This window comes from bacterium, assembly GCA_024228115.1.
In the GTDB taxonomy this organism is placed as follows: Bacteria; Myxococcota_A; UBA9160; order UBA9160; family UBA6930.
Map to the genome: position 1 here is coordinate 1 of JAAETT010000394.1, position 48,595 is coordinate 48,595.

Consider the following 48,595-nt stretch of genomic DNA (forward strand, 5'->3'; position numbering starts at 1 on the left):
CGAAGCACACTCCGCATTCGCGCCACGGAATGGGCATCGACCACCCAAAACGAGATCCGTCAGCGTCAATCGCCGCGCGGCACGCTGAAACATTGGAAAGCCAGCTTCTCAGCCAACTTTCGTGCATAGTTCAGGCTAGGACCGAACCAGGATCATCTGGGTGCAGCGGAACAAGGCGATCGTCTTCTGCGCAGCCTGGTTGCTGATTTCGACATCCCAGACCTGGGTGGTTCGCCCGAGATGAACCGGGTGGGCGCGACCGAAGACGAGGTCGCCCTCGCGGGCCGTGCCCAGGAAGTTGGTCTTCAATTCGATCGTCGTGAAGCCGGCCTTCTCGAAATCCAGGTGTTCACCGATGCCCGCGGCGCAGAGCCAGTCGGCCAGGGTGATCACGACCGGCGCCCACAGGAAACCGGTTCCCGCTACCACTTCTTCCGTCACCCGGAACTGGCCTGTCACTTCTTCCTTGCTGCAGGTCAGGATCTCGACCCCGACCATGCCAGGGTGCTTTTGTGAGGCAAACTCGTTGAGCCTCGCGACACGCTCCTCGCTGCTCTCTTCGCTCATCGGCTCTCCATCTCGTTTCTGGCCAGCCATCCAGGTGGGGCGGTGGTGATTGCTCTCTCGCCATGGGGCGTCAGGAGCCCCGCTGCAGCGGCTGGCATCGCCAAGATGCCCGGCCGACACTCCCCCATCAAGGAGCCCGCATGATGAAAGGCGCCGAACTTCGCGCGATCCTCGCCCTGCCCTTCAACGTGCTCGTCACGATCCCCGCCCTGCTGCTCTGGTGGAGGGGCGATGCGTCGTGGCCGGCCGTCGGCCTGCTCCAGGGCATGCTCGCCGTTGCCTGCTTCGGAATCGGCCTGACGCTCATGATCACGACGATCCGGCTGTTCGGCAGCGAAGGACACGGCACGCTCGCGCCTTGGGACCCGACCGAGACCCTGGTGGTTCGCGGACCCTACCGCTTCGTGCGTAATCCCATGATCAGCGGCGTCCTCTTCAACCTGGTCGGCGAAGCCCTGATCACGGGCTCCTGGGCGCTCGGGATCTGGTTCGCCGCCTTCTTCCTGGGAAACGCGATCTACATCCCGCTCTTCGAGGAGAAGGGACTCGTCGAACGGTTCGGCCCGGCCTACGAACGCTACCGACGAGCCGTCCCGCGTTGGCTACCGCGCATCACGCCCTACGAGCCCGCGTCCGAGCCTAACGATCCGGCTCGTCCTCCCCGCGTTTGATTCCCAAGGCGGGCGCCATCCGCTCGACATCGCTCTGCCCGGCCCGCCGCACGACGCTTGTGCCGTACTTGTCCGTCAGCCGGTCGAGCGCCTTGTTGAGGCGGGAACGCTTCTCCCGGCCGTTGCCCTCATCGAAGAGTGAGAGCTGCTCGGGCCGCGAGACCAGGTTCGTCGCGCCAACCCCGATGAGCCGCACGGGTTCGCGGAGTTCCGTCCGGCCGAGGAGCAGCCTGGCCGTCGCCGCAATTTCCCCGCCATCATCCGTCGGTTCTGCGAGCGTTTCGCGACGGGTGAGCAGTGGGTAGCCGCGAGGCCCCGAAGCGACCCGCCTACCGAGCTTCACCTTCAGGACAACCGTACGCGCCTTGGAATCCGAGCGTCGCAGCCTTCGCGCCACGGATTCCGCGTGGGTGAGAATGGCGGCTTCGAGGGTTCGCATGTCGGCGACGTCGCGCCCAAAGGTGTTCTCTTCGCTCATCGAGACGGCATCCCGATAGGCTTCGACTTCGCGAACATCGACGCCACGAGCCAGGCGCGCCACCCGCAACCCCCAATCCCCCAGAACGGTTTCGAGGCGCGAGCCGTCGGCGCGTGCAAGATCTCCGATCGTCTCGATTCCGATTCGCGCCAACCGTTCGCGCGCCACCGGCCCGACACCCCAGATGCGCCCGACCGGTAGCGGGTCGAGGAAGGCCTGGACCTCGCCCGGCCGGATCTCGAGCAGGCCATCGGGCTTGGCCGAATCGCTGGCGATCTTCGCCACCATCTTGATGGGTGCGATGCCGACAGAGGCCGCGAGGCCGGTTTCCTCGCGAATCTCCTTGCGCAGCCGTTCGCCGGCCTCCGCCACGGGGCCGTGCAACCGCTCGGTGCCCGTCATGTCCAGGAAGGCTTCGTCGAGGGAGAGCCCCTCCACGGCTGGCGTGAAACGGCGGAAGACCTCGAAGATCCGCTTGGACTCGGCGCTGTAGACCGACATGCGACCGGAGAGGAAGATCAGCTCTGGACACAGCTTCAGCGCCTGGGCGCTTGGCATGGCCGAGTGGATACCGAACTTGCGTGCCTCGTAGCTGGCAGCCGACACCACACCGCGAGCCCCCTTGCCACCCACCACGACGGGCTTGCCTTGCAGCTCGGGCCGATCCCGCTGCTCGATGGACGCATAGAACGCATCCATGTCGGCGTGCAGAATCGTTTGCTGCCGGCGGGACTTCACAGCACGGAAAGGTAACGTCCCCGGCCATGAGCGATCCCACATCGACCACAGAAGAATCGACTCCGACCGTCGGAACCGGGCCCGCAGCGGGCGTACGCTGGGACCTGTCCCACCTGTACCGCGAACCGGCCCGCGAAGGGTTGGAGGCGGATCTGGCCGCGGCGCTCGAAGCCGCCTGTGCGTTCGAGAAACGCTACCGCGGGGGCATTGCGACGCTCTCCGCCCCAGATCTGGCCGCAGCGGTCGCAGCCTACGAGGATCTGCAGGAACCGGTCGCCCGGGCCGGATCCTTTGCCCAGCTGCAATTCGCCGGGGATACCCAGGCCCCCGCCCACGGCGCTCTCCTGCAGCTCGTGCAAGAGCGCGGCACTGCGATTCGCCAACACCTGCTCTTCTTCGAGCTCGAGTGGGTTGAGGTCGAGGAACAGCGGGTTGCCGGGCTACTGGCGGAGCCGGAGCTTGCAGGGCGCAAACACCTGCTCGAATCCCTTCGCCGCTATCGACCCCACGTTCTCTCCGAGCCCGAGGAACGCATCCTCGAAGAAACGGCCAACACCGGGGAGCGCGCTTGGAGCCGGCTCTTCGACGAGATCCTGGGCGCTGCCCGTTTCTCCGTGGAACTGGAGGAAGAAACCCGGGACCTCTCCGAGGAAGAGGTGCTCTCGCTGCTCTATGACGGGAACCGGGATCACCGCCGGGCAGCCGCCCGCGGCCTTACCGCGGGCTTGAAAGAGCACTCTCACGTGCTCGCCTTCATCTTCAACACACTCGTGCAGGAGAAAGCGACCCAGGATCGTTTGCGCAGCTACGAAGATCCGATCGAGGCCCGAAACCTGGCGAACGAAATCGAAGGACCGGCCGTGCACGCACTCCTCGATGCGTGCGAGGCCGGCTACCCGATGGTCCAGCGCTACTACCGCCTGAAAGCGAAACTGCTGGGCATCGAAGCGCTCGAAGACTACGACCGGTACGCGCCGATCGGTGAGCCTCAGGGTGAGCGGAGCTTCGGAGAAGCGCGGCGCATCGTCTTGGAGGCCTACGCTGATTTCTCGCCCGAGATGGCCGGAATCGCTGCACGCTTCTTCGACGAGGGTTGGATCGATGCAGAACTCCGCGAAGGCAAGCGCGGCGGGGCCTTTTCCGCTTCGACGCTCCCCGCAGTCCACCCCTACGTCCTGCTCAACTACACGGGCAACCTGCGCGACGTGATGACCGTCGCCCACGAACTGGGCCATGGCGTCCACCAGCACCTGGCGCGAGAGCAGGGCCTCTTCGAGCAGAGCACCCCGCTCACAACGGCAGAAACCGCAAGCGTCTTCGGGGAGATGCTGGTCTTTCGTCGGCTGTTGAAGGAGCAAGACGACCCGAAGACCCGGCTGGCGCTTCTCTGCGGCAAGCTCGAGGACGCATTCGCCACGGTCTTTCGCCAGGTGGCCATGACCCGCTTCGAGGAATCCCTCCACGCGGCCAGACGCGAAGAGGGGGAGCTGGCCATTCCGCGCATCAACGAGCTCTGGCTCGCGGCCAACGCAGCGATGCTAGGCGATGCGATCACGCTCACGGACGACTACGCATGGTGGTGGCTCTACATCCCCCACTTCGTGCACTCGCCCTTCTACTGCTACGCCTACGCCTTCGGGGAGTTGCTCGTACTCGCCCTCGTCCGGCACTACGACGAGGAAGGAGAGGCCTTCGTGCCGCGTTATCTCGAACTGCTGCGCGCCGGGGGATCCGCATCGCCCCCGGAACTCCTCGCCCGGGTAGGCCTCGACATCACGGATCCGGCCTTCTGGCAGGGCGGCCTGGCCCTGCTCGAAGAGATGTTGAGCGAAGCAGAGGAACTCGCCGGGGCTTCTCGCTAGATCAACCTCTCGGCGGCATCGAGCCCGGCGGCCAGAGCACAGACAAGGCCCGGGCTCGAGGCGTCGGAGTGGACGATGCGAGGCCCCTCCTGGGGACGTTCCCGGCCAGGAGAACCCGGGACGATGAAGCGGTGCACCGACGGCCGACTTCCCGCCAGGGAAAGAGCCGACGGCAGGAGATCCCAGAGGCTCGTCCCGACTTCCTCATCCGGGAGATCCCACCACTGGTCGGATGTCTCATCGGAAAGATCGATGCGCGTCGTCGCATGCCCTTCCACCTGAAGCATCCACACGCTCGTCGCACCGGAATCCGCGTCCGGAACATTGTGTAGAGCGATTGGCCCGTCGCTCGGATCGGTGCCCGTGCTCTCGAAGAACACGGTCATGTGCCGGCCACCCTGTTCGGGCTTCCCGAGTGGCATACTGACGATCACGCCGTCCGCCAGGGTCGTACGCTCGCCACTCGGTGCGACATAGCGGACCGTCGCGGTCGCTTCGGTGGCAGCGACGTCGATGACTTCCCATCCAAACCGGATCGGAATCCCGTTTGCCAGGGCGTCGACGACGGCAGGGCCCGTCGCCAACTCCGGCGGCGTGACAAGCGGGCCTTGGGGTTCTTGCGCGTGGTTCTTGGTTGATCTGAAGGCTTCGCGCCAACGTGCCGCTTGCCGGCGCCATCCCGGGGCCGCATCTCGCGCTTCAGGCGCTTGCGGGAGATCTTCTTGAACGACCGTGGTCAGCAGTGGTTTCTCGAGGCACAGCCCTGCCAGGAGAGACTGGGCTTCCGGGTCGACGACACAAAGCGGCTGCTTTGCGAGGTACCCCCCGGTCCGCGTAGCGGCCTCGATCACCTCGACATCTCGGCCCAGAACCCGCAGCCGCCGTGCAGCGGCGAGACCCGCCGCCCCAGCACCGATGACGAGGATCCGTGTCACGTCCGACGCGCGGCCTCGACGGCGTTGAGCAGTGCCTGGGGCCCGAACGGCTTGGCGAGGTAGACAGCACCAACCGTCTCGAGCAGACGTTGATGATCGGCCTGAAGGGGCTTGCCGCTGCTCAGGACGATGGCCGCGGAAGGATCGTGGGCCCGAAGCGCCTCGATGACAGGGGCAGCGCCATCGGGAGGAATGGTGGCATCGATCAGCGCCTGGTCCACGGAACGGTGGGCCGCCTTCAACCATGCGATCGCGGAGGCGCCATCCTCCGCAGCATGCACGTCGGCTCCACTCCGCTCGAAGATCCGAGCAACGAGGCGCAGAACGATCGGCTCGTCATCGACGACGAGTGCGAGCGGGGCGTCATCCACCCCTGGAGGATGGCGCAAATCCGTGGCCTGGAAACACTTGACTGAAGGCGAACAAAACACGAAAATCGGAACTCTTGCCCGACACACCCCCCTATGTCGAGCTGCGGTGTCGCAGCGCGTTTTCTTTCCTCGAGGGCGCCTCGAATCCGGAAGATCTCGCCCTTCGCGCGGCGGAGCTGGGCCACGGCGTACTCGCCTTGGCCGATCGGGATGGCCTGTATGGCGCGCCTCGCTTCCACGCGGCTGCCCATGGCGCCGGGCTGCGCGCCATCGTCGGGGCCGAACTTGCCCAGGCTGCCGGCGGGCCACTGGTGCTCCTCGCCGAGACCCGCCAGGGCTACCGCAACCTCTCACGGCTGTTGACCGTCGCCCAGGAGAACGCACCCAAGGGCGAGGCCCATGCCAGCTGGGAGGAACTCGAAGCCCATACCGGCGGGCTCACGGCCCTGGTGCCAGCAACCGGCTCACTCACCCCGACGCGGCTCGACCGCTTGCACAGCATCTTTGGCCCAGGCCATCTCGCCCTCGGCGTGGGGCGAGCCCTCGACCGGTCACTCGAGGGAGGCAACCGCTTTGCGACGGCGGTGGCAGAGAGTTGTGGCGTCCCCATCGCCGCCTGGGGCGACGTGCGGGTAGCGCGGCCCGAGGGCCGGAGGCTGCTCGATGCGTTCACTTGCCTGCGCGAGAAGACCACGCTCGACAAGGCGGGCCGGCGGCTCCTCCCGAACGGTGAACGCACGTTGCGCACCCCGGCACAGATGGCAGCGCGCTTCGCCGATCGCCCCGAATGGCTACGCACGGCCCACGAGACGGCCGAGCGCTGCGGGTTCACCTTCGAGGATCTGGGCTACCGATTCCCCACCTACCCCACACCCGAAGGCGAGTGCCAGCGCTCCTGGCTGCGCAAGCTCACCTTCGCCGGTGCGCGGGAACGCTACGGAAGCCCCTTGCCGCAGCGCGCACACGCGCAGATCGAGCACGAACTCTCGGTGATCGGGAAGCTCGAACTGGACGGGTACTTCCTGATCGTCTGGGATATTGCACGCTTCGCCCGGGAGCAGGGAATCCTCTGCCAGGGGCGCGGCTCGGCGGCGAATAGTGCGGTTTGTTATGCGCTGGCCATCACGGCCGTGGATCCCGTCGGCATGGAGCTTCTCTTCGAGCGCTTTCTCTCCGAAGAGCGCGGCGAGTGGCCGGATATCGACCTCGACCTGCCCTCCGGTGATCAGCGCGAAAAGGCAATCCAATACGTCTACGAGAAGTACGGTCCCCACGGCGTGGGGATGACGGCAACCGTCATCTCCTACCGGACCCGCTCCGCCTTCCGGGAAATCGGCAAGGTGCTGGGCATGGAGATGGATTTCCTCGACCGGCTGGCAAAGAAGCTTCGCCAGTTCCATTTCCGCGAAGACGCGGATGATTCGCGAGCCATGTTGCGGGAGGCTGGCGTCGACCCGGCTTCACCACGCATCCAGCTGCTGCTCGAGCTCTCCGAGCAGATGCAGGGGCTGCCGCGACACCTGGGCCAGCACACCGGGGGACTGGTGATCGCCCACGATCGACTCGACGAGGTGGTCCCCATCGAGCCCGCGGCCATGCCGGGGCGGCGGGTCGTGCAATGGGACAAAGACGACCTGGCCGACCTCGGGATCATCAAGATCGATCTATTGGGCCTCGGCATGCTCGACGCCCTCGAACAGACGATCCCCTTGATCCGCGAGTACGAGGGCGTGGAGATCGACCTCGCCCACCTCCCACCCGACGATCCGCTCACCTATGACATGATCCAGAAGGCGGATACGGTGGGCGTCTTCCAGATCGAGAGCCGCGCCCAGATGGCGACGCTGCCGCGTATGAAGCCCAGGTGCTTCTATGATCTGGTCGTAGAGATCGCGATCATCCGACCGGGCCCGATCGTCGGGAAGATGGTGCATCCCTATCTGAACCGACGCGCCGGCCGCGAACCCGTGACCTATCCCCATCCTTCACTCGAACCGATCCTGAAGCGCACCCTCGGCGTGCCCATCTTCCAGGAGCAACTGCTGCGGCTGGCGATGGAAGCCTCGGGCTTCACCGGCGGCGAGGCCGAAGAACTGCGCCGGGCCATGGGCTTCAAGCGCTCTGCCGAGCGCATGGTCCAGATCGAAGCCCGCCTGCGCAGTGGCATGGAGGCGCGGGGCATTCGCGGCGAGGCCCAGGAGGAGATCATTCGCGGCATCACTTCGTTCGCCCTGTATGGCTTCCCCGAATCCCACTCGGCCTCCTTCGCCCTGATCGCCTACGCCTCCGCCTACCTTCGCGCCCATCACCCGGCGGCTTTCCTGGTCGGCATGCTCAATGCCTGGCCCATGGGCTTCTACAACCCCGCCACCCTGGTCAAGGACGCCCAGCGCCATGGCGTCGAGATCCTCCCCATCGACGTCGCCCGCTCCCACTGGAAGTGCACCCTCGAACCGACACAACAGGAGCGTCCCCGCTGTTGCGTCGGGTTGCGTTTCGTAGCGGGGCTTTCGAGAGAAACGGGGCAGCGGATCGTCGCGGAACGGGCGAATGGGGCGTTTGCGGGGCTGGCCGATTTTGCGAAGCGGGTGGCGCCGAAGCGGAACGAGATCGATGGGTTGGCCGAATCCGGCGCCCTGGCGTCGATCGACCCGACGGCACCGACGCGACGGTCGGCGATCTGGCAGGTGGCCGCGGTGGAGCGCGATCCCCAATCGCTGTTTGCGGGGACGAAGCCACCCGGAAGCGAGGCGCCCTCCCCGCTCGCCGAGTTCACGCCCCTCGAAACCACATTGGCGGACTACCGCACCACCGGGCTCACGACCGGCCCCCATGTCATGGGCCACCTACGTGCGGAACTCGGCGCCCGCGGCGTGCTCCCCGCCCGAGCCCTGGGCGAACTGCCGAACGGGCGTTTCGTGCGCACGGCGGGGCATGTGATCGTTCGCCAGCGGCCCGGCTCGGCGAAAGGCTTCTGTTTCCTCACGCTCGAGGACGAGACCGGCATGTCCAATGCGGTCCTCACCCCGGATGTCTTCGCCCGGCTGCGCATTCCCCTCCACGCCTCACCACTCCTCGAGGTGGCCGGTGTGGTCCAGAACATCGACGGGGTCATCCATGTGAAGGTGGGGAGCATTCGGCCTCTGGCCACGCCATCCAGCGCAAACTCCCATGGGGGGCACGAAACGGGCTACGGCTCCCACGACTACCACTAGTGGTCCGATTGGACTCAGTGTTCCAATTCGACTCGCTTTCGCCCTGTGGGACCCAAAATTCTCTTTCAATTGACTTACCGATTGGTAAAATGCGCGCTCTATCTGGGGGAGCCTCACCATGATTCTGCGCACAAAACACCTGTTCGTCTGCCTGCTCGCTGCGACAGCCCTCCTCGGCTGCCCCCCCTCGGGCCCCCCCGCGAACATCCAGATCCTGTCGCCCGCTCAGGGCGACTTCGTGTCCGGTACCAGCGTCATCGTCACGCTCGATGTCGCCAGGGCCACCGGCGCCGACATCACGATCAACGGCACACCCGTCGTCGGCGCGCCGAACATCGGCACGGTCGACGTGACCGTGCCCATCGATCCCGGCCAGATCTTCAACCCGATCATCGCCGAGTTCTCGAAGGGCACCGTCTTCATCCGTCGCCGCGTCACGATCGTCGCGGTCGACGACATCAACACCCACTTCGTCGCGGACGGTTCCCTTTCTTCCCAGGCCGTCGGCATGCGAATCGCCAACACCGGCCTCGCACAGATCACACCCGTCATCGAGAGCCTCTCCTCCGACTCCCTCGATGTCTCCGACCTGATCACCGGCCAGAACCCGATCGCGCAGGGTTCGATGGCCGGCATCAACTACACCGCCAACGCTGTCGAGGTCGGCTTCGGTGGATTCGGGATGACAGCGGCCTCCGTCACGGACCAGATCGACTTGACGATCACGATCGACGATTTCTTCGTCGAGCTGGATCTCGAGTTGGGATTCCTGGGCTCCTGCACCCTCGAAATCTCCTCCGCCACGACCGACATCACGGGCGGCTACGATTTGCAGCCACTGGCCGGCACCCCGTCGCAGGTCGATGTCAACCTGGTCACGCCCACGGGAGTCGTGCTCAGCGGCTTCAACTCGCAATTCGTCTCGGGCATCTGCAACGACCCGATCATCGGCGACATCGTGAACCTGATCATGGGACCGAGCCAGCTTCAGACTCTCGTCCAGGACGGCTTCGAGACGAGCCTCGGGGATCCGGACGGCGTCGGGCCGCAGGATTCGCCGCTTGCCGAAGCCATCCAGACCGCGCTTGCCGGCATCGACATCGCCGGCCCCCTCGGAGCGGGCCTCGGCGGCACCTTCAACGCCCCGATCGACCAGATCAACGAGGACGTCGATGGCCTAACGCTCATCGTCGATGCGGACATCTCTCAGGGCGACTTCCACGCGGAAGCCCCGGACCTACCGGGCTCTCTCGGCCTCACCGAGACCTTCCCGACCTTCGCTGCCACCACGCCGGTGGGCGGCCTGCCCTACGGCATGGCCTTCGGCATTTCCAGCACGGCCATGAACCAGCTGCTGAAAGCCCAGATCGAAGGCGGTCTGATGATTGCCGACCTGACGGAAATCGATCTCGGTGGCTTCATCCTGCCCCTCACCACCACGACCATGGCGGCCTTCGTCCCCGAGTTGCTCGGCATCTACCCCGGGACCGACCCCTTCGAAATCCATTTGCGCCCGCAGATGGCGCCGGTCTTCACCGGAAACCCGGGCCCGGGCGGCGAGCTTGCTGAACTCGCACTCTCCGCCTTGCAGATCGACCTCGTCCATGCGCCGAGTGGAGACATCCCGGTCTCGATGCAGGTCGATGTAAATCTGGGCATCAATCTGGATCTGGCAGGAGGTGGTCTCTCCTTCCTCGCCGTCGTACCGCCGGGCGCGTCGATCGACGTGACGATCGTAACCAACGAAGTCGGTACGAATGAAGGCCCGCTCGTCGCCACCATGCAGGCGATCTTCCCGCTCATGGCCGACACGCTAGGCGATGCGCTCGGGGCCTTCCCCTTCCCGTCCCTCCTCGGGATGGACATCGCGACGGTCGAGATCTCCCGCATGGGGACATTCCTCGGTGTCTTCGCCGACCTCGTGGTCGTTCCCACCAGCGGAATCCAGAACGTCTCCGTGACCGATCAGAGCATCCTGGTCGAGGGCTATCACGACGGCGGGTGCTGGATCGGCGAATTCCGCCGACGCGTATCGGCCCTGGCCCTTGGCAACACGGTCAAGGCCAACCTCAAGGGCATGCTCGGCGCCGATTCTGGCTGCACCCTCAACGATCAGACCTGGCGGGCGCAGAACGAGTACCGGGTGAACTTCGACATCGTCGGTGTCGTCGGTGAGCAGTGGACCCTCGACATCGATCACTCGATCCTGGGGGCGTATACGATCTACGACGAGAGCAACGTCTTCGGGGACGGCGGAGGCACCGCCCAGTTCCAGTCAGCGGTGCAAGGCCAGATCCTCGTGGATGGCATCCCGCAAGGGACTTTCGACTTCAATCCCAACGTGACGTCGCTTCATCATCCCGTGTCGGGGAGCGCCTTCGACTCCAACGTCGAGTTCAGCGGCTCCAACGCCACCCAGCTGGTCGGAACCGGAAACGCCGCCATCCAGCTCAACTTCCGGTTCGACATGAGAGCCCACTCGGACTCGAACGAGGTCTTCCCAGCGATCACCGGCGACGAGGTGGCGATCCGATTCGGGAAGAACGACACGATCGACAACAACTTCACGGCGGGCAGCTACCCGGGCGCGGGTTCCCGCGACATCGGCGGCGACGGACACAAGGCCCTCGTCACCCTGACGGCGGTACCGATTCCCTGATCAGGCGGCGGGCGCGCGGTCAGTGGACAGCGTGCTCGCCGCTCCCGTCTCCGCCCAGGAGTTCACGGGCTCCCTTCCAGAGGCTCACCAGCAGCCCGGCGAGAAACAAGCCGACCAGGAAGCCGAAGCCGATCGTGCCGACCATCCCCTCGGCCCGCACGAAGCCCGTCGTGAACAGGCATAGGAAGGCCACGTACATGGCCACCGCTGTCAGTCGCGCGAGTAGCGCCTTCGCGCGGCCGGCTGGCAGAAAAGAAACGACCAGCCAACCGCCGACGAGGGCGGCTACGGCGCCCCATCCAACTTGCCACAGGATCCCGGGTTCGATCATCACTGCTGGCCCTTCAGCGGTTCAGGTGCTCCCGGACCGCCGCAACCAGCTTCGGCGCGGTGAATCCAAAATGCTCCTCGAGCGCCTGGTAGGAGGCGGACTTGCCGAAGCCCTTCATGCCGTGCACGAGGCCCCGTCGGCCGACCCAACGGCGCAAGCCTTCGCCGATTCCCGCCTCGACGGCGACCACCGGAACGTCCTCGGGAACCAGGCGGTCCTGATAGGCATCGTCCTGCTCGGCAAGGAGCTCGGCACAAGGGATGGAAACGACCCGCGCTCGGATGCCATCCGTACCGAGCATCGAAGCCGCCTCGCTTGCCAGCGCGACCTCTGAACCGGAGGCCAGCAAGACCAGGTCGAGCCCTGCTTCGGGCTCACGAACGACGTAGCCACCCTTCCAGACGTCGCGGGGCTCGAAAGGCGCCTCACGCTTCAGCGCCGCGACCTTCTGGCGGGACAAGGCCAGCGCCATGGGGCCACTCGCATTGCGAGCCTGGTAGGCCCAGGCCATCGCGACCTCGATGCCATCGGCCGGACGAAAGACCGTGAGCCCGGGAATCGACCGAAGGGCGTCCACATGCTCGACTGGCTGGTGGGTCGGCCCGTCCTCACCAACGAAGATCGAATCGTGGGTGAACACGAACGTCGAGGGGATGCCCATCAACGCCGCCAGACGCACCGAGGGGCGCATGTAGTCGCTGAAGACCATGAAGGTCCCAGAAAACGGCAGGAACGTGCCATCCAAGGCGATTCCGTTGGTGATCGCGCCCATGGCGTGCTCGCGCACACCGAAGTGGAGGTTGGCACCGGCAAAGGGATCCTCGCCCTGCCCGACGAAACCCGAATCCTTGATGGTCGTGTTGTTCGAACCCGCGAGATCGGCGGAGCCTCCGAGCCAGATCGGCGCGGCCTCGACGAGGCGTTGGATCACCGCACCGGAGTGAACCCGCGTGGCATTGGTCTCGCCCTCGAACCCCTCGAGAAGGCGGGCCTCGAAGTCTTCGGGCAGCTTGCGCTCGCGAGCTGCCTGCCAGGCGGCGAAACGCTCCGGATGACTGGCCTGCCAGGCCTCGAAACCCACGTCGGCCTCGCGCCTTGCCTCCGTCTTCGCCTTCGCTCGCTCGTCCATGTACGCGCGCACTTCCGAAGCCACGTGGAAGGTCGGCTCCAGGGGAATCCCCAGATTCTCCTTCGTCAGGCGATCTTCGCCGTCCTTGAACGGACCCCCGTGGGCCTTGGAGAGGCCGGCCCAGTTCGGGCTGCCATGGCCGATGACCGTGCGGGTGATCAACAGGGAGGGCCGTCCAGACTCGCTCCGCGCCGCCTCGAAGGCGACGTCGAAGGCGTCGACATCCTCGCCATCGACCTCCTGGACATGCCAACCCTGGGCCTCGAAGCGCCCGCGTACGTTCTCGGTGAACGTGATGTCCGTGGGGCCATCGATCGTGACCTGGTTGTCGTCGTAGAGGACGACGAGGTTGCCGAGCCCGAGGTGCCCGGCCAGGGAAGACGCCTCGTAGGAGATGCCCTCCATCATGTCGCCGTCGCCGGCCACGGCCACCACGACGTGCTGCCCAGGCCCCTCGCTACCGACGCCGTAGCGGGAACGGGTCGCACGCCCGGCGATCGCCATCCCTACCGCGTTGGCGAGCCCCTGGCCGAGGGGACCTGTGGTCACCTCGACGCCCGGCGTATCTCCATATTCCGGGTGGCCCGGCGTCATCGAGCCGAGCTTGCGGAAGTTCTTGATCTCCTCGAAAGGAAGCTCGAAGCCGAACAAGTGCAGGAGCGAGTAGAGCAACATCGAGGCGTGGCCACCGGAGAGCACGAAGCGATCGCGCAGCGGCCAATCCGGATCCTGGGGATCGAAGCGCAGATGCCGATCCCAAAGCTGGAATACGGGCCTGGCGAGGCCCATGGCCGCACCCAGATGCCCGATCCCGGCTGCCGCCACCGCATCGATGGTCAGGCCGCGAATCGTGTTCTCGATCTGCTCGCGAAGCGCGGGGGAAAGCTCCGTCGCCATCAATCCTCCGGGTTCCGAGGCCGCGATGGAGGGCTTCGGAGAGACGGCGCGAGGGTAACGGGTTTGCAACTGCCCCGAAACGTGGAGGGAATGGAACGTCGTTTGCGCACCGGCTACCGGCGCAATCGACCGCAGCCTGGCCTAGGCCCGAAGAGCGGCCTCCACGAAAGGCAGGCGATCCGCGCCGAAGAACATCTCGTCTCCGACGAAGAACGTGGGTGCCCCGAAGGCCCCTCGCTCGATCGCCTCCTCGGTGGTCGCTCGGAGGGAAGCCTTGACCTCCGGATCCGCGGCGGCGGCCAGCAGGGCCGCCCCGTCCAATCCGGCGCCGTTCGCGACCCGGACGATTTCTTCAGGTTGGCCGAGATCCACCCGGCCTGCCCAGAAAGCCGGATAGACCGCCCCATGAAAAGCCGGGAACACCCCAGCAGCCATCGCAGCCTGCGCCGTGCGCATCAGCAGCAGAGTATTGATCGGGAAGGCTGGGTTCGCCTCGAACGGGATGCCGTAGTGAGCCACGAAGCGGTGCATCTCTACCCGCCCGTAGTTGCGCTTGGCCTCGATCGGCTCCATGGCTGGCGATTGGTTGCCAGTCGCCTTGAACACCCCGCCTAACAACATCGGACGATAGACCAGCTCACAAGCGGCGCGCTCCTTCAGCCCGGGGAGCTGCGTATCCGCCATGTAGCTGTACGGGCTGCCGTAGTCGAAGAAGAACTCGAGACGGGCCATCATCCCTTCCTCAGACTGTCGAGAGCGACGACACGCGTCGTCGGGATCGGGTGCGCATCCGCCAGCACCCATCGGAAGCCCATGATCCCGTGGTCATGGCCCGCAGTGTCGATCCAGTTCGGGTGGCCGGGATCCTCTGCCGCTACGACGATCTCGACGCGACCGTCGTCCTCTACCACCGCGTCGCCGCTGTTCAGATGCACCCGGCGGTTCTGGTGGTCGAGGGATTCGGCCCAGACGTTGCCGAGCTGGAAATTCCAGTAGTGGCAGGCCGGTACCGGCGCCTCGATGACGAGCGCCTCGTCCGGGCCCAGGCGCCAATAGCCCAGTGGGATCACGATGTTCGGATCCCCACCGACGAAGCGGTGGTTTTCCTTGTCCGGCAGATGAAAGGCATTCACCGGCGCCTTCTCCAGGAACCCGACGACCCAATCCGCAAACCATTGGGCGCAGCCCATCGCGTACAGTGCAGAACCCATCAACTGGCCCGGCACACGGCTCGGGTCGAGGGGCGCCGGAGGCTCGTCCTCGTCCAGGCACTCGATCTCCAACGCGACCGGTCTTTCCCTCGCCCGATCGAGGAAGGTCTGCCGGACGAGAACCTGGGTCGTATCCGGCCCCATCTGCAACCACCCTACGCCGGCATCTTCCGGCGGCTCCTGGGAAGCGAGAATCTCGAAGCGGCCGTCCTCGTCCAGCTTCAGCTCGGAATCGTTCAGATGGCCGACCCCGCCGGTGATGCGATCGCGTTTCGCGAAGTTCTGGTTCTGGGCAGCGAAGCCCAGATAGTGGATCGTTCCTCGTTGGCCGCGGATGCGGTAGCGGTGACGGCCGTTCACCGACGCAGAGAGGTAGTAGTTGTCCGGGTTGTCGAGCCCCATCTTCACGAGCTCAGGAAGCGCCCGGAACTCCGGGTGACGGGGGCCCGTGCCTTCCGCAAAGGACACCAGCCCGGCTCGGAGCAGCCGACTCAGGTACCGAAGGCCTTCCCCGCGATCGAAGGTAGAAGCGCGAAGATCGTCCCGTTGCAGAACGTCGCCGGCCTTCTTGAGCAAGTCGCAGAACTCGATCCAGGCTTCGCCGCTCTCGACTTTCTCGATGGGATCGTCCGTCATGGTGTGCTCACGAATCCGTTCCTTCATTTCCATGCTCGCTCGCCACGCCTTCCCCGCCTCCTTTGGACCGCCCGTCACTGCCGAGGTGCCCCTTGCCCGGAACAAAGTTCACCTCGACCCGAATTCCATCCGGATCCTCGAACAGGATCGAATAGTAGCCCGGAGCAAATCCGCTCTCTTCCGGTCCGTGAACGATCTTCGCGGAGAGTTCGCCCTGAACGAAGGCGAAGATGGCATCCACGTCTTCGCGCTGCCGTGCGCGGAAGCACAGGTGATGAAGACCGGGACGGTCCTGATCGAAGGCCACGTCGCGTTTCTCCGGCGGCGCGCCTCGCACCAGGATGCCCGTGCGGCTTCCGATGCAATAGACGACGTCTTCGCCCTTGAACAGCGTCTTCATCTCCAGGAAGTGACAGAGCGATTCCCAGAATGGAATGCAGCGGTCAGGATCCTTCACCGTCAGCTGGAAATGTGCGATGCCGTTGACTTCGATTCCCATGACTCCTCCCGACCGGCAGTCTATCGCGCCAAAAAAATGGAAGCCGCCACGGGAAAGCGACCGCATCAGAAGCGCTCCCGCGGGTTCGGGATCAACCGAAGAACTGCACCCCCGCGGGGCCAGTTCAACTCGATGGCTCGGATGCCAGAGCTTGAAGCAAGCGGCGCGATGCTGGATGTTGCGTCTCGGCGAGGAAGTCACCCCCGCCAAGGAGGCACCCAGCTTGAACCAGCCCGCAGCCATTCCCGGAGTCGATCTCGAGGTGCTGCGTGCCTGGATGGACGCGCAGGGACTCGCATCGGGGCCGATCGAAGACGTGGAAGCCCTGGGCGGCGGAACCCAGAACATCCTGCTGCGCTTCCGCCGCGGAAACGACGCCTTCGTGCTGCGGCGGCCCCCGCTTCACAAGCGCCGGAACAGCGATGAGACGATGCGCCGGGAAGCCCGCGTGCTGGGAGCACTCGCGGGCTCGGAGGTCCCCCATCCGGCGTTGATCGCGGCGTGCTCCGAGGAGGATGTCCTCGGCGCAGCCTTCTACTTGATGGAACCGATCGACGGCTTTCAGGCGCCAGCGGGCCTGCCCGCGCTTCACGCGGAGAGTGCGGCCATCCGCCATCGAATGGGCCTGTCGATGGTGGATGGCATTGCGGCCCTCGGCCGGATTGATTTCGTGAAGGTCGGGCTCGAGGGCTTCGGGCGACCGGAAGGTTTCATCGAGCGGCAGGTTCCGCGTTGGCAGCAACAACTCGCGAGCTACGCGGAGCTTCCCGGATACCCGGGCCCGGAAATCCCTGGGGTCGAACGGGTCGCCGACTGGCTCGAACGCCACAAGCCCACCGATTGGAGGCCCGGCATCTTGCACGGCGACTACCATCTGGCCAATGTGCTCTTCGAGCTGGAGGGCCCGGAGCTTCTGGCCATCGTCGATTGGGAGCTCTCCACCGTCGGTGATCCGCTGCTCGATCTGGGTTGGATGCTCGCCACCTGGCCAGACCCGGGGCAACTCGCAAGTGGGGTCGTCAGCGTCCAGCCTTGGGAGGGGTTCCCGAGCGCCGACGAGCTGATCGCGCAATACCGCCAGGGCACGGATCGCTGCCTCGATGGCATCGTCTGGTACGAAGTCCTGGCCTGCTACAAGCTCGGCATCATCCTGGAGGGCAGTCATGCGCGCGCCTTCGCCGGGAAGGCGCCGAAGGAGATTGGAGACCTGCTCCACCACCAGACCCTCGGTCTGTTCGAGCGCGCGCTGACCCGCATTGCCACAGCCTAGTTCGCGCCGACTCGTACTCGTTCGCGCCGGGTGACATCTCCAGGAAAGCTGGTCACAATTGGCGCCGCCCATCTGGGGAGGAGCCGTCCTTGCCGTTCGGAATCGCGCCGGAAATCCTGCTGGCCGGCACGCTTGCGCTCTACATGGCGTGGGCGATCGGCGCCAACGACGTGGCCAATGCCATGGGCACGAGCGTCGGCTCGGGCGCGTTGACAATTGCCGGTGCCATCGTGGTCGCCGGTGTGCTCGAGTTCAGCGGCGCGTTCCTGGCCGGCGGGCATGTCACCGACACGGTCCGCAAGGGAATGCTCGATCTGGATCTGATCTCGAGCGATCACCTCCGTTATGGCATGTTGGCCGCCCTCGCCTCGGCGGGAACCCTGCTGCTCGGCGCAACCCGGCTCGGACTGCCCGTCTCGACCACCCATTCCATCGTCGGCGCGATCGTCGGCTTCGGCACCGTTGCCATCGGGCCCGAGGCCGTGAATTGGGGAAAGGTCGGACAAATCGTCGCGAGCTGGCTGACCTCGCCGCTGCTCTCCGGCGTTCTGGCTTTCTTCACCTTCCAGATTCTCCGGGCCCTCGTCCTCGACCGCGAAGATCCCGCAAGTCAAGTTCGGCGTGTCGGCCCGTTCTTCTTCTTCTACGTGTTCTTCATCATCGGCCTCGTCACCCTGTTCAAGGGCCTGAAGAATCTCAGCCTCGACCTCGATCTTCCCCAGGCGATCGGCGCGTCCGTCGTCCTTGGCCTGGTGGGAATGGCGTTTGGCACCGTGGTGCTGCGGCGGGTCCAGAACCGTCCGGGGAACGCCGAGGACCGGTTCAGCCAGACGGAAAAGGTATTCGTCGTCCTTCAGATCCTCACGGCTTGTGCGGTCGCGTTTGCCCACGGCTCCAACGACGTCGCCAACGCCATCGGCCCTCTGGCGGCCGTCGTCAGCTCGCTCGATGGCGCCACCGAAGTTGCCCGGAAGGCCCCGGTGCAGCCCTGGATGTTGGCCATCGGCGGCCTCGGAATCGTGCTCGGGTTGGCAACCTGGGGCTACAAGGTCATGGAGACGGTGGGCAAGAAGATCACCGAGCTCACGCCCAGCCGCGGTTTCGCGGCAGAGCTGGCGGCCGCGACCACCATCGTCCTGGCCTCGCGTTTGGGCATTCCGGTCTCGACCACACACACCCTCGTGGGGGCTGTGTTGGGTGTCGGCCTGGCTCGTGGCATCGGCGCCATCGATATGCGCATCGTCGGACACATCGTCGTGTCGTGGGTGGCGACCCTGCCGATCGCCGCCGGGCTGGCCATCTTCTTCTTCTATTTCTTCAAGGGCTTGCTGAGCCCGTAAGGAGGCGACGTGTCCTGGATCGACAAACTCGTGGGCCGCTCGCCGATTGGCCCGATGCAGAAGCATATGGAGGCTGCTGTCGCCTGCGCCCGACAGATCGTACCGCTCGTGGAGGCCATGGCGTCCGGTGACCAGGAAGCCGTTCGCCGTTGCCGTGCCGAGATCGACCGGCTCGAACACGAGGCAGATGACATCAAGCACGAGATCCGCAGTCATATGCCCCGCCGCCTGATGATGGCCATGGAGCGACGGGACATGCTCGACATCCTCGACCAGCAGGATTCGATCGCCGACGTCACCCAGGATATCGCCGAGCTGGCGGATCAGCGAAACATGCATCTCCCCGAAGCGCTTGCCGGACCCTTCCGCGAGCTGGCCACGCGGGTCGTGGCGGCCTGCGAGCAGGGCCAACGGATCATCGACGAACTCGACGAACTGGTCGAGACCGGCTTCGGTGACCGGGAGGTGGCGCGGGTCGAAGAGATGATCGGCGAGCTCGGCCGCATCGAAACCGACACCGACGTTTTGCAGGACCGTGCCGCGCGCACGCTCTTCGCCATGGAAGACGAACTCGGAATCAGCACCGTCTATTGGCACCAGACGATCCTGTGGATCGCGGACCTGGCTGACTACGCCGAGCGGGTCGGCAACCGCCTCCGCTTGCTGATCGCAAGTTAGGCGACCCTCGGAACGTCCCTGACAGAAACCGGGGGCGCCTTCTCGCCTGGCCCCAGCCTAGATGCCGAGGCGACTCAGCTGCCGCGTGATCGCGTCCACGGTGGTCGTAAGGGTCGGATGGCTCGTCTCGAGGGCGAGCAACAGATCCCGGAGCTTCTCTCCCAGCCCGTCGCCGCCGGAAAACTCTTCGCCAAGCGCCTCATCGATTTCGCGCCCCACCTCCGCCAGACGAGCCCGGAGGTCGGGATCGAGGTCCTCGGTCTGGTGCAGCTCTTGCTCGAGCTTTCGAACCGCCTTTTTCAGATCATCTTGACTCAAAGTACCTCGCTCCTCGACCCATGTGCGTCACGGGATGGAACCCGAATTGAGAACTCTCTACAGACCCCTAGGATAGCCGTACCGCGGAAGTGCTCACCCCCAATCGGAGTGGCAGGGTCGCCAGCCTGCTGTCCCCGGGAGGACCCAGGATCATCCGACGCTTCATCTCGATTCTTCTGTGCCTGAGCCTTCCGCTCGCCGGCTGCACCTCGTTCGCCCTGTCCCGTCAGACGGGCGTCCTCCCGATCCCGAAGCACGAGCGAGCGAGCGAGGCGGCGCTTCTCGTGGAGCGATTCGAGTTCGACGAGGACACCCTGACGACCTTTCACGATCGGGCAAAGTGGAGAGAGCTCCTGATTGCCGGTCTCGATCAATCGAACATCTTCGCGACGGTCGGCGAGGCCGAGCGCGGTGCCTCCGATTTCGAAGGCTACACGCTCTCGGGCACGGTTCGCCGGTTCCGTTTCGAGAAGAACTGGGTACCGACGTTCATCCCATTCCACGTGGCCTTGAGTTTCTTCACCCTGGGCGCGTACACGATCTTTGGCGGCCCGACGACCGGTACGGCCGTTCGAATGACGGTCGATTTCGAGCTGAAGGACGCGTCAGGAGAACTCGTCACGTCCTTCAGGGAGAACTACGCCTCGACCCGTGCCGTCAACATCTACACGAGCGACGCCAAGAACCCCTACAACAACCCGAACGTGGCCCTGGCCAGCTTCATCGATGCCGCGGCCGGAAAACTCGAGGCCGCGCTGCAGCCATAGCTCCAGAGAATCGGCCTCCGAAGCCATGCGGCAACGCACTTCGCAGGCTGGTCAAGACCCCAGGCTCCCGCGTTGGAGCCCACGGAGGAGCCGGCAGGGCGAACCAGCCCGGACGCGCCTACACTGCGGGCCAGGAGGATTTCACGTGCGCACCCCGACCTCAGTCATCGCCCTGTTTCTAGGTCTCCTGCTGACCCTCGGCTGCTCGACGACCCGTATGCTGGAGAGCTGGAAGGCATCGGACCTGAAGGCCTCGGATCTCCAGTTCGAGCACGTGGTCGCCATCGCGATCGTGAGCAGGGAGTCGCAGCAGCGCATCGTAGAGGACGCACTCGTCGCCTCGATGAGCCGCTCCAATGTGATGCCGGCGTACTCCCTTGTGAGCCAGGAGGATCGGGGGAATGTGGACCGGATGCGGGCGGCACTGGAGGAGCACGGGATGGATGGCGCCGTCACCGTGCGGCTGGTCAACGTCAACGAGAGGGAAACCTACGTTCCTGGCACGACCAGCTACTACGCGGGCGGCTACTACGGCCACTACGGCCGCGTGGGCGTCCCCATCTACGACCCGGGTTACTACCGAAGAGACACCTACGTCAAGGTGGAGACCAGCCTGTACAACGTGGCCAAAGGCAAGCTCCTCTGGAGCGGCGTGAGCGAGACACTGAACCCCTCGCAGGTGGACGGGATGATCCAAGGTATCGTGGAAGCGGCGGGCAAGCGGCTCGAGAACGACGGGCTGATCCCGTAGCGCTTTCCGACAAAGCTGCGGGGCCGACAGCCGGACCTCTCGGGGCCTGGCGGTGGCGGCTGCTCGGCGCTTCGCTGCTCGCCTTGTTGGTGGGCCATGCGACGGTAAACGGTACGGCTCTCGAAGACGCCGTGATGGGCCCGCTAGGGCTCGTCTTCATCGGCGCTCTCGTCTGGGCGCTCGACCCGCGACGCATTCCGCGAGCGCTGGCCGTACTGCTCGTGGCGCCGATCCTCGTTGGCCTTCTCGGCTTCGAGGAGCGCTGGGCCGCAGCCGCTGGCTCCTGGTATCACATCCCGCTGTTCCTGGTGGCAACCTGGGCAGTGATCGACCGGGCGGTGCATGCAGAACACGCGGACAAGGACGTGGTGGTGGGCTCGATCTGTGCCTACCTGCTGGCCGCCATCACCTTTGCCGCGATCTACGCGGGAATCGAGCGCGTCTTGCCCGGCGCGTTCTCGCTAGGTGAGGATGCGGGAGAGGCGCGGGATTTCGGCCGGCTTCTGTACTTCAGCCTCGTCACGATCACGACCCTGGGCTACGGCGACGTCACCCCCGTGCACCCGCTTGCCCAGACGCTGGTATCCCTCGAAGCGGTGCTCGGCATCCTCTACCCGGCGGTCATCGTGGCACGCATCGTCGAGCTGGCAACGCAAGGAAACACGCGCGTCTTCGCACCGGCGCCCGCCGCGGGCGAGCGATTCGGCGGCCGCTACCGGCTGCTAGCGCTGCTGCTGGTCGGGACGCTACTCAGCATGCCCTTGATCCAGGCAAGCCCCTTCGGGGGCTTCGGGCTCGGAGCACTGCTCTTCGTACAGTTGCTCGGCGCCCTCTACGCCACGGGGAGCCGAGGGATCGTTGCCTGGATCGCATGGGGACTTGGCGGAATTGCCATGCTAGGCGGCCTCTGGCCCGGAGAGTCGGGCAACCCTGTTGCACGCATGGGACTGGTCGGAGAGGTCGGGTTCTTCCTGGTCGCAACGGGGGCCCTGGTCAACTGGCTTGCGCGTGAGCGCAACGTCACACGCGAGGTCTTGTTCGCTTCCCTCGCTGCCTACTTGATGTTGGGCTTCTCCCTGGGCGCATCGTTCCGCCTCGTGGAGTTGTTCCATCCGGGTGCGATCTATTTCCCCGGCGGCGTCTCGGGGGGCAGCCTCGGCCACACCTACTTCGGCTTCATGACGCTCACGACGACCGGCTTCGGCGAGATCCGGCCCGCCACGCCCATCGCCGAAAGCCTGGCCACCCTCGGAGCGCTGATCGGAACCTTCTACCCGGCGGTGTTGCTCGCACGGCTCGTCTCCCTGGGCGCATCCCCAGAGCCGAAACCATGAGAAGAACCTCCCCTACCGGCCGCCCGGTAGGCCGTCGCGAATCCTGGCGGAGAAGCCGGCGTCGATCGGCGAAGTCTGGGCCCGGGCGGAAATCGCACTGACACGTCGAAGCTCGTCGAAGGGAAGGCTCGTATCGACGGTGCCCCGCTCGTAGCCGAGCTCGTCGAGGCGGCCGTTCACGAGGATGCGCCAGTCGAACGGCCTGTCTGCCGCCAGATGTTGGACATGGCGACGGATGGTCGTGGTGCAGTTGTGGCTTGCCGCGTTGTACCAGCGCGGCTGCTGAGCAAGGCGATCGATCGTCTCCAGATAATCGACGAGCAGTGCGCGCGCGGCTTTCGCCGACGTCTGGAGCCGATACAGGTACACATCCTCCCCCCGATGGTGGGTACGAAGGCCGATCACGTCTCGCTCGTCGGCCACGACGTAGTAGAGCTCGAACTGGCGGAAGAACCCGAGCACGGCAGAGTAGCTCTCGTCGGCTTCCTTGCGGGTCTCGATGGAAATCGCCAGAGGCGGTCCGTCTTCGAAGGTCCAGCTGACGATAGTATGAGCGATCAGCGGTGAGCCCCAATAGATCAGGTAGAAGTCGATCCCCGTGACCTTGGAGAGGTCGATCGTGCGCTCCTCCCAGACCGGATCGAAGTCCGTCTCACTGCGGAAACGAAAGTTGCGGACGTTCTGGATCGTCGCCCGATCGCCGTCGAAACTCACAGTGGCCGGGTGCGCCACATCGGCGGTCCAGACCCGATCGTTGCTGGGCTCGAGTGAGCCCCACCAGAAAAGGACCAGCAGGAAGAGCAGCCCGAAGCCAGCGAGGCCGCGCACGGCAGGCCGGACACGGAGCAGCAGGCCGAGCGACAGCACGACGAAGCCCAGGGCGAGCCCGCCCGCGGCCGGCCGGGACGTGGGGCCATCGAACCATACTGCAGCGCCACCCCAAAGAATCGCGAGCGCAACCGCTGCGCCGATCAGGATACGTATGAGTCGCATCCGGTGATTCAAGCATACGTGGCTGCAATCGCGAGGGGGAAGCGTACACTGCGCTACCCCCTCATCAGGAGTGCCCTCGAGTGAAGCCCCGGATCGTTCTCATCCTCTTGCTTGCAATGCTCTGCTGGGCCGGCTGCCTCAGCACTTCTCGAGAGAGCGCCATCGGCGATCAGGAGGCGGAGAAGGCCGAGAAGAGCATGGGGCTGGTCACGGATCCGATCCCGCTCGCCTATGTGCGCAGGATCGGCGAGCGACTCACCGCGGTCTCCTCGCGGCCGGAAGGGCCCTGGAGTTTCAAGATTGCGGATTCGGAGGAGCCGAACGCCTTCGCCCTGCCGGGAGGCCATGTCTATGTGACCCGGGGGCTGCTCGCCCTGATCAACTCCGAAGACGAGCTCGCCGGGGTGATCGGTCACGAGATCGGACATGTGACGGCACGCCATAGTGCAAAGCAGGTGGGAGCCGCCGTGCTGACGGCGCCCGTCACCCTGGCCAGCGCCATCACCGGAATGGCCGTTGGCCTGGTGAGCCCGCTGTTGCGCGATGTCGTAAAGGGAACCGGACAGCTCGTCACCAAGGGCCTGGTGCTCGCCCCCTTCGGACGGGTGCAGGAAACCAGGGCCGACGAGATCGGCCAGACCCTGGCCGCCCTGGCAGGCTACGACCCGGCGGGCCTGCCGCGCTTCCTGCATACCCTCGGGCGCGACATCGAGTTGCTGGGGGTCGATGAAAGCCATTTCCACTTCCTGAACAACCATCCGATGACAGAAGACCGCGTGGCGAAGACGGGAGCGAGGGCGAAGACATTGACGAGGGGAACGGGCGCTCCTCTGGCACACACGGCGGCGGAGTTGTTCGCCAAGCTCGATGGGCTGTTGGTCGGCGCCGACCCGGCACAGGGCGTGTTTCGGGAGAGTCTCTTCCTGCATCCGGGCCTCGATCTGGCGATCGACTTTCCCGAAGGCTGGGAGACCGTAAATACGCCCGAGGCAGCAGGCGCCGTGAATCCTGAGAAGGACGCGGCCGTGGCCCTGCGGCTGGTCGCCGCGGACACGACCCTCGATGCAGCGCTGGCAAAGGCCGCGAAAGAGCAGAAAGGCGTCGTGTTCGAACGCAGCAAGATCCGGGGGCTCCCGGCCGCGCGAACCCAGCATGCATCGGGCGGACACAACGCGGACATCACATTGATCGGCTTCCGTGGAGATGTCTTTGCAATCGTCGGACAGAGTTCGGAGAGGGACGCGAAATCCCTCGAGCCAATCTTCGAGAAGACCAGTCGCAGCTTTCGGGCGCTACGGTCCAGCGAGCGTGGGTCGATCCGCGAATCGCGCCTGCGCGTGCGCACGTCGCGCAGTCAGGAAACCGCCAGCAGCCTCGCGAAGCGCACGGGTTCGACCTGGTCGGCCAAGGAGCTGGCGGTGGCGAATGGTGTCGAGTTCGAGGCCCACTTCTTCAGAGGCCAGAGCGTGAAGGTGGCCGTGCCCGAGCCCTATTCGCGCTGACTGCGCGGGTTCAGCCCTGAGAAGACGGAGGGTGCGACCTGCGAGCGCGGCGCGGTGAGTACGGCGGCGCGAAAGGCGTGCAATGCAGGGCGGAGATCCACCGAGCCGGACGATGGCACGGCTACGCTGTAGCGGCCGTGCTCCAACTGGGCCCAGCATTCCGCGAAGCCCGAGGCCTCGGCTGCCCGGCGGGCAGTCTGATGATTCAGAGACGGCAGCTCGATCGCCAGACGGTCACGCCATCGCCAGAAGTCTCGAACGAGGGCATCGCCATCTCCGCGCCCTGCACTTCGCATCAGCTCACGAAAGAGCTGGGCTTCCGAACCGCGGCGCCATTCGCGGCGGGCCCGCCACCCCAGGAGCAGGCCCGGCAAGCGAGTGCGGGCCAGCTGCACCGTGAAGATCACGCCGAGAATCGTCAGCAGGAGCGCCAGGCGGTGTTCTCTGGTGAATGCCTGCAGACGGTCGAAGCCCGCGCGCCACCGCGTCCAGGGATCGGCCGGTACGACGAGGCTGGCCTGATCCGGTTCGCCTGTCACCTCGAAAGCGCGATCCTCGAGGATCTCGGTCTGGAGCGCTCCAGAACCAGGGTCCCACCAATGCAGCTCGATCGCTGGCAATGCGAATTCGCCGGGGCGTTGCAGCACATAGGTGACACTCTCCACACGCTCGCCCTGGTACTGCCCGCGGTTGACCTGATCGGAGGTGCGCGGTTGGTCGGCGTAGACGGCAATGCCCGGTGGCACTTCGAAAACCAGATCGGGCAGCAACATTCCAAGAGCACGATCGGCGTTCATCCTCACCGTCCGCTTCACAGCATCCCCGACCATCAACGCGTCGAGAGGCCGGCTCCATTCGTCGCGCACGCGGAAGCGCGGAGTGGTGACCAGGCCTTGGATCCCTTCCGCCTCGGCCGGGATCACGACGTTCAAGCGCAGGGGTGGCGTGCGCAGGGTGAAGGGTGTTCCCGCCTTCCCGTCGCCGCCTGCGATTCCGAGCCGGATCTTCAGCGAAGGGATTTCCAGCCTGCCCGCTCGCTGCGGGAAGATCACGTAGCTGCGGCGCTGGGCCGCGAAGCTGACGCCGTCGATGCGCTCGGTGAAGTTGGTGCCGAGCTGCTCGGGCATCAAGGCGACGGCGCCTTCCAGAACGAGTTCCGGGTAGGCGGGGGCCTTGCTGAACCAGGTGTCGGTCAGGATGTCGATGAAGAAGCGGGTCTGCTGACCGATCACCACCTGGCGGGCCGGTTCCGTGCTGACCCTCACGCGGAGGCGACCCTCGTTCATCAACTCGCGAGGCGTCTGCGCGTCGGCCAACATCGGGACAACGAGGACGAGCGCGACCAGGAGTACGCGCTTCACGGCGCACTCCCTGTCGGATCTTCTACCTGGTCTTGATAGGAGAACTTGAGCCTCAGGAAATCAGCGGGTGTCGTCTGTACCCGACGCATCCACATCTCGCGCAGCTGGGCCTCACTCAGACCCTGGGCGCGTGCTTCTTCGGAAGTCATCTCGCCTTTGCCCTTGGCGCCCTTTTCGTCGAAGACGATCTTGTCCGCCTCGAGCTTGCCACCGGTACCCCCCGCGTCCTCGTACTCCTTCTGGTCGAGTTCGAGCAGGCTCTGGACCCAGTCGAGATTGAAGGCCGCCTCGGGGAACTCGGGCTGGAGAACCAACGCACGCCGATAGGCAGAGATCGCTTCGGGCAGTCGCTCCTGACGAGCCAGGGCATTGCCGTACTGGAATTCTCCGCGCGCCGTATCCAGCACCGCCAGGGCAGACGCCGCCGAGGCCATGTCCTCGGCTTCATAGTAGGCGAGCCCCTTCCACAGACGATCCTCGAAGCTTCGGGCGGCCCGCAGCGGCTCACCTCGCTCGAGCCACAATCGGCCTTGCTGGTCGGGCGTCAGGAACCAATCCAGGGAAGGAGAACATGCGGTCCCCCCGAGCAGGAGCAGCACCACGGCAAGCCTCGTCATACCCGCCATTGCACCGTCCATCCACGCCGGAACCAGAACAGCATGCAGAAGGCGACCGCCCAGGCCAACGGATACCCCGCATCGTGCCAGGCGAGGGCCTCATCGCTGTCGATCGTATCCACCAGATGAGTTCGGATTCGGCGGCTCAGGGCCGTGACATCAGCTTCGTCCAGGGTGGCCTCGAGCAGGCTTCCGCCCACAGCCGTCGCGATGGCCTCGAGACCCGCGTGGTCGACCGGCGGTGCAAGCCGGTCGCTCGCAGGCAACGAGGAAAGGTCGAGACCCTCGGTCGCGATCTCTCCTCCCTCCGGCCCGCCGAAGGCCAGCAGGATCACCTGGTCGCCCGTGCGCTGCGCAAAGCCACCGAAGGCATCGGCGGCGCTTCGCTCGATCCCGTCGCTCAGGAACAGAACGGTGCCAGCGACGCTTTCGCCCGCCAGCAGTCGCTCGGCCAGGGTGAGAGCCTGGGTCGGGGCGTCGCCCGGCTGTGGCATCAGGTTCGGATGCAAGGCCTCCAGGTAGACCTCGAGCAGCTCCGTATCATCGGTAAAGGGCAACAGCTGGTGGGCGCTGCCGGCATAGCCGATCACCGCCGTTCGTGCGCCGCGGCGCCGCTTCAGCAGATCGCGCACCTTGTGGCGGGCGCGCTCCAGGCGGGTGGGCTGTTGGTCCGTGCCCAACATACTGGGGGTGAGCTCGATGGCGATCACGAGCGGAGCCTCGTCCTGGGTGAAGGGCGTGATCTCACGATTCCAGGTCGGACCGGCAACGCCGAGAGACATCAGCACGGTGAGCAGCGTCATCAGCTGGTAGGGACGGATCGGCTTGCGCCCCCGTCCTGCGACCGTCAGATGCTCGAGCAGCTTCGGCGCGATGGCACCCTGCCATTGGAGCGTCGCGCTGTAGGCGCGGCGCAGACGTGTATGAAGCCAAAGGGCGTAGGGAATGAAGATCAGCCACCAGGGACGCAGGAAGTGAAAATCCAGATCAAGCACGACTTGGCGCTCCCACACCGGGCAGGCGCAGCATCGCATTGAACAACACGACACCGAAGATCAGCAGGCTCCCTAGCGGAACCCAGTAGAGTGCCCGCTTCGGTCGGTAGCTCTGGGTGTCGACCTTCTCTGGTTCGAGCTGGTCGAGCTCGGCGTAGACAGCCTCGAGCTGCTCGCGATCCAGCGCCAGAAAGGATCGGCCCCCGGTAGCCCCGCTGACACCCTCGAGTGCATCCGTATCCAACGCCTTCTCACCGACCGTGGCTGGATCGCCCATCGCGATGGTGTGGATCGTAATTCCCTCTTCGCCCGCGATCTCCGCGGCGCGGTGCACGGGCATCTTGCTGCCGGAGTCGTTGCCGTCGGTCAGCAGGATCACGACCTTGTTCTGCTTCTCACTGGCCTCGAACAGACGAACCGCCAGACCGATGGCATCACCGATCATCGTCTGGGCACCGGCCATCCGCGGCTGCATCTCCTCCAGAAGCGAGCCGACCACCTCGCGGTCGTCGGTGAAGGGTGCCTGAAGGAACGCCGACTGGCCGAATACCGCCAGGCCCAAACGGTCGGTTTCACGGCGGGCAATGAAGCCCGCGACCACTTCCTTCACGGCTTCCAGCCGGGTGATGCGCAACGCATCGGAGCCCGAGAAATCCTTCTCCTCCATCGATCCCGAGAGATCCACGATCAGCAGCAGATCCCGGGCGGGAAGCTCCTTCACGATCGGCTCGCCCACCCAGACAGGCCGGGCGAGCGCGGTCACGATGAGGAACCAGCCGATGATGTGATAGAGCTTCTGCCAGTTTCGCTTGCGGATGACGACCGCGCCTGCGGTCGGAAGCTTGCCGGTCAGCTCGACGAGTCGCTTGAAGAAGGGTGCGCGCACCGCCTCGCTCTCGTCATGGAACTCGGGCGCCAGCCAGATGACGAGTAGCGGCAACGGCAGCAACGCGAAGGCCCAGGGCAACTCAAATGCGAGCATGGTGGCCCTTCACCCAGGCTCGGCTCGCGGCGACGAGGCGGGATGCGGTAGACGCCGACAGCTCGCGGACCGCGTTGGGATCGTACGGCAGGAGGTCGAGGCATTCGGCGTCCGCTGGCTCGAAGCATCCGCCGTTCTGGTTGAGCCACTCTACCCAGATCGCTCCGTGCAAGCCTGCCACTTCATCGCGAGGAAAGGCGGCGAGAGCGGTCGCCCGGAGGACGAGCGGAAGCCCGGCCAATGCCTCCGTCCCACGCCCAATGGCATCGATGCGGCTCAGCGCCTCCCTGCGGTACCGATCTCGCTGCCAGCTACGCCAGCGCAACCAGGCAAACCAGGCGAGGATCAGAAGCAGGATCGCGCCCGCGACGAGCCAGCCGGGAGTCGCCGGAAGCCAGGAAACGGCCTCCGGAAGCGGGAGCTCCTTCAGCCCCCACATCCGGTCGCTGCCGAACTCGGCCACGCTCAGCGCCTCTGTCCGAGCAGTTCACGAAGCTGCCCGGCCACTGGCTCCGCCGTGCTGATTGGCAGCATCGGGATGTTCCGCCTGTGCAGCTCCTTCCTTCCTGTATCGACCGTATCCTGGAAGGCCTGTGCGAATCCGCTGCGCAACCGGCGATCCCGCGCGTCGAATTCGAGTTGCAGATCGCCGTCGCTGACCACCAGCAACGATGCATCCGGCAGTTCGCGTTCGAGCGGGTCGTAGACCAGGAGCACCAGCACGTCGTTATGCCGGGTGAGACGTCGCAGCAAACGAGAGGTCTCTTCGTCGGCCCCGTCCAGATCACTGACGAGCACGACCAGGTGATCGTGGCTCGCGAGTCGGATGGCCCGCTCGAGCACCCGGTTCAACTGCGCCGGATCGGAACGCTGGCCGCCGTCCGCACTGAGCAACCGATTCATGCGTTCGAGTTCGTGCAGGATGGCCATTACGCGCGCCTTGCTGCGATGGGGCGGAACCTCGACTTGCTCGGAATCGTTGAACACGATCGCGCCCGGTCGATCGCCTTGGGAGAATACCCGCCACACACCGAGGGCCGCGGCATGGGCCGCGGTCACGGACTTCATCTGGATCTTGCTGCCGAAGAACATGTTCACGCGCTGATCCACCAACAGCAGGGTCCTGCGGTCGCGTTCCTCCGTGTAGACGCGCGTGTGCGGCTTGCGCATGCGCGCGGTGACCTTCCAATCGATGTCGCGGATGTCGTCGCCGGGCAGATAGGCACGTAGCTCATCGAAATCGAGGCCGCGCCCGCGAATCCGTGATGCGCGCAGACCCGCGAGCTGGCTGGTGAGGGGCTGACGAGGCAGGAAGCTGAAGCCCCGGCCCTGGTATCGGAGCTTCACCAGTTCGCGGACCGCTACGTAGGCGCCGTCTTCCATCCCTCGCCTCAGGGTACAGCCACCAGTTTCGCGATCTCGTCGATCACCTGGTTGGCAGTGATGCCGTCTGCGCTCGCTTCGTAGGATAGAGAGATGCGGTGGCGCAAGACTCCGTGCATCACGGCGCGGACGTCCTCCGGCGTCGTGTAGTCCCGCCCCTCGAGCCAGGCCCGGGTGCGTGAGCCCCGATCCAGGTGGATACCGGCGCGAGGACTGGCACCGAGCGAAACCCAGCCCGCAAGCTGCTCGGAGTAGCGGTCCGGGTAGCGCGTCGCGAAGACCAGGTCGACGATGTATTGCAGGATCGGATCGGCGATCTGGACTTGGTCGATCTCAGCCCTGGCCTCGAAGACGGCGCTTTGGGCAACGGGGGCAGGCGACTCGTCCGCACTGGCCTGGCGTGTCTCCCTTCGCACCAACTCGATCACCTTCGCCTCGGCGGCCTCGTCCGGATATCCCACCTCCACGTGCATCATGAAGCGGTCCATCTGGGCTTCGGGCAGCGGGTAGGTGCCTTCCTGTTCGATGGGGTTCTGGGTCGCCATCACCATGAAGAGTTCCGGCAGCGGATGCGTCGTTCCGGCGATCGTGACCTGCCGCTCTTCCATCGCTTCGAGCAGCGCTGCCTGCACCTTTGCCGGCGCTCGATTCACTTCGTCCGCCAGCACGATGTTCGAGAAGATCGGCCCCGGCTGATACCGGAATTCGCCCCCGCCTCCTTCGCTCGCGTAGTACACCTCCGTCCCGGTCACATCGCCCGGAAGAAGATCCGGCGTGAACTGGATGCGCGAAAGATCCGCTTCCAGATTCTCCGCCAGCGCCTTGACCGCCCGCGTCTTGGCCAGGCCCGGCAGGCCCTCGACCAGGAGGTTTCCGTTCGCGAGCAAGCCGATGATCAGCCGCTCGACCATCTCGGCCTGGCCGACGATGGACTGGCCGACCTGCTCGCGAAGCCGAAGAATCTCATCTCGTGCGGACATGGGCCTCCCGCCAGCTCATTGCGCCAGCTGCCGCATGACGTCGCCAAAGATCTGGTCGATGGTAAAGGATGCGGGGCGCTGGCTCGGCGGGAACTGACGCAGCGAGCCGAGGAACCGAACCACCACGTCCTGTGCCTCGAAGATCCGCGGCACCCGATCCGTCCACCACTCGTTGTACGAGTTCGAGTCCGTATCGGCCTTCTCGTAGGGGTCACGCCGGAGGTGGAAGATCTTCGGAATTCGCAGGAAGACGAAGGGCTCCCGCCAGACATCGAAGCGACGAGCGCGCTGCTCGGCGAAGACCAGTTTCCAATCTCCGACCCTCGTGCCTACCAGGAGTCCGTCGTCGTTGAAGTAGAGGAACTCCTTCCGCGGGCCTTTCTCGGCCTTGCCGGTCAGGTGAGGCAGGAAATCGTAGCCATCGAGATGCGCCCTGAACTGTTTGGTGCCAGCCTGATGACCCTTCAGCAACCGGCCCTTGATATCAGGGATGCCTGCCGCTGCGATCAGTGTCGGTGCCCAGTCGAGATGAGAAATGATCTCGTTCGACACCGAGCCCGCCGCGATCTTGCCGGGCCAGCGCACCATGCCCGGCACACGGTAGCCGCCCTCCCAGTTCGTATTCTTCTCGCCGCGGAAGGGCGAGTTCGCCGCATCGGGCCAGGTATTGTAGTGGGGCCCGTTGTCGGTCGAGTAGACGACGATCGTGTTCTCTGCGATGCCCAGCGCATCGAGCTTCACGAGCAGGTCTCCGACCTGGCGATCGTGGTCGACCATCGCGTCCGAATAGAAATCCTGGCCGGAGGTGCCGCGAATGCTCTCCGGAATATGGGTCCGGAAGTGCATCCGGGTCGAGTTGAACCAGACGAAAAAGGGTTTGTCCGCCGCGTGAGCTCGATCGATGAAGCCGAGCGCCGCATCCAGGAACTCCTGGTCCACCGTTTCCATGCGCTTGCGCGTGAGCGGTCCGGTGTCTTCGACTTTCCCGTCCACGAAGGAGCGGATCACGCCACGCGGGCCATACCGTTCGCGGAATCCAGGGCGATCCGGATAGTCTTCGTGTTCCGGCTCCTCCTCCGCATTCAGGTGGTAGAGATTGCCGTAGAACTCATCGAAGCCGTGGTTCGTGGGTAGGAACTCATCCTTGTCGCCGAGGTGATTCTTGCCGAATTGCCCGGTGGCATAGCCGGCGGGTTTCAACAACTCGGCGATCGTCGGGTCCTTGGCCTGGATGCCGAGTTCGGCCCCGGGGACACCGACCTTGGTGAGGCCGGTACGAAAAGGGCTCTGGCCCGTGATGAAGGACGACCGCCCTGCAGTACAGCTCTGATCACCATAGTAATCCGTGAATAGCATGCCTTCGTTGGCGATCCGATCGATATTGGGCGTTCGGTAGCCCATCATGCCGCGGGTATTCACAGATAGGTTGCTGAGCCCGATATCGTCGCCCCAGATCACCAGGATGTTGGGCTTGTCGGCAGCCTGAGCGCCTCCCGATACGAACAGCGCGAACAGCGCGAGCCCGAGGATCCTCTTCATCGTCATCCCTCCAGATGCAAGATCAGCCGGCAGGGTAGTCCAACGCGGACGGGATGTGCTGGCTACGATCCGATGTTGAGGATGGATCCCCGGGATTGGCTCTGCCATGCGGTCCGGGGCCATTCAGCGTATGGCATCCAATCGGTTCGCAAGGCCGCCGTTCGGCTCACGTTCCTACGGTGCGAGAGGCACCTTCTCTGCCAGACCGAACTGCACGGTCGCGTGGAGCTTGTTCTCGAGCTGGTAGTACCGCAGCACCTTCACCTCCGGCAGGACCCGGCGGAAGCGCTCTACGTACGAGTTGCGCAAGCTGGAGCGATCCTTGCCGATGTCGAGCGACTCGGCGAGGAGACCGCGGGCGGTTTCATCGTCGAGAGAACGCCAGGTCTCTGCGTAGATCTGGATCAGCTCGGCCTTGCGCAGGTGGAGTTCGCCGAGATCGTCCTGGAACTCGTCGTAGAGTGGCCAGAAACTCTGCGCCTCTTCCTGGGTCAGGTCCATGGCCGTTGCGATGATGGCTTTCTTCTCGGCTTCGGCAGCCGCCTTGGCGATGACCTGTTGGGTGGTCTGCGCGGCCAGGGGTGTACTCCGCGCAAAGACCAGAAACAGACCGCAGACCATCAGCGCGAACACCCGCATCGCTTTCCTCCTGGGAACCGGGCCAGAAGCGTAGCGCGGCTCGACGGCCTTTATTTCCCGAGCGCCACCCGGGCTGCCGGGCTCGGAGCACGCCGGAGGAGCATCGGATCGCCCCCGAGGCAGGCCGTCCCCACGAGCCGGCCCACCAGGCTGAGAGCTCCGGGTGCCCTCAGTCTGCCGCCTCTGCGATCTCCGCCTCGAGCAGATCGAAATGCTCGTACAGGATTCGCTTCACTTCTGCGATCATCTTCGGGTGTCCCTGCACCGAGTGACCCGAACGCACGACGAGTTCCGATTCCACATCCTCCAGGTGCGCACTCTCGTAGGCCACGACGCCATCATTCAGGTCCCGGAGCGGGCCGTCACCGGTGACCGAGACGATCGAATGGGCGCTCACTCCCCTTGCTTCCTTCAGGGAGCCGAGCGCAACCAGGAACCGGTTGCCCGGCGTCATGTTGTCGAGACTCGTAGGCATCCGGCCAAGGCGAAGGCGCATCCGCAGATCTTCGTTGTTCGTGATCATCTCGGTCACCCGTCGGGAGAGGTCGAGAGGAAGGGTGATGAAGCTGCCAAGCCAGCCGGCAATTCGGCGGCGCGCCTGGTAACTCCCGCCGTGAGGCGTCGAGACGTACACGACCCGGCGCACGAAAGGCAACGCTTCAACGAACATCGCACGCGTCAGGAGTTCGCGTGTCTCATCCGATAGCTCGAGTTCGGAAATGTCTCGATCCGAGACGCCCTCCCAGAAGACACCGTCGGAGTTCACGGCCTGGAGCTTGGTCAGCAGACCACCCTGGCTATGGCCCATCACGAGCATGTGCTGAAGGGCCGGATCCGTACCGCTCGGATCGAGATCGGACACGGTTTCGCGCAACGCCTGCCGGAGCAGGCTTCCCGAATAGAGAATGGGATTGCCGGTGTTGTAGAAGAAAAGCCAGATCTGGATCCGGTCGCCAACGGTGGGATCCCCTTGCAACTCGTTCACGAGTTCCGCCCACCGGCCCGGCGACGACGCGGTTCCATGAACGAGAACGACCGGAACGCGGCCGGGACGGTAGGGATGCTGGAGGACCAACCCATCCTGCCGCTTGTCCTCGAAGGGGGTGAAGTCGCCGCTGAAGAACCCTCCGAATTCGAGGTTCCAGATGGCAGGATTCTCGAGACCAAAGGCCAGGGCCGTCGTCGGCTCGTACTCGAGAGGCACCCGGCGATCACCGATTCGGACCTCTTTCGAGCTGTCCATCACGTAGATCTCGAGCGCCGCGGAGACCTTCCCGGTCATCACGGCAGTCCGGGGTTCCTCGATGCGAAGGAGTGCCGTGATGGGGACCCGCATCTTCGGGCCCACGCGATGACCCGTGGCCTCCCCCTCGGCCCGCTCCACCGCGGCCGCGAGCGGGGCACCGATCCCGACGCGGCGATAGCGATTGCGCAGGCCCCGCACCCGCAGTTCAGCGCTCGGTACGACGTTTCGCATCCGGTAGCCGGACCAACCAAGATGGGCGGGGTCGACCTCGAGAGCGATGTACCCGTAGGGCAGCTCCCAACGATTCTGCACGGAGGAGAAGTCAGCCTCGCTCCTACCCGAAAACCCCAGGGCCAGGCCGCGGTTGTAGAGTTCGGCAGCAAGACGAAGACCAGGGTCGAATGGATTTGGCCTCGCCTGATCCTTCTCGGGGAACAGATAGGCGTAGGCAGCCAGAGCAGCGGCCCTGTACCAGATCGGGTCTCGCGTCGCGTCGCCGTGGGCGAAGCTCAATTCCGCCAGCCCGAGCAACCGTTCGGCCGTATCCGGCCCGCCCAGCCCGACCCGGACCCTCTCGAGCGCTTCTTCGGGCGTGTCTTCGAAGGCTTCGATCAGTGAAAGCCGATCGAGAAGCTGACGGGCGCGAGCGCTCGGCGCCGGGCCGGTGAGGATGGTGCTCGTGAGTTCCCGACGCAGCCTCTGCGGTTCGACCTGGTCCACGCCGACCGGCGTGGCGCAGCCCGCCGAAGAAAGGGCTGCGACCAGAAGAAGGAACCTTGCGGCCATGGTTGCCTACGGTGGCGGAGCCCAAACGCGCTGTCGACCCGAAGGCTGTTCGACGGGGAGAAACCCGTGGGGCGACTGCGGCGTTCGGCGCCAGATACGGGCTCGAGCCAGGGGGCAGCTACAGGGGCCGTTCCGGACAGCCGACGAGAGCCCATGTCCCGCTCGCCGGCCGTCCGTGTCAGTGCCGCGCTCGACATGTTCGAGTTGCTGGAGACATTCGAACCGGGTTCGCGTGCACGGGTCTGGGCACGGGTTCCCGAGCCAACCCGGGAGCTGATCGACTCCCTCTGGCGCACCCAATGGATCCCCCTCGAGCATGACCACTACCTGCCCGAGGCGATCGTCGCCGAGTTTGGAGCCGAGAGGAGCCGCGATCTCTTTCGGCGCGCGGTTCCTTCCATTGTCGAGAAGCCGATGCTCGAGCCCCTGATCTTCGGGATGCTTCGTGTCTTGGGAACGCGCCGGGCACGGATGCTGACCGTCATCCCCAAAGGCTGGGGCCTGGTCTTCCGCGATCTCTGCGAGCCGCGAATGGGTATGTGTCGCGATGACGAAATCGAGGTGATCTTCGACTCGATTGCGCCTGAGGTCCGCGAATACCCGACCTATCTCGACATGTGGGAAGGCGTATGTCTCGGGTTGCTCGATCTCGCGTGCCCGGGTGGCTCATTGGATTTCGAACGGGCGCCGGACCGCTCCCGAGTCATCGCGCGCTTCCGTGGGTAGGGCAAAGCGGTCGGGCCAGGATCCTTCGTCCGCCCTCCATCGGGCTCTCCGGGCACCCGTCTCGAGCGACCAACCGATGTGGATCAGCGCAGGGCTTCCAGCTCCACGCGCCGGTTGCGAGCCCGCCCCGCATCGGTCCCGTTGTCTGCAACGGGGCGACCTTCGCCGTGACCGACTTCGTCCAAACGCGCGGCCGCGATGCCATGGCCGACAAGGTAGTTCGCGACCGCGGCGGCGCGCCGCTCGGACAGGCCCTGGTTGTAGGCATCGGTTCCGATCGAATCCGTGTGCCCTGCAATTCGAACCCGCGTCTCGCGACACTCGCCCAATCGCGAGGCAACCGCGTCGAGGACGGTTCGGCCCGTTGGCAGGATTTCGGACCGGTCGAACTCGAAGTGGACGCCTTCGAACGTCACGGTCTCGTGGCAGGGATCAGCGGCCACCACGGGGGCCGGCATCGGCGCCGGGGCGGGCCCCGGTTCGGCGGAGGGCTCCTCGGCAGGCGTCGCTGCCGTCGTCTCCTCGGCTGCGCGATCCTGGAGCGCGTAGCAGATCCCGTAACCGGCAGCGCCGCCCACCAGGATCCCGAGCGCGCCGTAACCCATGATCGAATCCCCGTCATGACGACGGTCGTTGCTTGCGCCGTAGGCCGCCCCGCCTCCACCGCCAAGGCCGGCACCGATCGCCGCGCAGGTGGCAGGGGGCGGTGTCGATGCACAGCCCGCCGTGAACAGAAGGATCGCAAGAATCAATGCCATCGTTGAACGCATTTCAAATCTCCTGGTTTGGCCATCTGGCGTGTGTCCAATGCCATCGATCGAGGACGGCCATCCGATGTTGATATCAGCAGCGTGCCGAAAGCGCCATTCGCAAAAAAAACCTGAGGGAGGGACAAGCCCATCGACGTGGGTCGAGGGGGATCAGACGAGTTCATCGCCCACCGGGAGGATCTGGCAGCAATGCAGGACCCGGATCCGGGGGAAGGATCGAGATGAGCATGGCTGCCAGCGACCGATCCTGGCGAGGTAGTATCCCGCCATGGCAAAGACCGAGTTTGATGTATGCGTGATCGGCACCGGCGCGGGCGGTGGTGTAATGATCGACCAGCTCACCGCCGCGGGCCTCCAGGTCGTCGCCCTCGAACGCGGCGGCGAGCTCAGCATGGCCGATTTCGACGACGACGAGCTGCGCAACCCGATCCGGGACCAGATCTTCTCCCCCCACCAACTCGAGACCTGGCGACCGGACGAGGCCACGCCCACCCAGACGGGGCGTTTCAGTCAGATCGCGCATTGCGTGGGCGGCACCCTCACCCACTGGGCGGCCTGGTCCTGGCGCTTCCGACCCGACGAATTCCGGGTGCTTCCCGCGGAGGGCCCGGTCGCCGGCGCGAGCCTCGCGGATTGGCCGATCGGCTACGACGAGATGGAGCCCTTCTACGAGAAAGCCGAGTGGGAATTTGGCGTCTCGGGAACAGGCGACGCGAACCCCTTCGCCGGCCCCCGCAAGAAGGGCTTCCCCAACCCCGCGCACCCCGAGCGTGTCACGGGACAGGTGTTCGCGCGGGGCGCGAAGAAACTCGGCTACTCGCCCTTCCCTGTTCCGATGGCGATCAACTCGCGTGCCTATGCCGGGCGCCCGCGCTGCATGTACGGTGGCGCCTGCCGCTCCTACGGCTGCCCCATCCATGCCAAGGGCACGACCTTCTCGATCTCCTTGCCGCGTGCACGAGCGACGGGAAACCTCGACCTCCGACCCGGCGCGATGGTCGTCGGGCTGCCAATGAAGGACGGACGCGTAGTCGGCGCGCGCTACCTGGACGCCGCGGGGACGATCCATGAAGTCCGTGCGCGCCAGGTCATCCTCGCCGCGGGCACCGTGGGAACGCCCCACTTGCTGCTGCTCTCGTCGTCCGGCGAATTTCCCCAGGGCCTCGCGAATGGCTCGGGGCTGGTCGGCAAGAACCTCCAGTTCCATCACCATCCGGGGGCAGTCGGCGTCTTCGACGACGACCTGCGCGCCTACACCGGTTTCGAGACCCACACGGCCATCGACGACTTGCACGCGAGCGACGCGAAGCGCGGTTTCATCCGCGGCGGCGTCGTCGCCGAGCTGAACACCTTCACCCATCGCCTACTCGCTGGTGCTCGAGCCCGCCCTGCGCGGGGCCGAGCGTTCCTGGGGCGCGACGCTCAAACAACGGCTCCGGCAATTCCCGCGAACACTGGTGCTGGCCGGCATCTGCGAGGAGCTGCCGATGGAAGACAACCGGGTCGATCTCGACCCGGTCGTGAAAGACCGCTTCGGCCTGCCCGTCCCGCGCTTCACCAAACGCCAGCATCCGAACGATCTGGCAATGTTCCGCTGGTACGAGAAGAAGCTGGCCGAGATCGTCGAAGCCGCGGGAGGAAAGCAGGTCGCGACGCGCATCCCCGACCTCTCCATCGACGAGAACACCCATCAGAAGGGCAACGCCCACAACCACGGAACATGCCGGATGGGCGATGATCCCTCGAAGTCGGTCGTCGACAAATTTTGCCGCAGCCACGAGGTGCCGAACCTGTGGATCGTGGATGGCAGCGTGATGCCAACCAACGGCGGCTACAACCCGACGCTGACGATCCTGGCCAACGCCTACCGGGTCGCCGACCACCTCCTGGGCGAAGTAAAGAGGCAGAGCCTGTGACGGATTCGCGTCTCTCCCGCCGCCAACTCCTGAAGGACGGAACCCTCCTGGGCGGCGGCCTCTGGCTCGGCAGCCAGATCCCCTTCCCTCGCGCCGCACGAGCGGCCGCTGCGTCGGACGAGCCGGAAGTCTTGACCGCTGACGAGTGGAAGAGCCTCGAGGCGATCACCGCGCGCATCCTGCCGACGGATGATCAGCCCGGGGCGAAGGAGGCGGGCTGCACCAACTTCATCGACAAGGCCTTGTTGCATGAAGAAGCGGCGGCACTTCCTCTCTACCGGACGGGCCTCGCGGAGATCGAGGCCACAGCGGTGACACGCTACGGCAAGGGATTCGCTTCCCTCACGGAGGCGGAGCAAGACGCTCTGCTCGTTGACGTAGAGCAGACCGAGTTCTTCGAGACCGTGCGTGTCCACACCCTGATCGGCTTCCTCGCGGACCCGAAGTACGGCGCCAACCGGGACTTCTCAGGCTGGCGGGTCGCCGGCTACCCGGGGCCGCGGCATCGGCGAGGCGGCTACACACCGGAGCAGGTGACCGGCGCGGCCCCGGTTCGGGCGATCTGGGAAGACGAATAGGACGCGGGCTATTCCACCGGCGCCGGCTCGGCGATGTACGCGGCGTCCACCTCACCCGTCAGGCTGTCGAGGAAGCTGACGATGTCGGCGATCGTCGCCGCGTCGAGCTCACGGTCGAGCTGGTGCCAGGCCATCAGGCGAACGACCTCCGAGAGATCCGTGAGGCTTCCGTCGTGGAACCAGGGGCCGGTCTTCGCGATGTTGCGCAGTGACGGAACCTTGAAGAAGGACTTGTCCGCGGCGTTCCCTGTAACCGACATACGACCGGTGTCCTCGGTCTCGTAGGGATGAACGAGGCCGAGCTTCTGGAACATGGCGCCCCCGAGCGCCGGGCCGGAATGGCAGGTGGTACAGCCGGTCTCGAAGAAGGCCGCCAGGCCGCGCAGCTGCGCCTCGTCCAGGGCGGCGTCATTGCCGGCCAGGAAGGCGTCGAAGGGGCCGGGTGTGAGCAAGCGCCGCTCGAAGGCGCCGATCGCCTTGGCCAGGTTGTCGTAGGTCAGCGCATCGGCCTCGCCCGGAAATGCCGCCGCAAACAGCGGGGCGTAGCCTGCGATCCCGCGCAGCTTCGCGATCACCGCGGCGTCCGACGGCATGGCCATCTCGATCGGGTTCAGGATCGGCCCCTTCGCCTGGGCTTCGACATCGGGCTCCCGCCCATCCCAGAACTGGGTGGCGTGGAGCGCGGCGTTGTACACGGTCGGCGAATTCCGTCCGCCGCGCTGCCCCTCGTGCCCAGGTGACGTGGGCTCGCCGTCCGCGCCAAAGCGATCCAGGGGATGACAGGAGTTGCAGCTGATGTCGTCGGCGAGGGAGAGTCGCTCATCGAAGTAGAGCAACCGGCCGAGTTCGATCTTCGCTTCGGTGACGGAGTTGGCCGGGTTGACCGCCTCTTTCGGAAGCTCGCCGAACGCGATTCCGACTCGTGCCCGCAGGGCCGCCGCGTCCGGATTCGCCGCACCGGTGCTCGCAACCAGGACGATCAATAGTCCACCGATCCAGCTTCCCATCTTCATCTGGCACATCTCGAGATGCCTCCTCTTTCGGCGTGGCGTTCTTTCCGCCTGCGCAGCTTCCACCCGCCCGTGTTCGTGGGGAGTGCCGCTGCAGCTTTGCGAACTTTTTAGGCTACCGCAGCCACGCGAGGAACCATCGAGATCGGGTGCCAAAGAGGCCCGCCGGCAGCGGGTCGAACTTCCACACGATCAGACCCGTCCTACGAGGGCAAGTGGTCGGGGTGGGGGGATTCGAACCCCCGACGCTGACCACCCAAAGATCAGGCTCTGGCCGCTGAGCTACACCCCGACGGGCTGAAAGGATAGCCAACTCGACGTTGGAGTTCGGGTCAGGCCGCGAAGGGGAGAACCAGGGTGACGACGGTGCCTTTGCCCGGCTCGGTCACCACGCGAAGAGCACCGCCACTCTGCTCAGCGATTCCGTAGACGGTGGCCAGGCCGAGGCCGGTGCCTCGCCCGACCTCCTTGGTCGTGAAGAAGGGCTCGAACATTCGCGAGCGGGTCTCCTCGTCCATACCACTGCCATGGTCGGAGACCGAGAGAGCGGCGTAGCGCCCGGGGGCGAGGTCCGGAAATGTTCCGGACGGCCCGTCGGAGACGACAACCTCCTCAGTACTCAGCGTGACCGTCCCGCCTTCGGGCATGGCGTCCCGTGCGTTCACACAGAGATTCACCAGCACCTGTTGGATGTGGTTCGGGTCGGCCATGACGGGCGGGAGAGTCGGGCCGAGGCGTGTCGCCAGTGTCGCCTCGGCACCGAGGGCGCCGCGCAGCACCATCTCGAGGCGTTCGACGGCGGCATTCAGATCGAGGCGCTCGGGTTGTGCGGCCTGGCGACGTGAAAAGGCGAGCAGCTGGCCAACCGTGATTGCGGCGCGCCGCGCCGCATCCTGGATGGTGGCGGCGGCCCCATGAAGCTCGGACTCTCCGTCGAGGGATTCGACGAGTTGCTCCGCGTAGCCCTGGATCACGGTGAGGAGGTTGTTGAACTCATGGGCTGCGCCGCCCGCGAGCCGCCCCACCGCATCCATCTTCTGGGAGTGGCGAAGCTCCTCTTCGAGTTCGTTCTCGCGGGTAACGTCTCGGATGACGCCCACGTAGCTTTCGACGCGTCCGGCTCGGCCGCGCACGGGGGTGATGCTCGCATCTCGAAAATGACACGAACCATCCGCCCAGACGGAGGAATAGCGCCCACGCCACATGCGACCGGTCCCGAGTGATTCCGCGATCTCGACCATCAGATCGTCGTCGCCCTGCCCTTCGGAAAGGATGGTGACATCACTTCCAACCAGCGAATTCCGGCCCATCATCTGCGATGCAGCGTCGTTGGCGTAGAGGATTCGCGCGTTCCTACCGATCACCAGGATTCCCTCTTCCGCCTGGTCGGTTGCCATCGCGAGGCGGTTGAGTTCGGATTGACGGCGTAGCACGCCAAACGCAAGGATCCCGACCAGCCCACATGCCCCGAGCACACCTGCCAGGTTGAGGAAATCAGAGGACGTAACGAGTTGATCGACACGGCTCGGTGTGGGTGCGACAACCAGGACGAGGGGACGATCGAGCAACGCGATCTTCCGCTCCTTCGAGAAAGGCCAGGGCTTCAAACCACGGTCTTCCTCCCCCGTCGGGGCGAATGCAACCAGTCCGTCTTCCTCGACCAGCGCGATCTCGTATTCGCCTTTCAGCTGGTAGGCCACACGGGAGACCTCGACCATCCGATCGATGCGAAAAACCGCATTCACGAACCCGACAACGGCGCCGTCGGTTCCCTTCACCGGCCAATAGCTGGCGAAGCCTCGCCCACCTTGCAGGAAATCCACGATCGCCCGGCTACGTGCAGGAGCACCGGTTTCCGTGGCTCGCCGAATGGCCTCCGACACATCGGGCGCCGGATGATCATGCAGGTTCCGACCCAGCGCGGCCTCGTTGCCCTCGTTGGGCACCGTCGTCCGGATCACCCAATCCGGGCCGAGCCAGTTGAGGGCCTGGAGGCCCGGAAGGCGATCCAGGAAGAGTTGGGCATCGCGCCGAAACACCTCCGGCTTGCCCGCATAGTGATCATTCCAACGCTCGACGAACGGCTGGATCGCGGCGAGGCGCCCATCGGTCCAGCTCATCAGATGGTTGGCCACCTGATCCGCAATCATGCCCGCTTCGCGCTCGAGGGCCTGGCGGCGGTAGCTGCGTACCTCCATTCCGGCGAGCCCCACCAGGAGAAGCAGGACCATCACGATCGCCGACGCGCCCGCCCGGGCAGGCCGTGAGTTCGACGACCACAGCGCCTCACCCGGCACGCCGGAGTTGAGAATCCGCCGCCGGGTGTCGCCCTTCTCGTTAGTGCTCACGAACTTCCATCGACACCCCGCGCAGTCGCCTCAAGCGAGCTGGATCAGGTTGAAGACCTTCTCCTCGAGCCACACGACCAGCTCCCGCAAGGCCTCGGGCCGGATTTCGTGCTGCATCTCATATTCCCGGTAGTGGACATTGACGCCCCGGGCGAGCAGCTTCTCCCGGCTCTCCTGGGCGCGCGCCACCGGGATCATCGGGTCTTCGGTGCCATGGATGAGAAGTGCCGGGAAATTCTCGAGGGCTGGTTGGCTCGGAACCCCCTTCTCCACGTGATCGGGCAGCCAGCTCGAGAGGGCGATCAGACCCGCGAAGCGCTCGGGGTTTCGCAGGACCAGGTCGTAGGCCATGACCCCACCTTGGCTGAAACCCATCACGACGGTCTTGCGCGGATCCATGGGATATCTCTGCGCGGCTTCATCGATGAAACTCTCGACCGCCTTGCTGGCAGCCTCGAACGCCTCGGGATCGATCTCGCGATCCTCGGTGATCGGCCACCAGCCAAAACCCAGCATGCCCTGGCCGATTTCGAAGGCGACCGGACCCTGAGGGCACAGCACCAGGGCTCCCCCGCCATGGAGAACCGGTGCCAACCCGAGCAGGTCATGAGCGTTCGCCCCCCAGCCGTGAAGCATCAGGATCGTGGGAAACGGGCCCTCTCCGGGAGGGACGTGCGCAGCGTACATGAGGTCCATCCGGAGAACCTAGACATTCCCAAGCCAGCCGCCCCCCAGGATGCGGAGCGCCCCTTTTCTGCTACATCCCCGCGTCATGCCCGCCCCTCGTAGCCTGTTCGACAAAGTCTGGGAAACGCACTCGGTCCGGGAGCTTCCGGACGGGCAGACCCAGCTGTTCATCGGCCTGCACCTCGTCCACGAGGTCACCAGCCCGCAGGCGTTCGCCATGCTGAAGGAAATGAAGCTCGGCGTCCGTTACCCCCAGCGCACATTTGCCACCGTCGATCACATCATCCCGACGGATTCGCAGCTGCGGCCCCTCGCCGACGATCTTGCCGAGGAGATGATGGTCGCCCTGGAACGGAATTGCCGCGAGCACGACATCCCCCTCTTCGATTCGGCGAGTGGCCGGCAGGGTGTCGTCCATGTGATCGGGCCCGAACTCGGCCTGACCCAGCCTGCCATGACCGTGGCGTGCGGCGACAGCCATACATCCACCCATGGCGCGTTCGGCGCGATCGCCTTCGGCATCGGCACGAGCCAGGTTCGCGACGTGCTGGCCACCCAATGCCTGGCCATGGAGAAGCCCAAGCTGCGGCGCATCGAAGTGTCGGGGAAGCTAGGCGCGGGCGTCTACGCCAAGGACGTGATTCTCCACATCATCCGGCAGCTCGGCGTCAAGGGCGGCGTCGGATTCGCCTATGAGTACGCCGGGACCGTGATCGAAGCCATGACGATGGAAGAGCGCCTCACGGTCTGCAACATGTCGATCGAAGGCGGCGCGAGGGTCGGCTACATCAACCCGGACGAAGTGGCCTTCGACTATCTTCGCGGCCGCGAGTATGCACCGACCGGTGAGACCTGGGGTGCCGCAGAGCAATGGTGGCGAAGCATGGCCAGCGAGCCCGGCGCCCCTTGCGACGATCTCATTTCGTTGGCAGGCGAGGACATCCCGCCCACGGTCACCTGGGGGATTCATCCCGGCCAGTCCGCGGGCGCCGACGAACCCATCCCGAACCTCAGCGATGTGCCCGACGCGGACCGGACCGCCTTTGCCGAAGCACTCGAGTTCATGGGCTTCCGGCCCGGACAGCCGATCGCGGGCACGAAGATCGATGTTGCCTTCATCGGATCCTGCACGAACGGCCGGATCTCGGATCTCCGCGAGGCCGCCCGCGTCGCAAAGACCGGCAAGGTCGCGGATGGCGTGCGGACGCTGATCGTCCCCGGCTCCCAGGCGGTCGCCCGCGAAGCCGAAGCGGAAGGGCTCGATCAGGTGTTTCGCGCGGCAGGCTTCGATTGGCGGGAGCCCGGCTGCTCCATGTGTCTCGCCATGAACCCGGACAAGCTGCAGGGACGCGAGGTCTCCGCGTCCTCGAGCAATCGCAACTTCAAGGGCCGACAAGGCTCCCCCACAGGACGCACGCTGCTCATGTCACCAGCCATGGTGGCTGCAGCGGCGTTGAAGGGCGAAGTCGTCGACGTCCGCGAGGTGCTGTAGCCATGACGAGTATCGTCGAACGGGTCGAGGGCCGCGCATGTGTCGTGCGCGGAAACGATATCGACACCGATCGGATCATCCCCGCACGCTTCCTGCGCTGCGTCGTTTTCGATGGGCTCGGCGAGCATGCCTTCGAAGATGACCGCGAGCAGGCGAAGGGCGATCATCCCCTGGATGACGAACGATTCGCGGGAGCGAGCATCCTCGTCGTCGGCGAGAACTTCGGCTGCGGCTCTTCCCGGGAGCACGCGCCGCAATCGCTCCACCGCTTCGGCTTCCAGGCCTTCGTCGGAGCGTCGTTCGCCGAGATCTTCGCAGGAAACTGCACGGCCCTGGGCTTGCCCTGTGTCACCCTCGAGCCGAACGATCTCGAAGCCCTGATGGAGAGCGTCAGCCTCGATCCCACCCAGGAGGTCGTCGTCGACCTGGCCGGGCGCAGCCTCACCTACAAGGGCGGCACCTTGCCCGCCGGCGTCCGTGACGGCACCCGCAAGGCGCTCCTCGAAGGCACGTGGAACGCCACCCGTGTCCTGCTGGAGGCCGGCGACGCGATCGATACCCAGGCCGCAACGATCCCCTATGTGACGGGTTTCGGCGCCGCCTGAGCCCCGGGAGGCTTCGCGGCCTAATAAGCCTCGATGCGGTGGGCCCAGCTGCGCTCGGCCTCATACCAGGCGACGCAGCGGGCGATTCCGTCTTCGAGGGAGATCTGGGGAGCCCAATCCAGCAGGGCGGCCGCCTTGTCGATGCTCGCCCAGGTGGCCGGAACGTCGGCCGGATGGGCGGGCTCGTGCTCGATGATTGCCTTGCGCCCGAGCGCCTGTTCCACGGTGCGAATGAGCTCGTTCACCTGGAACGGCTGATCGCCTCCGAGGTTGATGACCTCGAAGCCAAGGGGCCGCGCAGCCGCGATCGTCCCACGCGCGATGTCATCGACGAAGGTGAAATCCCGCGACATCGTGCCATCACCGTAGACGATGATCGGGAAGCCTTCGCGAATCCGTTGCACGAAACGAAAGACACCCATATCCGGCCGACCGGCGGGGCCGTAGACCGTGAAATAGCGCAACACGGAGACATCGATGCCGTGAAGCGCATGATACGTATGGGCCAGCGCTTCAGCGCCGCCCTTCGACGCAGCGTAGGGAGAGAGCGGTCGACTCGTATCCTGATCCTCGGTATAGGGGCACGGATTCGCTGCCCCGTAGAGGCTGGAGGTCGAAGCGAGCACGAACTTGGAGATCCCATGCTCGCGACAGAGCTCGAGCATGTTGAGCGTGCCCGTGATGTTCGTCTCCACGTACATCCAGGGATATTCGACGCTCGAGCGCACACCGGCCCTTGCTGCCAGGTTGAAGACCGCGTCGAAGCGGTGATCGCGCAGCGCTGGCATGCGAAGGGTCGTCGGATCGGCAACGCTGGCCTCGACGAAGCTGAAGGCGGGTTGCGCCTGGAGGGCGCCCAGCCGGTGTTGCTTCATGCGGATATCGTAGGCGTCGTTCATGTTGTCGAGGCCGACCACATGGTGGCCCTCGGCAAGCAGCAGCCCCGCCGTGCGTGCGCCGATCATGCCTGCGGCGCCGGTCACGAGGTAGTTGGACACGCCTAACGTCCCCCGAACTCGGGATCGCGCTTGGCCAGGAACGCATCCATCCCCTCGGCGCGGTCTTCGGTCGCGAAAATGCCGCCGAAGGCTTCCTGCTCCAGCGCATGGGCCACGCGTGCGTCGGAGTCGGCGCCTTCCACGAGGAGCCGCTTGGCCACCGCCACGGCGACCGGGCCTTTCGCCGCCACCGTCTCACCCGCGTGTTGGGCCGCCGCGTGAAGCGCATCCACGTCCTCGAAGCTTCGGTTGACGAGACCGATCCGCAGCGCAACATCCGTACCGATCGCCTCGCCGCCCAGCACCAACTCGCGAACCCAGCCCGGCGGCACCTTTCGCGCCAGGCGCGAGGTCCCGCCGAAGCCGGGAATCAATCCCAGGCTGACCTCCGGCTGGCCGAGCTTGGCCCGCTCGGTGGCGTAGATCCAATCGCAGGCACAAGCCAGCTCGCAGCCACCGCCCAGGGCGAAGCCGTTCACGGCTGCAATGGTCGGGATCTCGAGGGCTTCCAGCACCCCGAACGCGGCGTGGCCGAGCTGGGAGAAGCTGCGCCCCTCGGCCGGGGTCATCTTGCGCATCTCGGCGATATCCGCACCGGCCGCGAAGGCCCGGCCAGCGCCTGTGACCACGAGCGCGCGAGCAGCGGGATCCTCGGCCACCTCGCCGAGGCGGGTGCCGAGGGCGTTCAACAGATCACCGTTCAGGGCATTCAGTGCATCCGGACGATTCAGGGTGAGCCAGGCAACGGGCCCGTGGCGCTCGGACAGGACGAGATCGGACAAGGGCGTCTCTCCGGCAGGAAGTCCGAGATCATCGCCGCCCGGAGCGATCCCGCAACCTTCGGAAGGCGTGCTAGGATTCGCTTCCCGCGGGGACCCCGTCCCTGCATGAGAACCTGGAGGGCCCATGCAACGTTCCAAACTCGCGCTTGTCGCCGGGGTGCTCGGCGCCCTGGCCCTGTTCGACGCCGTGATGGGCCCGATCTTGATCCACCTCGGTCTGGTCTCGCCGATGTTCGGCTTCCAGTGGTTGTTCCTGCTCGGGGTTCTCGAGGGCCTGATCGCCCTGGTGCTGGGGCTGATCGCGCTCCGCATGACCGGCGCTGGCAGTGGCACGTCCGGACGCAACCTGGCATGGCTGGGAGTCGGCAGCGGCACCGTGATGCTCCTGGTCTTGTTGGCCACCGCTGGACCGAGCAGAAACGTGCCACCGATCAACGACATCTCCACCGATCTCGACGACCCGCCTGCCTTCTCAGTGGATCCCGCCGACCGCGCCCGCGACATGGCCTACCCGGAAGATTTCAAACCCCAGGTGCGGACCGCCTACCCGGACCTTGCTGCCCAGCCCACCGCTGCCGAGCCGGCACGTGCACTCGAACTGGCCGAGGCCACGGCCAAGAAACTCGGCTGGGAAGTGGTTGCCGTGGAAGCCGCGGCAGGCACCGTCCTGGCGCGGGATACCACCGGGATCTTCCAATTCGTCGACGACATCGTGGTGCGCGTGCGCCCGGCCGAAGGCGGCGGATCTCTCGTCGACGTCCGGTCCAAGAGCCGAGACGGCCGTAGCGACCTCGGCGCCAATGCGGCCCGCATCCGGCGGTTCCAGGCCGCCTACCCGCGCTGACGAAAGTAATCGGCGCCCGCGCCTAGTCCCTTGTCACACCAAAAGCTGGGGGTAGAGTCGTCGCAGTTTCACGCGGGCTTGTTGGGTCGTGAATTGCCAGTCGACGCCCTTCGTCGTTCGGTTGCGATCGTCTTGCCAGGCTTGGACTTGGCGCGTGAG

45 protein-coding genes and 1 tRNA gene are annotated in these 48,595 nt (G+C 65.4%); 18 read left to right on the top strand and 28 right to left on the bottom strand.

Annotation, left to right across the window (positions count from 1 at the left end; genetic code table 11):
* Window positions 1-135 precede the first annotated feature (135 nt).
* A complete protein-coding gene (locus GY937_17035; protein ID MCP5058410.1) occupies window positions 136-567 on the bottom strand; it encodes a PaaI family thioesterase in 432 nt (143 codons plus the stop codon).
* Between the two features lie 140 nt (window positions 568-707).
* Here GY937_17035 and GY937_17040 point away from each other — a divergent pair, with 140 nt between their 5' ends.
* Window positions 708-1,238 carry an isoprenylcysteine carboxylmethyltransferase family protein gene (locus GY937_17040; GenBank protein MCP5058411.1) on the top strand — a complete coding sequence of 177 codons (531 nt, stop codon included), beginning with the start codon at window positions 708-710 and terminating at the stop codon, window positions 1,236-1,238.
* Here the strand turns inward: GY937_17040 and GY937_17045 are convergent.
* Window positions 1,207-2,496: a DNA polymerase IV gene (locus GY937_17045; GenBank protein MCP5058412.1), complete on the bottom strand. Its 1,290-nt coding sequence runs from the start codon at window positions 2,494-2,496 to the stop codon at window positions 1,207-1,209. The genes GY937_17040 and GY937_17045 overlap by 32 nt on opposite strands.
* Here GY937_17045 and GY937_17050 point away from each other — a divergent pair.
* Complete coding sequence (locus tag GY937_17050) at window positions 2,481-4,316, top strand: M3 family oligoendopeptidase (GenBank protein ID MCP5058413.1); 1,836 nt, start codon at window positions 2,481-2,483, stop codon at window positions 4,314-4,316. The genes GY937_17045 and GY937_17050 overlap by 16 nt on opposite strands.
* Here GY937_17050 and GY937_17055 read toward each other — a convergent pair.
* Both GY937_17055 and GY937_17060 read right to left on the bottom strand, forming a co-directional pair.
* Window positions 4,313-5,251, bottom strand: a complete 939-nt coding sequence (locus GY937_17055; protein ID MCP5058414.1) for an NAD(P)-binding protein — start codon at window positions 5,249-5,251, stop codon at window positions 4,313-4,315. The two genes, GY937_17050 and GY937_17055, sit on opposite strands and share 4 nt — an antisense overlap.
* Complete coding sequence (locus GY937_17060; GenBank protein ID MCP5058415.1) at window positions 5,248-5,622, bottom strand: response regulator; 375 nt, start codon at window positions 5,620-5,622, stop codon at window positions 5,248-5,250. The genes GY937_17055 and GY937_17060 overlap by 4 nt, the downstream gene beginning before the upstream one ends.
* Before the next feature lie 74 nt (window positions 5,623-5,696).
* On the opposite strand from GY937_17060, the gene dnaE reads away from it, so the two are divergent.
* Both dnaE and GY937_17070 read left to right on the top strand, forming a co-directional pair.
* Entirely contained in the window at window positions 5,697-8,837 is a 3,141-nt protein-coding gene (gene dnaE, locus GY937_17065; protein MCP5058416.1) for a DNA polymerase III subunit alpha, read from the top strand.
* 118 nt (window positions 8,838-8,955) lie between these two features.
* Window positions 8,956-11,496, top strand: a complete 2,541-nt coding sequence (locus GY937_17070; protein ID MCP5058417.1) for a hypothetical protein — start codon at window positions 8,956-8,958, stop codon at window positions 11,494-11,496.
* Between the two features lie 19 nt (window positions 11,497-11,515).
* On the opposite strand, the gene GY937_17075 is transcribed toward GY937_17070, so the two are convergent.
* From GY937_17075 to GY937_17095, 5 genes are all read right to left on the bottom strand, one after another.
* Entirely contained in the window at window positions 11,516-11,830 is a 315-nt protein-coding gene (locus GY937_17075; protein ID MCP5058418.1) for a hypothetical protein, read from the bottom strand.
* Between the two features lie 10 nt (window positions 11,831-11,840).
* Window positions 11,841-13,853 (bottom strand): transketolase, encoded by a 2,013-nt coding sequence (gene tkt / locus GY937_17080; GenBank protein ID MCP5058419.1) that lies wholly within the window; start codon window positions 13,851-13,853, stop codon window positions 11,841-11,843.
* Between the two features lie 141 nt (window positions 13,854-13,994).
* On the bottom strand, window positions 13,995-14,588 hold the full coding sequence (locus tag GY937_17085) for a 2-hydroxychromene-2-carboxylate isomerase (protein MCP5058420.1): 594 nt from the start codon (window positions 14,586-14,588) through the stop codon (window positions 13,995-13,997).
* On the bottom strand, window positions 14,585-15,727 hold the full coding sequence (locus GY937_17090) for a DUF1214 domain-containing protein (protein MCP5058421.1): 1,143 nt from the start codon (window positions 15,725-15,727) through the stop codon (window positions 14,585-14,587). The genes GY937_17085 and GY937_17090 overlap by 4 nt, the downstream gene beginning before the upstream one ends.
* Complete coding sequence (locus GY937_17095; GenBank protein ID MCP5058422.1) at window positions 15,708-16,199, bottom strand: VOC family protein; 492 nt, start codon at window positions 16,197-16,199, stop codon at window positions 15,708-15,710. Before GY937_17095 ends, GY937_17090 begins: the two co-directional genes overlap by 20 nt.
* 277 nt (window positions 16,200-16,476) lie before the next feature.
* Between GY937_17095 and GY937_17100 the strand changes: the two genes are divergently transcribed.
* The 3 genes from GY937_17100 (at window position 16,477) to GY937_17110 (ending at window position 19,487) form a co-directional block, all read left to right on the top strand.
* Window positions 16,477-17,469: a phosphotransferase family protein gene (locus GY937_17100; protein ID MCP5058423.1), complete on the top strand. Its 993-nt coding sequence runs from the start codon at window positions 16,477-16,479 to the stop codon at window positions 17,467-17,469.
* A gap of 143 nt (window positions 17,470-17,612) precedes the next feature.
* Complete coding sequence (locus GY937_17105) at window positions 17,613-18,809, top strand: inorganic phosphate transporter (protein MCP5058424.1); 1,197 nt, start codon at window positions 17,613-17,615, stop codon at window positions 18,807-18,809.
* A gap of 9 nt (window positions 18,810-18,818) precedes the next feature.
* On the top strand, window positions 18,819-19,487 hold the full coding sequence (locus tag GY937_17110; GenBank protein ID MCP5058425.1) for a TIGR00153 family protein: 669 nt from the start codon (window positions 18,819-18,821) through the stop codon (window positions 19,485-19,487).
* 57 nt (window positions 19,488-19,544) lie between these two features.
* Here GY937_17110 and GY937_17115 read toward each other — a convergent pair whose 3' ends face one another.
* Complete coding sequence (locus GY937_17115; protein MCP5058426.1) at window positions 19,545-19,805, bottom strand: DUF4404 family protein; 261 nt, start codon at window positions 19,803-19,805, stop codon at window positions 19,545-19,547.
* Between the two features lie 89 nt (window positions 19,806-19,894).
* On the opposite strand from GY937_17115, the gene GY937_17120 reads away from it, so the two are divergent.
* The 3 genes from GY937_17120 (at window position 19,895) to GY937_17130 (ending at window position 22,657) form a co-directional block, all read left to right on the top strand.
* Window positions 19,895-20,572, top strand: coding sequence for a hypothetical protein (locus GY937_17120; GenBank protein ID MCP5058427.1), 678 nt, complete (start codon window positions 19,895-19,897; stop codon window positions 20,570-20,572).
* Between the two features lie 145 nt (window positions 20,573-20,717).
* Window positions 20,718-21,323, top strand: coding sequence for a hypothetical protein (locus tag GY937_17125; protein ID MCP5058428.1), 606 nt, complete (start codon window positions 20,718-20,720; stop codon window positions 21,321-21,323).
* A gap of 89 nt (window positions 21,324-21,412) precedes the next feature.
* Entirely contained in the window at window positions 21,413-22,657 is a 1,245-nt protein-coding gene (locus GY937_17130) for a hypothetical protein (protein MCP5058429.1), read from the top strand.
* Window positions 22,658-22,669: 12 nt separating this feature from the next.
* Here the strand turns inward: GY937_17130 and GY937_17135 are convergent, their stop codons facing one another.
* Window positions 22,670-23,650, bottom strand: coding sequence for a DUF4105 domain-containing protein (locus tag GY937_17135; GenBank protein MCP5058430.1), 981 nt, complete (start codon window positions 23,648-23,650; stop codon window positions 22,670-22,672).
* A gap of 80 nt (window positions 23,651-23,730) precedes the next feature.
* On the opposite strand from GY937_17135, the gene GY937_17140 reads away from it, so the two are divergent.
* Entirely contained in the window at window positions 23,731-25,152 is a 1,422-nt protein-coding gene (locus GY937_17140) for a M48 family metalloprotease (protein MCP5058431.1), read from the top strand.
* Here the strand turns inward: GY937_17140 and GY937_17145 are convergent.
* From GY937_17145 to GY937_17190, 10 genes are all read right to left on the bottom strand, one after another.
* Window positions 25,140-26,513 carry a hypothetical protein gene (locus GY937_17145; GenBank protein MCP5058432.1) on the bottom strand — a complete coding sequence of 458 codons (1,374 nt, stop codon included), beginning with the start codon at window positions 26,511-26,513 and terminating at the stop codon, window positions 25,140-25,142. The two genes, GY937_17140 and GY937_17145, sit on opposite strands and share 13 nt — an antisense overlap.
* Entirely contained in the window at window positions 26,510-27,130 is a 621-nt protein-coding gene (locus GY937_17150) for a tetratricopeptide repeat protein (protein MCP5058433.1), read from the bottom strand. The genes GY937_17145 and GY937_17150 overlap by 4 nt, the downstream gene beginning before the upstream one ends.
* Window positions 27,127-28,125, bottom strand: coding sequence for a VWA domain-containing protein (locus tag GY937_17155; GenBank protein ID MCP5058434.1), 999 nt, complete (start codon window positions 28,123-28,125; stop codon window positions 27,127-27,129). The genes GY937_17150 and GY937_17155 overlap by 4 nt, the downstream gene beginning before the upstream one ends.
* On the bottom strand, window positions 28,118-29,107 hold the full coding sequence (locus tag GY937_17160; protein MCP5058435.1) for a VWA domain-containing protein: 990 nt from the start codon (window positions 29,105-29,107) through the stop codon (window positions 28,118-28,120). The genes GY937_17155 and GY937_17160 overlap by 8 nt, the downstream gene beginning before the upstream one ends.
* On the bottom strand, window positions 29,094-29,570 hold the full coding sequence (locus tag GY937_17165; protein ID MCP5058436.1) for a DUF4381 domain-containing protein: 477 nt from the start codon (window positions 29,568-29,570) through the stop codon (window positions 29,094-29,096). The genes GY937_17160 and GY937_17165 overlap by 14 nt, the downstream gene beginning before the upstream one ends.
* Window positions 29,571-29,572: 2 nt before the next feature.
* Window positions 29,573-30,490: a DUF58 domain-containing protein gene (locus GY937_17170; GenBank protein MCP5058437.1), complete on the bottom strand. Its 918-nt coding sequence runs from the start codon at window positions 30,488-30,490 to the stop codon at window positions 29,573-29,575.
* A gap of 8 nt (window positions 30,491-30,498) precedes the next feature.
* The gene (locus GY937_17175) at window positions 30,499-31,470 is read right to left on the bottom strand and encodes a MoxR family ATPase (GenBank protein MCP5058438.1); all 972 of its coding nucleotides are present in this window, start codon (window positions 31,468-31,470) and stop codon (window positions 30,499-30,501) included.
* 15 nt (window positions 31,471-31,485) lie between these two features.
* Entirely contained in the window at window positions 31,486-33,015 is a 1,530-nt protein-coding gene (locus tag GY937_17180) for an arylsulfatase (GenBank protein ID MCP5058439.1), read from the bottom strand.
* A gap of 168 nt (window positions 33,016-33,183) precedes the next feature.
* Entirely contained in the window at window positions 33,184-33,648 is a 465-nt protein-coding gene (locus GY937_17185) for a hypothetical protein (protein MCP5058440.1), read from the bottom strand.
* A gap of 169 nt (window positions 33,649-33,817) precedes the next feature.
* Window positions 33,818-35,680: an alpha/beta fold hydrolase gene (locus GY937_17190; GenBank protein ID MCP5058441.1), complete on the bottom strand. Its 1,863-nt coding sequence runs from the start codon at window positions 35,678-35,680 to the stop codon at window positions 33,818-33,820.
* Between the two features lie 153 nt (window positions 35,681-35,833).
* On the opposite strand from GY937_17190, the gene GY937_17195 reads away from it, so the two are divergent.
* On the top strand, window positions 35,834-36,406 hold the full coding sequence (locus GY937_17195; protein MCP5058442.1) for a hypothetical protein: 573 nt from the start codon (window positions 35,834-35,836) through the stop codon (window positions 36,404-36,406).
* A gap of 83 nt (window positions 36,407-36,489) precedes the next feature.
* Here the strand turns inward: GY937_17195 and GY937_17200 are convergent, their stop codons facing one another.
* A complete protein-coding gene (locus tag GY937_17200) occupies window positions 36,490-37,176 on the bottom strand; it encodes an OmpA family protein (protein MCP5058443.1) in 687 nt (228 codons plus the stop codon).
* Between the two features lie 268 nt (window positions 37,177-37,444).
* On the opposite strand from GY937_17200, the gene GY937_17205 reads away from it, so the two are divergent.
* The 3 genes from GY937_17205 to GY937_17215 are packed head-to-tail and all read left to right on the top strand — an operon-like array spanning window position 37,445 to window position 39,670.
* Window positions 37,445-38,914, top strand: a complete 1,470-nt coding sequence (locus GY937_17205; protein ID MCP5058444.1) for a hypothetical protein — start codon at window positions 37,445-37,447, stop codon at window positions 38,912-38,914.
* Window positions 38,697-39,092, top strand: a complete 396-nt coding sequence (locus GY937_17210) for a hypothetical protein (protein ID MCP5058445.1) — start codon at window positions 38,697-38,699, stop codon at window positions 39,090-39,092. Before GY937_17205 ends, GY937_17210 begins: the two co-directional genes overlap by 218 nt.
* A complete protein-coding gene (locus GY937_17215) occupies window positions 39,089-39,670 on the top strand; it encodes a gluconate 2-dehydrogenase subunit 3 family protein (GenBank protein MCP5058446.1) in 582 nt (193 codons plus the stop codon). The genes GY937_17210 and GY937_17215 overlap by 4 nt, the downstream gene beginning before the upstream one ends.
* Window positions 39,671-39,678: 8 nt before the next feature.
* Here the strand turns inward: GY937_17215 and GY937_17220 are convergent, their stop codons facing one another.
* From GY937_17220 to GY937_17235, 4 genes are all read right to left on the bottom strand, one after another.
* Window positions 39,679-40,683 carry a c-type cytochrome gene (locus GY937_17220; GenBank protein MCP5058447.1) on the bottom strand — a complete coding sequence of 335 codons (1,005 nt, stop codon included), beginning with the start codon at window positions 40,681-40,683 and terminating at the stop codon, window positions 39,679-39,681.
* 213 nt (window positions 40,684-40,896) lie between these two features.
* Window positions 40,897-40,972: transfer RNA gene (locus GY937_17225), tRNA-Pro, on the bottom strand.
* Window positions 40,973-41,012: 40 nt separating this feature from the next.
* Window positions 41,013-43,028, bottom strand: coding sequence for a PAS domain S-box protein (locus GY937_17230; protein MCP5058448.1), 2,016 nt, complete (start codon window positions 43,026-43,028; stop codon window positions 41,013-41,015).
* 30 nt (window positions 43,029-43,058) lie between these two features.
* Window positions 43,059-43,715: a hypothetical protein gene (locus GY937_17235; protein MCP5058449.1), complete on the bottom strand. Its 657-nt coding sequence runs from the start codon at window positions 43,713-43,715 to the stop codon at window positions 43,059-43,061.
* Window positions 43,716-43,800: 85 nt separating this feature from the next.
* Between GY937_17235 and leuC the strand changes: the two genes are divergently transcribed.
* Window positions 43,801-45,207 carry a 3-isopropylmalate dehydratase large subunit gene (gene leuC / locus GY937_17240; protein MCP5058450.1) on the top strand — a complete coding sequence of 469 codons (1,407 nt, stop codon included), beginning with the start codon at window positions 43,801-43,803 and terminating at the stop codon, window positions 45,205-45,207.
* A gap of 2 nt (window positions 45,208-45,209) precedes the next feature.
* Window positions 45,210-45,812 (top strand): 3-isopropylmalate dehydratase small subunit, encoded by a 603-nt coding sequence (locus tag GY937_17245; GenBank protein ID MCP5058451.1) that lies wholly within the window; start codon window positions 45,210-45,212, stop codon window positions 45,810-45,812.
* A 20-nt stretch (window positions 45,813-45,832) separates the two neighbouring features.
* On the opposite strand, the gene GY937_17250 is transcribed toward GY937_17245, so the two are convergent.
* Both GY937_17250 and GY937_17255 read right to left on the bottom strand, forming a co-directional pair.
* A complete protein-coding gene (locus tag GY937_17250) occupies window positions 45,833-46,810 on the bottom strand; it encodes an NAD-dependent epimerase/dehydratase family protein (GenBank protein ID MCP5058452.1) in 978 nt (325 codons plus the stop codon).
* A 2-nt stretch (window positions 46,811-46,812) separates the two neighbouring features.
* A complete protein-coding gene (locus GY937_17255; protein ID MCP5058453.1) occupies window positions 46,813-47,718 on the bottom strand; it encodes a hypothetical protein in 906 nt (301 codons plus the stop codon).
* On the opposite strand from GY937_17255, the gene GY937_17260 reads away from it, so the two are divergent.
* Window positions 47,717-48,436, top strand: coding sequence for a DUF1499 domain-containing protein (locus tag GY937_17260; protein ID MCP5058454.1), 720 nt, complete (start codon window positions 47,717-47,719; stop codon window positions 48,434-48,436). The two genes, GY937_17255 and GY937_17260, sit on opposite strands and share 2 nt — an antisense overlap.
* Window positions 48,437-48,595 lie beyond the last annotated feature (159 nt).

What these genes read in the sequence shown, in the direction of transcription:
- GY937_17195 (MCP5058442.1), top strand. Translation starts at nt 35,834, where the DNA reads ATGTCCCGCTCGCCGGCCGTCCGTGTCAGTGCCGCGCTCGACATGTTC.
- GY937_17260 (MCP5058454.1), top strand. Translation starts at nt 47,717, where the DNA reads ATGCAACGTTCCAAACTCGCGCTTGTCGCCGGGGTGCTCGGCGCCCTG.
- GY937_17045 (MCP5058412.1), bottom strand. Translation starts at nt 2,496, where the DNA reads ATGTGGGATCGCTCATGGCCGGGGACGTTACCTTTCCGTGCTGTGAAG.
- GY937_17135 (MCP5058430.1), bottom strand. Translation starts at nt 23,650, where the DNA reads ATGCGACTCATACGTATCCTGATCGGCGCAGCGGTTGCGCTCGCGATT.
- GY937_17150 (MCP5058433.1), bottom strand. Translation starts at nt 27,130, where the DNA reads ATGACGAGGCTTGCCGTGGTGCTGCTCCTGCTCGGGGGGACCGCATGT.
- GY937_17175 (MCP5058438.1), bottom strand. Translation starts at nt 31,470, where the DNA reads ATGTCCGCACGAGATGAGATTCTTCGGCTTCGCGAGCAGGTCGGCCAG.
- GY937_17100 (MCP5058423.1), top strand. Translation starts at nt 16,477, where the DNA reads ATGGACGCGCAGGGACTCGCATCGGGGCCGATCGAAGACGTGGAAGCC.
- GY937_17190 (MCP5058441.1), bottom strand. Translation starts at nt 35,680, where the DNA reads ATGGCCGCAAGGTTCCTTCTTCTGGTCGCAGCCCTTTCTTCGGCGGGC.
- GY937_17235 (MCP5058449.1), bottom strand. Translation starts at nt 43,715, where the DNA reads ATGTACGCTGCGCACGTCCCTCCCGGAGAGGGCCCGTTTCCCACGATC.
- GY937_17085 (MCP5058420.1), bottom strand. Translation starts at nt 14,588, where the DNA reads ATGATGGCCCGTCTCGAGTTCTTCTTCGACTACGGCAGCCCGTACAGC.
- leuC (MCP5058450.1), top strand. Translation starts at nt 43,801, where the DNA reads ATGCCCGCCCCTCGTAGCCTGTTCGACAAAGTCTGGGAAACGCACTCG.
- tkt (MCP5058419.1), bottom strand. Translation starts at nt 13,853, where the DNA reads ATGGCGACGGAGCTTTCCCCCGCGCTTCGCGAGCAGATCGAGAACACG.
- GY937_17050 (MCP5058413.1), top strand. Translation starts at nt 2,481, where the DNA reads ATGAGCGATCCCACATCGACCACAGAAGAATCGACTCCGACCGTCGGA.
- GY937_17205 (MCP5058444.1), top strand. Translation starts at nt 37,445, where the DNA reads ATGGCAAAGACCGAGTTTGATGTATGCGTGATCGGCACCGGCGCGGGC.
- GY937_17170 (MCP5058437.1), bottom strand. Translation starts at nt 30,490, where the DNA reads ATGGAAGACGGCGCCTACGTAGCGGTCCGCGAACTGGTGAAGCTCCGA.
- GY937_17035 (MCP5058410.1), bottom strand. Translation starts at nt 567, where the DNA reads ATGAGCGAAGAGAGCAGCGAGGAGCGTGTCGCGAGGCTCAACGAGTTT.
- GY937_17040 (MCP5058411.1), top strand. Translation starts at nt 708, where the DNA reads ATGATGAAAGGCGCCGAACTTCGCGCGATCCTCGCCCTGCCCTTCAAC.
- GY937_17200 (MCP5058443.1), bottom strand. Translation starts at nt 37,176, where the DNA reads ATGCGTTCAACGATGGCATTGATTCTTGCGATCCTTCTGTTCACGGCG.
- GY937_17245 (MCP5058451.1), top strand. Translation starts at nt 45,210, where the DNA reads ATGACGAGTATCGTCGAACGGGTCGAGGGCCGCGCATGTGTCGTGCGC.
- GY937_17255 (MCP5058453.1), bottom strand. Translation starts at nt 47,718, where the DNA reads ATGGGCCCTCCAGGTTCTCATGCAGGGACGGGGTCCCCGCGGGAAGCG.
- GY937_17220 (MCP5058447.1), bottom strand. Translation starts at nt 40,683, where the DNA reads ATGAAGATGGGAAGCTGGATCGGTGGACTATTGATCGTCCTGGTTGCG.
- GY937_17090 (MCP5058421.1), bottom strand. Translation starts at nt 15,727, where the DNA reads ATGAAGGAACGGATTCGTGAGCACACCATGACGGACGATCCCATCGAG.
- GY937_17070 (MCP5058417.1), top strand. Translation starts at nt 8,956, where the DNA reads ATGATTCTGCGCACAAAACACCTGTTCGTCTGCCTGCTCGCTGCGACA.
- GY937_17105 (MCP5058424.1), top strand. Translation starts at nt 17,613, where the DNA reads ATGGCGTGGGCGATCGGCGCCAACGACGTGGCCAATGCCATGGGCACG.
- GY937_17095 (MCP5058422.1), bottom strand. Translation starts at nt 16,199, where the DNA reads ATGGGAATCGAAGTCAACGGCATCGCACATTTCCAGCTGACGGTGAAG.
- GY937_17160 (MCP5058435.1), bottom strand. Translation starts at nt 29,107, where the DNA reads ATGCTCGCATTTGAGTTGCCCTGGGCCTTCGCGTTGCTGCCGTTGCCG.
- GY937_17185 (MCP5058440.1), bottom strand. Translation starts at nt 33,648, where the DNA reads ATGCGGGTGTTCGCGCTGATGGTCTGCGGTCTGTTTCTGGTCTTTGCG.
- GY937_17180 (MCP5058439.1), bottom strand. Translation starts at nt 33,015, where the DNA reads ATGACGATGAAGAGGATCCTCGGGCTCGCGCTGTTCGCGCTGTTCGTA.